The sequence below is a fragment of the Lysobacter xanthus genome, assembly GCF_047159895.1.
The window spans coordinates 1-54,125 of record NZ_BAAGAB020000001.1 but is presented as its reverse complement, the minus strand read 5'-3'; the positions used below and the strand labels follow the sequence as shown (position 1 = coordinate 54,125).

The 54,125-nt window shown below is 71.0% G+C and carries 55 protein-coding genes and 3 pseudogenes (1 of these 58 running past the window's edge); 35 read left to right on the top strand and 23 right to left on the bottom strand.

Features of this window, described 5'->3' with window-relative positions; all coding sequences use genetic code 11:
- Positions 1–1,927: the 3' portion of a M61 family metallopeptidase gene (locus ACY35P_RS00290; protein ID WP_462113812.1), read on the top strand. 5 nt of this gene lie to the left of the window's left edge; only the last 1,927 of its 1,932 coding nucleotides appear in the window; its start codon lies beyond the left edge, outside the window; its stop codon occupies positions 1,925–1,927.
- 103 nt (positions 1,928–2,030) lie between these two features.
- Positions 2,031–2,867 (top strand): formate/nitrite transporter family protein, encoded by an 837-nt coding sequence (locus ACY35P_RS00285; RefSeq protein ID WP_462113811.1) that lies wholly within the window; start codon positions 2,031–2,033, stop codon positions 2,865–2,867.
- A 6-nt stretch (positions 2,868–2,873) separates the two neighbouring features.
- Here ACY35P_RS00285 and ACY35P_RS00280 read toward each other — a convergent pair whose 3' ends face one another.
- Positions 2,874–3,788 (bottom strand): GAF domain-containing protein, encoded by a 915-nt coding sequence (locus tag ACY35P_RS00280; RefSeq protein WP_462113810.1) that lies wholly within the window; start codon positions 3,786–3,788, stop codon positions 2,874–2,876.
- 146 nt (positions 3,789–3,934) lie between these two features.
- Between ACY35P_RS00280 and ACY35P_RS00275 the strand changes: the two genes are divergently transcribed.
- Together ACY35P_RS00275 and ACY35P_RS00270 are read left to right on the top strand one after the other, a co-directional pair.
- Entirely contained in the window at positions 3,935–5,269 is a 1,335-nt protein-coding gene (locus ACY35P_RS00275; RefSeq protein ID WP_462113809.1) for a L,D-transpeptidase family protein, read from the top strand.
- Between the two features lie 101 nt (positions 5,270–5,370).
- Complete coding sequence (locus ACY35P_RS00270; RefSeq protein WP_462113808.1) at positions 5,371–6,249, top strand: 5'-nucleotidase, lipoprotein e(P4) family; 879 nt, start codon at positions 5,371–5,373, stop codon at positions 6,247–6,249.
- A gap of 57 nt (positions 6,250–6,306) precedes the next feature.
- On the opposite strand, the gene ACY35P_RS00265 is transcribed toward ACY35P_RS00270, so the two are convergent.
- Complete coding sequence (locus ACY35P_RS00265; RefSeq protein ID WP_462113807.1) at positions 6,307–6,573, bottom strand: KGG domain-containing protein; 267 nt, start codon at positions 6,571–6,573, stop codon at positions 6,307–6,309.
- 335 nt (positions 6,574–6,908) lie between these two features.
- On the opposite strand from ACY35P_RS00265, the gene ACY35P_RS00260 reads away from it, so the two are divergent.
- Together ACY35P_RS00260 and ACY35P_RS00255 are read left to right on the top strand one after the other, a co-directional pair.
- Complete coding sequence (locus ACY35P_RS00260) at positions 6,909–8,564, top strand: diguanylate cyclase domain-containing protein (RefSeq protein ID WP_462113806.1); 1,656 nt, start codon at positions 6,909–6,911, stop codon at positions 8,562–8,564.
- A 60-nt stretch (positions 8,565–8,624) separates the two neighbouring features.
- Complete coding sequence (locus ACY35P_RS00255) at positions 8,625–9,605, top strand: NAD(P)H-quinone oxidoreductase (protein ID WP_462113805.1); 981 nt, start codon at positions 8,625–8,627, stop codon at positions 9,603–9,605.
- On the opposite strand, the gene ACY35P_RS00250 is transcribed toward ACY35P_RS00255, so the two are convergent.
- A complete protein-coding gene (locus ACY35P_RS00250; protein WP_462113804.1) occupies positions 9,606–11,216 on the bottom strand; it encodes an MFS transporter in 1,611 nt (536 codons plus the stop codon). It abuts the gene before it with no gap.
- An 87-nt stretch (positions 11,217–11,303) separates the two neighbouring features.
- Between ACY35P_RS00250 and ACY35P_RS00245 the strand changes: the two genes are divergently transcribed.
- Positions 11,304–12,068: a DUF6491 family protein gene (locus tag ACY35P_RS00245; RefSeq protein ID WP_462113803.1), complete on the top strand. Its 765-nt coding sequence runs from the start codon at positions 11,304–11,306 to the stop codon at positions 12,066–12,068.
- Here the strand turns inward: ACY35P_RS00245 and ACY35P_RS00240 are convergent, their stop codons facing one another.
- Both ACY35P_RS00240 and ACY35P_RS00235 read right to left on the bottom strand, forming a co-directional pair.
- Positions 12,069–12,881 (bottom strand): MOSC domain-containing protein, encoded by an 813-nt coding sequence (locus ACY35P_RS00240; protein ID WP_462113802.1) that lies wholly within the window; start codon positions 12,879–12,881, stop codon positions 12,069–12,071.
- A gap of 187 nt (positions 12,882–13,068) precedes the next feature.
- A pseudogene (locus ACY35P_RS00235) lies at positions 13,069–14,190 on the bottom strand (PilT/PilU family type 4a pilus ATPase); the annotation flags it as partial.
- Between the two features lie 140 nt (positions 14,191–14,330).
- Between ACY35P_RS00235 and ACY35P_RS00230 the strand changes: the two are divergent.
- Together ACY35P_RS00230 and ACY35P_RS00225 are read left to right on the top strand one after the other, a co-directional pair.
- Positions 14,331–14,747 (top strand): DUF1622 domain-containing protein, encoded by a 417-nt coding sequence (locus ACY35P_RS00230; protein WP_462113801.1) that lies wholly within the window; start codon positions 14,331–14,333, stop codon positions 14,745–14,747.
- A complete protein-coding gene (locus tag ACY35P_RS00225; protein ID WP_462113800.1) occupies positions 14,744–15,526 on the top strand; it encodes a potassium channel family protein in 783 nt (260 codons plus the stop codon). The genes ACY35P_RS00230 and ACY35P_RS00225 overlap by 4 nt, the downstream gene beginning before the upstream one ends.
- A gap of 4 nt (positions 15,527–15,530) precedes the next feature.
- Here ACY35P_RS00225 and ACY35P_RS00220 read toward each other — a convergent pair whose 3' ends face one another.
- Positions 15,531–15,779 carry a DUF3297 family protein gene (locus ACY35P_RS00220; RefSeq protein WP_462113799.1) on the bottom strand — a complete coding sequence of 83 codons (249 nt, stop codon included), beginning with the start codon at positions 15,777–15,779 and terminating at the stop codon, positions 15,531–15,533.
- 92 nt (positions 15,780–15,871) lie between these two features.
- Here ACY35P_RS00220 and ACY35P_RS00215 point away from each other — a divergent pair, with 92 nt between their 5' ends.
- Together ACY35P_RS00215 and ACY35P_RS00210 are read left to right on the top strand one after the other, a co-directional pair.
- Positions 15,872–16,300 carry a hypothetical protein gene (locus ACY35P_RS00215; protein WP_462113798.1) on the top strand — a complete coding sequence of 143 codons (429 nt, stop codon included), beginning with the start codon at positions 15,872–15,874 and terminating at the stop codon, positions 16,298–16,300.
- 190 nt (positions 16,301–16,490) lie between these two features.
- Entirely contained in the window at positions 16,491–16,697 is a 207-nt protein-coding gene (locus ACY35P_RS00210) for a cold-shock protein (protein ID WP_027083876.1), read from the top strand.
- Between the two features lie 67 nt (positions 16,698–16,764).
- Here the strand turns inward: ACY35P_RS00210 and ACY35P_RS00205 are convergent, their stop codons facing one another.
- From ACY35P_RS00205 to ACY35P_RS00195, 3 genes are all read right to left on the bottom strand, one after another.
- On the bottom strand, positions 16,765–17,817 hold the full coding sequence (locus ACY35P_RS00205) for a GAF domain-containing protein (RefSeq protein WP_462113797.1): 1,053 nt from the start codon (positions 17,815–17,817) through the stop codon (positions 16,765–16,767).
- 88 nt (positions 17,818–17,905) lie between these two features.
- Complete coding sequence (locus tag ACY35P_RS00200) at positions 17,906–20,047, bottom strand: PAS domain S-box protein (RefSeq protein ID WP_462113796.1); 2,142 nt, start codon at positions 20,045–20,047, stop codon at positions 17,906–17,908.
- Positions 20,048–20,198: 151 nt separating this feature from the next.
- The gene (locus ACY35P_RS00195) at positions 20,199–20,555 is read right to left on the bottom strand and encodes a DUF3247 family protein (protein ID WP_462113795.1); all 357 of its coding nucleotides are present in this window, start codon (positions 20,553–20,555) and stop codon (positions 20,199–20,201) included.
- 123 nt (positions 20,556–20,678) lie between these two features.
- Here ACY35P_RS00195 and ACY35P_RS00190 point away from each other — a divergent pair, with 123 nt between their 5' ends.
- Positions 20,679–21,350 (top strand): M23 family metallopeptidase, encoded by a 672-nt coding sequence (locus tag ACY35P_RS00190; RefSeq protein ID WP_462114010.1) that lies wholly within the window; start codon positions 20,679–20,681, stop codon positions 21,348–21,350.
- Positions 21,351–21,357: 7 nt separating this feature from the next.
- Here ACY35P_RS00190 and ACY35P_RS00185 read toward each other — a convergent pair whose 3' ends face one another.
- Positions 21,358–21,621 (bottom strand): hypothetical protein, encoded by a 264-nt coding sequence (locus ACY35P_RS00185; protein WP_462113794.1) that lies wholly within the window; start codon positions 21,619–21,621, stop codon positions 21,358–21,360.
- Positions 21,622–21,749: 128 nt separating this feature from the next.
- Here ACY35P_RS00185 and ACY35P_RS00180 point away from each other — a divergent pair, with 128 nt between their 5' ends.
- Positions 21,750–22,772 carry a class I SAM-dependent methyltransferase gene (locus tag ACY35P_RS00180; protein ID WP_462113793.1) on the top strand — a complete coding sequence of 341 codons (1,023 nt, stop codon included), beginning with the start codon at positions 21,750–21,752 and terminating at the stop codon, positions 22,770–22,772.
- Positions 22,769–23,470 carry a pseudouridine synthase gene (locus ACY35P_RS00175; RefSeq protein ID WP_462113792.1) on the top strand — a complete coding sequence of 234 codons (702 nt, stop codon included), beginning with the start codon at positions 22,769–22,771 and terminating at the stop codon, positions 23,468–23,470. Before ACY35P_RS00180 ends, ACY35P_RS00175 begins: the two co-directional genes overlap by 4 nt.
- Before the next feature lies 1 nt (position 23,471).
- Here ACY35P_RS00175 and ACY35P_RS00170 read toward each other — a convergent pair whose 3' ends face one another.
- The 4 genes from ACY35P_RS00170 to ACY35P_RS00155 form a co-directional block, all read right to left on the bottom strand.
- Positions 23,472–23,696 (bottom strand): helix-turn-helix transcriptional regulator, encoded by a 225-nt coding sequence (locus tag ACY35P_RS00170; RefSeq protein WP_462113791.1) that lies wholly within the window; start codon positions 23,694–23,696, stop codon positions 23,472–23,474.
- Between the two features lies 1 nt (position 23,697).
- Positions 23,698–24,132, bottom strand: coding sequence for a hypothetical protein (locus tag ACY35P_RS00165; RefSeq protein ID WP_462113790.1), 435 nt, complete (start codon positions 24,130–24,132; stop codon positions 23,698–23,700).
- 77 nt (positions 24,133–24,209) lie between these two features.
- Positions 24,210–24,758 (bottom strand): DUF1415 domain-containing protein, encoded by a 549-nt coding sequence (locus ACY35P_RS00160; RefSeq protein ID WP_462113789.1) that lies wholly within the window; start codon positions 24,756–24,758, stop codon positions 24,210–24,212.
- Positions 24,758–25,240 carry a YajQ family cyclic di-GMP-binding protein gene (locus tag ACY35P_RS00155; protein WP_462113788.1) on the bottom strand — a complete coding sequence of 161 codons (483 nt, stop codon included), beginning with the start codon at positions 25,238–25,240 and terminating at the stop codon, positions 24,758–24,760. The genes ACY35P_RS00160 and ACY35P_RS00155 overlap by 1 nt, the downstream gene beginning before the upstream one ends.
- 144 nt (positions 25,241–25,384) lie before the next feature.
- Here ACY35P_RS00155 and ACY35P_RS00150 point away from each other — a divergent pair, with 144 nt between their 5' ends.
- From ACY35P_RS00150 to ACY35P_RS00130, 5 genes are all read left to right on the top strand, one after another.
- The gene (locus tag ACY35P_RS00150) at positions 25,385–26,200 is read left to right on the top strand and encodes a hypothetical protein (protein WP_462113787.1); all 816 of its coding nucleotides are present in this window, start codon (positions 25,385–25,387) and stop codon (positions 26,198–26,200) included.
- A 71-nt stretch (positions 26,201–26,271) separates the two neighbouring features.
- On the top strand, positions 26,272–27,072 hold the full coding sequence (locus tag ACY35P_RS00145) for a transporter (RefSeq protein ID WP_462113786.1): 801 nt from the start codon (positions 26,272–26,274) through the stop codon (positions 27,070–27,072).
- 43 nt (positions 27,073–27,115) lie between these two features.
- Positions 27,116–27,622 (top strand): hypothetical protein, encoded by a 507-nt coding sequence (locus tag ACY35P_RS00140; protein ID WP_462113785.1) that lies wholly within the window; start codon positions 27,116–27,118, stop codon positions 27,620–27,622.
- A gap of 36 nt (positions 27,623–27,658) precedes the next feature.
- A complete protein-coding gene (locus ACY35P_RS00135) occupies positions 27,659–28,540 on the top strand; it encodes a DMT family transporter (RefSeq protein ID WP_462113784.1) in 882 nt (293 codons plus the stop codon).
- Positions 28,541–28,613: 73 nt separating this feature from the next.
- A complete protein-coding gene (locus ACY35P_RS00130) occupies positions 28,614–29,444 on the top strand; it encodes a hypothetical protein (protein WP_462113783.1) in 831 nt (276 codons plus the stop codon).
- Here the strand turns inward: ACY35P_RS00130 and ACY35P_RS00125 are convergent.
- The 3 genes from ACY35P_RS00125 to ACY35P_RS00115 form a co-directional block, all read right to left on the bottom strand.
- Entirely contained in the window at positions 29,431–30,234 is an 804-nt protein-coding gene (locus ACY35P_RS00125) for a DNA-formamidopyrimidine glycosylase family protein (protein WP_462113782.1), read from the bottom strand. The two genes, ACY35P_RS00130 and ACY35P_RS00125, sit on opposite strands and share 14 nt — an antisense overlap.
- A 3-nt stretch (positions 30,235–30,237) precedes the next feature.
- Complete coding sequence (locus ACY35P_RS00120) at positions 30,238–30,441, bottom strand: hypothetical protein (RefSeq protein WP_462113781.1); 204 nt, start codon at positions 30,439–30,441, stop codon at positions 30,238–30,240.
- Positions 30,442–30,557: 116 nt separating this feature from the next.
- Positions 30,558–31,187, bottom strand: coding sequence for an OmpW/AlkL family protein (locus ACY35P_RS00115; RefSeq protein ID WP_462113780.1), 630 nt, complete (start codon positions 31,185–31,187; stop codon positions 30,558–30,560).
- Positions 31,188–31,412: 225 nt separating this feature from the next.
- Here ACY35P_RS00115 and ACY35P_RS00110 point away from each other — a divergent pair, with 225 nt between their 5' ends.
- From ACY35P_RS00110 to ACY35P_RS00050, 13 genes and pseudogenes are all read left to right on the top strand, one after another.
- Positions 31,413–32,849, top strand: a complete 1,437-nt coding sequence (locus ACY35P_RS00110; protein WP_462113779.1) for a dihydrolipoyllysine-residue acetyltransferase — start codon at positions 31,413–31,415, stop codon at positions 32,847–32,849.
- 2 nt (positions 32,850–32,851) lie between these two features.
- The gene (locus ACY35P_RS00105) at positions 32,852–33,991 is read left to right on the top strand and encodes a mechanosensitive ion channel family protein (RefSeq protein WP_462113778.1); all 1,140 of its coding nucleotides are present in this window, start codon (positions 32,852–32,854) and stop codon (positions 33,989–33,991) included.
- The gene (gene lpdA / locus ACY35P_RS00100) at positions 33,988–35,817 is read left to right on the top strand and encodes a dihydrolipoyl dehydrogenase (RefSeq protein ID WP_462113777.1); all 1,830 of its coding nucleotides are present in this window, start codon (positions 33,988–33,990) and stop codon (positions 35,815–35,817) included. Before ACY35P_RS00105 ends, lpdA begins: the two co-directional genes overlap by 4 nt.
- Positions 35,817–36,508: pseudogene (locus ACY35P_RS00095) on the top strand (aspartate/glutamate racemase family protein). The gene lpdA and the pseudogene ACY35P_RS00095 overlap by 1 nt, the downstream one beginning before the upstream one ends.
- Before the next feature lie 472 nt (positions 36,509–36,980).
- Positions 36,981–37,349 carry a hypothetical protein gene (locus tag ACY35P_RS00090; protein ID WP_462113776.1) on the top strand — a complete coding sequence of 123 codons (369 nt, stop codon included), beginning with the start codon at positions 36,981–36,983 and terminating at the stop codon, positions 37,347–37,349.
- Between the two features lie 9 nt (positions 37,350–37,358).
- Positions 37,359–38,192: a F0F1 ATP synthase subunit A gene (gene atpB / locus ACY35P_RS00085; RefSeq protein WP_462113775.1), complete on the top strand. Its 834-nt coding sequence runs from the start codon at positions 37,359–37,361 to the stop codon at positions 38,190–38,192.
- An 80-nt stretch (positions 38,193–38,272) separates the two neighbouring features.
- Positions 38,273–38,554: a F0F1 ATP synthase subunit C gene (gene atpE / locus ACY35P_RS00080; RefSeq protein WP_462113774.1), complete on the top strand. Its 282-nt coding sequence runs from the start codon at positions 38,273–38,275 to the stop codon at positions 38,552–38,554.
- Between the two features lie 83 nt (positions 38,555–38,637).
- Entirely contained in the window at positions 38,638–39,108 is a 471-nt protein-coding gene (locus ACY35P_RS00075; RefSeq protein ID WP_462113773.1) for a F0F1 ATP synthase subunit B, read from the top strand.
- Positions 39,109–39,121: 13 nt separating this feature from the next.
- Positions 39,122–39,649: a F0F1 ATP synthase subunit delta gene (locus tag ACY35P_RS00070; RefSeq protein WP_462113772.1), complete on the top strand. Its 528-nt coding sequence runs from the start codon at positions 39,122–39,124 to the stop codon at positions 39,647–39,649.
- Between the two features lie 51 nt (positions 39,650–39,700).
- Complete coding sequence (gene atpA, locus ACY35P_RS00065; RefSeq protein WP_462113771.1) at positions 39,701–41,248, top strand: F0F1 ATP synthase subunit alpha; 1,548 nt, start codon at positions 39,701–39,703, stop codon at positions 41,246–41,248.
- A 71-nt stretch (positions 41,249–41,319) separates the two neighbouring features.
- Positions 41,320–42,183, top strand: a complete 864-nt coding sequence (atpG, locus tag ACY35P_RS00060) for a F0F1 ATP synthase subunit gamma (RefSeq protein WP_462113770.1) — start codon at positions 41,320–41,322, stop codon at positions 42,181–42,183.
- Positions 42,184–42,247: 64 nt separating this feature from the next.
- Positions 42,248–43,672: a F0F1 ATP synthase subunit beta gene (atpD, locus tag ACY35P_RS00055; RefSeq protein WP_462113769.1), complete on the top strand. Its 1,425-nt coding sequence runs from the start codon at positions 42,248–42,250 to the stop codon at positions 43,670–43,672.
- Between the two features lie 65 nt (positions 43,673–43,737).
- Positions 43,738–44,163 carry a F0F1 ATP synthase subunit epsilon gene (locus ACY35P_RS00050; RefSeq protein WP_462113768.1) on the top strand — a complete coding sequence of 142 codons (426 nt, stop codon included), beginning with the start codon at positions 43,738–43,740 and terminating at the stop codon, positions 44,161–44,163.
- Positions 44,164–44,250: 87 nt separating this feature from the next.
- On the opposite strand, the gene ACY35P_RS00045 is transcribed toward ACY35P_RS00050, so the two are convergent.
- The 3 genes from ACY35P_RS00045 to ACY35P_RS00035 form a co-directional block, all read right to left on the bottom strand.
- Complete coding sequence (locus tag ACY35P_RS00045) at positions 44,251–44,430, bottom strand: hypothetical protein (protein ID WP_462113767.1); 180 nt, start codon at positions 44,428–44,430, stop codon at positions 44,251–44,253.
- A 95-nt stretch (positions 44,431–44,525) separates the two neighbouring features.
- Positions 44,526–45,032, bottom strand: a complete 507-nt coding sequence (locus ACY35P_RS00040; RefSeq protein WP_462113766.1) for an O-acetyl-ADP-ribose deacetylase — start codon at positions 45,030–45,032, stop codon at positions 44,526–44,528.
- Positions 45,033–45,044: 12 nt separating this feature from the next.
- Positions 45,045–45,464, bottom strand: coding sequence for a VOC family protein (locus ACY35P_RS00035; protein WP_462113765.1), 420 nt, complete (start codon positions 45,462–45,464; stop codon positions 45,045–45,047).
- A 268-nt stretch (positions 45,465–45,732) separates the two neighbouring features.
- Between ACY35P_RS00035 and imuA the strand changes: the two genes are divergently transcribed.
- From imuA to ACY35P_RS00020, 3 genes are all read left to right on the top strand, one after another.
- A complete protein-coding gene (gene imuA, locus ACY35P_RS00030; RefSeq protein WP_462113764.1) occupies positions 45,733–46,356 on the top strand; it encodes a translesion DNA synthesis-associated protein ImuA in 624 nt (207 codons plus the stop codon).
- A 167-nt stretch (positions 46,357–46,523) separates the two neighbouring features.
- Positions 46,524–47,954: a Y-family DNA polymerase gene (locus ACY35P_RS00025; RefSeq protein ID WP_462113763.1), complete on the top strand. Its 1,431-nt coding sequence runs from the start codon at positions 46,524–46,526 to the stop codon at positions 47,952–47,954.
- A 19-nt stretch (positions 47,955–47,973) separates the two neighbouring features.
- Positions 47,974–51,558, top strand: coding sequence for an error-prone DNA polymerase (locus ACY35P_RS00020; RefSeq protein ID WP_462114009.1), 3,585 nt, complete (start codon positions 47,974–47,976; stop codon positions 51,556–51,558).
- A 4-nt stretch (positions 51,559–51,562) separates the two neighbouring features.
- On the opposite strand, the gene ACY35P_RS00015 is transcribed toward ACY35P_RS00020, so the two are convergent.
- From ACY35P_RS00015 to ACY35P_RS00005, 3 genes and pseudogenes are all read right to left on the bottom strand, one after another.
- The gene (locus tag ACY35P_RS00015) at positions 51,563–52,816 is read right to left on the bottom strand and encodes an FAD-dependent oxidoreductase (RefSeq protein WP_462113762.1); all 1,254 of its coding nucleotides are present in this window, start codon (positions 52,814–52,816) and stop codon (positions 51,563–51,565) included.
- Positions 52,817–52,897: 81 nt separating this feature from the next.
- Entirely contained in the window at positions 52,898–53,893 is a 996-nt protein-coding gene (locus ACY35P_RS00010; protein WP_462113761.1) for an aldo/keto reductase, read from the bottom strand.
- A gap of 23 nt (positions 53,894–53,916) precedes the next feature.
- A pseudogene (locus tag ACY35P_RS00005) lies at positions 53,917–54,125 on the bottom strand (hypothetical protein); the annotation flags it as partial.

Here is a 54,125-nt window from a genome sequence, read left to right as displayed (position 1 = left end):
CCGTCCAGCCCGTCGCCTGCTTCCACTGCTGTGCGCCACGCTCCTCGCGACCAGCCTCGCCTTCGCCCAGACGGGCGCCGATGCCACGCCGCTCACCAGCGCGCAGGTGCCGTTGCCAGCCGACGTCGCGTTTCCGGGCACGCTCGCGATCCACGTCGACGCGACCGACCTCGCGCGCCGCATCGTGCGCATCCGCGAGGAGATCCCCGCGTCGACCGGGCGGCTCACGCTGCTCTATCCGCAGTGGCTGCCGGGTAACCACGGCCCGTCCGGCCCGCTCGACAAGATCGCAGGCCTGCGGATCACCGCGAACGGCCAGCCGCTCGCATGGACGCGCGATCCGCTCAACGTCTTCGCCTTCCACGTCGACGTGCCGGCCGGCGTCACCGTGGTCACCGCCGAGTACCAGTACCTGACGCCGACGGATCCCGCGCAGGGCCGCGTGGTGATGACGCCGAACCTGCTCAACCTGCAGTGGAACGCGCTCGTGCTCTACCCGGCCGGCCATTACGCGAGCCGCATCGACACCGCCGCCACCGTGAAGTACCCGGCGGGCTTCACCGCGGCCACCGCGCTCGACGTCGCCACCGCGACGGGCGACACCACCGTCTACCGCAACGTGCCCCTCGACGTCCTCGTCGACTCGCCGATCTACGCCGGTCGCTACGGCAAGGTGATCGACCTCGCGCCGGGCGCGAAGGTGCCGGTGCGCCTGAACGTCTTCGCGGATGCCCCGAAGTACCTCGAGGCCAAGCCCGAGCACATCGCCCTGCACCGGAAGATGGTCGAGCAGGCGCTCAAGCTCTACGGCGCGCAGCACTACGACCACTACGACTTCCTGTTCTCGCTGTCGAACCAGCTCGGCGGCAACGGCCTGGAGCACCAGCGCTCGAGCGAGAACGGCGAGGACCCGGGCTACTTCACCGACTACGACGCGAAGGTCGGCTTCGACGACCTGCTCGCGCACGAGTACACGCACTCCTGGAACGGCAAGTTCCGGCGCCCCGCCGACCTGTGGACGCCGAACTACAACGTGCCGATGCGCGACTCGCTGCTGTGGGTCTACGAAGGCCAGACGCAGTACTGGGGCAACGTGCTGACCGGCCGCTCCGGCATGCGCAACCTGCAGGCGTCGCTCGACAACCTCGCGCTCACCGCCGCGACGTACGCCGAGAACCGTCCGGGCCTCGCCTGGCGCGCGGTGCAGGACACGACCAACGATCCGATCATCGCGTCGCGCCGCCCGAAGTCGTACCGCAACTACCAGCTCGCCGAGGACTACTACTCCGCCGGCCAGATGATCTGGCTCGAGGCCGATGCGCGCATCCGCGCGAAGACCGGCGGCAAGCGCTCGCTCGACGACTTCGCGCGCGCCTTCTTCGGCGTCGACGACGGCGCGTGGAAGACGCAGCGCACCTACGACTTCGACGAAGTGGTGCGCACGCTCGACGGCGTGGTGAAGGACGACTGGGCGACCTTCCTGCGCGACCGCCTCGACGGCCGCACGCCGCTCACCGGCGGTCTCGAAGCCGCCGGCTGGCGCCTCGTCTTCAAGGACGAGCCGAACCGGGTGGCGAAGGCCGCGGCGAAGGAGGGCGGCGCGGACTTCGTGTATTCGCTTGGCCTGTCCATCGGCAAGGACGGCAAGGTGGCCGACGTGCGCTGGGACAGCCCGGCCTTCAACGCGGGCATCGGCACCGGCATGACGCTGGTCGCGGTCAACGATCGCGAGTACAGCAAGGACGCGCTCACCGACGCGGTGAAGGCCGCGAAGGCCGAGGCCGCGCCGATCCGCCTGATGGTGAAGACCTTCGACCGCTACCAGACGATCCCGGTCGACTACCACGGCGGCCTGCGCTATCCGCACCTCGAGCGGATTCCGGGCAAGGCCGACCTGCTGTCGTCGATCTACGCCGCCCGCCGCTGATCCGGCACGCGACGGCCGGCCTGCGCGGCCGGCCGTCGTCGCGGCATCGCCGTGTGTTCACGGCGATGCACTAGCGTTCGACCGACATTCCAAGGTCGACTGCATGAGCGCCCCATCGCCCTCCGAGCACGATCCGCACCTCAGCGAGCAGGAATCGCGCGACGTCGAGGAGAAGCAGTCGCCGACCGCGCATGTGCTGCACGAGACCGTGCGGCGTGCCGGCGATCGCGAACTGGAGCGCAGCGCCTCGGCGCTGCTGTGGTCGGCGATCGCGGCCGGGCTCTCGATGGGATTCTCGATGCTCGCGCCCGCGCTGATGCATGCGCGGATGGGCGGGACGGCGGCCACGCCGCTGCTCGCCGCGTTCGGTTACTCGATCGGCTTTTTGCTGGTGATCCTCGGCAAGCAGCAGCTGTTCACCGAAAACACGCTCACCGCGGTGCTGCCGGTGATGGCCAAGCCCGGCCTGCACAACCTGATGCGTCTGCTGCGCCTGTGGGGCCTGGTGTTCCTCGGCAACATGGTGGGCGTCGCGTTGTTCGCGTGGGCGATGGTGCACCTCGACGCGGCCGACCCGCAGACGCGGACCGAGATGGTGCACATGGGCACCCGGCTCATGAGCCTCACCGCACAGCAGATGTTCGTGCGCGGCATCTTCGCCGGCTGGCTGATCGCGATCTTGGTCTGGCTGCTGCCGGCCGCGGAGCATTCGAAGGTGGTGATCATCGCGGTGGTCACCGGCCTGATCGGCTTCGGCGAGCTCGCGCACGTCATCGTCGGCTCGGCCGAGGCGCTCTACCTCGTCTTCAGCCACATCCTGCCGTTCGGCGAGTTCGTCGGCCGGTTCCTGTTGCCGACGCTCGCCGGCAACCTGGTGGGCGGCAGCCTGATCTTCGCGCTCATCAGCCACGCGCAGGTGCGCAGCGACAGCCGCGAATAGCGGCGGTCAGTGGGGCCGCTCGGCATCCTTGGCGGCGCTGAGCGTGGCATCGGCGCGCAGGTAGACGGCGGCGGGCGATTCGTCCGGCGTCATGGCACGCGCGAAACCGTGCAGCATCCGCGCCCCCAGTTCGCGTTCCAGCGGCTCCAATCGCGCGCGTAGGGCCGCGATGGCGGCTTCCGGCGCATCGCCGTGGATCAGTGCGACGAATTCGCCGCTGCCGGTGACGCGATCCACCGTGTCGCCCGGCGCGAGCACGGTGGCGAGCACGCGATCGGCCTCCTGCAGCGTGCGCTCGACCAGCCGCTCGCCGCGCTGCTCGACCACGTCGGCGAACCGCTGCATCTGGAAGACGGCGATGCCGTAGGGCTGCAGTGCGGTGGCCGACGACGCGCCGGTCGCGTGCAGGACCGGCGCCAGCCGCAGTTCGCGCTCGAGATCGCGCCGCTCGCGCGTGCCCTCCATCAGGTTCATCGTGAGCCGCGCGAGGGATTCCAACGCCGCGCGCTGGTTGTCGTCGAGCGTGCGCGGCGCGTGGTCGATCACGCAGACCGTGCCGATCGCGGCGCCTCCGGGGGTCACCAGCGGCATGCCCGCGTAGAACCGCATCATCGGGCCGCCGGTCACCAGCGGGTTGTCGGCGAAGCGCGCATCGGCGGTCGTGTCCGGTACTTCCATCAGCCGGTCGGGCTGGCGGATGGCGTGGTCGCAGAACGCGATCTCGCGCGGCGTCTCGGGCAATTCCAGTCCGCGCCGCGCCTTGAACCATTGCCGGTCACGGTCGATCAGCGAGATCAGCGCGATCGGCGCATCGCAGAGCATCGACGCGAGGCGCGCGATGTCGTCGTAGGCGGCCTCGGGGAGGCTGTCGACCATGCGGTACAGGTCGAGTTCGCGCTGGCGATCGGCTTCGGGCGTCATGGGGGCTCCGGTGGGCGGGGACATGCGAGTGTCGCAAACGACCTGTTCGCATCGATGAACGAACGAGGCCGCGCGGCGCACGGATTCACGCGCCCCCCACCGCCGCCGGCAAGGATGAGGGCCTTCCCGTCGCATCGAGGTCCGCCATGCACGCCGTGCGCCCGCTCGCCACCGCCCTCTCCCTCGCGCTGCTCGCCGCGTGCACCGTCTCCAACAGCCCGACCGACGCCTCCGCTCCGCGCACAGCCGATACCGCACCTGCCACGGGCCCCGCGTCCGCGACCCCGGTGACCCCGGGCATGCAGGACGGCCAGCCGGGCGCGCCCGGAAGCACGCTGCCCGTCGCACCGGGCACGGCGATGCCCACGGAACCGCAGGTGGTCGCCGCCGCTGCCGACGCGCAGCTCGCGAAGGACGACCCGCTGCGCGCGCAGGTGCTGCTCGAGCGCGCCTTCTTCTCGCCCGGCGAGATCGACGGCCAGAAGGGCAGCAACATGCAGCGCGCGGTCAAGGCGTTCCAGACCGCGAATGCGATGAAGGCCACCGGCACGCTCGACACCGCGGCCTGGGACATGCTCAACCGCGACACCGCCCCGGTGCTGATCGAATACACCCTGACCGCCGACGACCTCGCCGGCCCGTTCGCGAAGACGCCGGCCAAGCCCGCCGAGATGTCGAAGCTCGACGCACTGCCGTACGAGTCGGCGCTCGAGAAGGTGGCCGAGAAGTTCCACATGAGTCCTGCGCTGCTCAAGAAGCTCAACCCCGGCGTGGACTTCGCTGCCGCGGACGCCGCGGCGGGGGCCACGTCGACGACCGGCGCAGCCACGACGAGCAAGCCTGCCGCGACGACGGCGAAGGGCGGTTCCGGCGGCGCGGGCGGGCAGGGCGCGACGAAGCCCGTGGCCGCCACGACCCCCGGCACGTCGGCCCCGGCGAACGCGGGCACCGCGGCGGGCAGTTCGGCGGCTGCCACGACCCCCGGCACCGCGACCACGGCCACCGGCCCCGTCGCCGCGGGCATGAAGATCACCGTGCTCAACGTGATGCCCGGCGAGCGCTTCCCGACGCCGGCGAAGATCGTCGTGGACAAGTCGGACTCGGCGCTGCTGCTCGTCGACGCCAGCGACAAGACGCTCGGTGCGTTCCCGGTCACCACCGGCAGCGCCCAGTTCCCGCTGCCGATCGGCGACTGGAAGGTCACCACCGTGCAGCAGAACCCGGTGTGGCACTTCGATCCGAAGCTCATCGCCGGCAGCAAGAAGACCGACAAGGAAGCCGACGTGCCGGCGGGCCCGAACAATCCGGTCGGCCTCGTCTGGATCGGCCTGACCAAGGAGCACTACGGCATCCACGGCGCGCCGCATCCCGACCGCATCGGCAAGACCGAGTCGAACGGCTGCATCCGCATGACCAACTGGAGCGTGCTCGCGCTGTCGAAGGTGGTGTCCGACGGCATGCAGGTGACGATGCGCGAGTGATCGCAATGCGCGGCCCGCCTTGCGGCGGGCCGTGCGCGACCGCACGCCGGCGTCGCATGCCCCGCCGCTAGACTGTCGGCCCGTTCCGACTTCCAGCCGCCATGCGACCGACGCCCGCCTTCCTGATCCTCGCCCTCGCGCTCGGCGGCTGCCGGCACGAGGGCGTTCGTCCGACGCCCGCCCCGGTGCCGACGGCGTCGGCCGCGGTCGCCGCCGACGACAATCTCAATGCCGTGCTGTGGATGCAGACGTCGCCCGAGTACCGCGCGAACGCGCTGCAGACCTATCGCGCCGCCACGCGCCAGCTCGACCGCGCGTTGAAGGACAGGCAATGGGACGCGCTCGACGCCAGCGAGCGCGCCAATGCCGCGCGCGGCCTGCCGCCCGCGGTGATCTTCGACGTCGACGAGACCGTGCTCGACAACTCCCCCTACCAGGCGCGCCTGGTCGCCGCCGGCACCGAGTTCGACGAGGCGCAATGGCAGGCCTGGGTGCGCGAGCAGAAGGCGACCGCCATCCCGGGCGTGCTCGAGTTCGCGAAGGCGGCGCAGGCCCGCGGCATCGCCCTGTTCTTCGTCTCCAACCGGGCCGTCCAGTTGAAGGAGGCGACGATCGCGAACCTCCGCGCGGTCGGCCTGCCGGTCAAGGACGACGCGTTCCTGGGCCTGGGCACCGCGGTGCCCGAATGCGAGCAGACCGGCAGCGACAAGACCTGCCGCCGGCAACTCGTCGGGCGCACGCATCGCGTGCTGATGCAGTTCGGCGACCAGCTGGGCGACTTCGTGCGCGTGCAGCCCAATACGCCCGCCGCGCGCGATGCGGTCTTCGAGACGCATGCGGCGTGGATCGGCGAGCGCTGGTGGATGCTGGCGAACCCCAGCTACGGCTCGTGGGAACCGGCGCTGTTCGACAACGAATACCGCAAGCCGCGCGATGCCCGCCGCGACGCCAAGCGCGCAGCGCTGAAGCTCGCGCGCTGACACGAAAAAGGCACGGGCGCTGGACGCCCGTGCCTCTCCGGACCCTGCAGGAGGCGCTTAGCGGCTGCCGCCGCGGCCGCCCTGGTTGCCGCCCTGGTTGCCACCGCCGCGGCTCGCCTCGCCGCCCTTGCGGCCGGCCTCGCGGGCCTCTTCCGACGTGAATTCATTCGCATTGCCGCTGCGGTGCGCGGCCTTGCCGCCTTCCGACGCGATCTCGCGCTGCTGCTGGTCGTCCATGGAGGCGAAGCCGCGTCCACCCTGGTTGTTGCCCTGGTTTCCGCCCTGGTTGCCACCGCGGTTGTTGCCACCCTGGTTACCGGCCATGTTCGACTCCTTCAACGTGCATCGTGGGAGAGAGAGAGGGCGCTTCTGCGCCCGCCTGCAGTCTCCCGGCGCCGCCGTAAGCGCCATGGCATGCGGGCGTGCAGGGCGGTTAACGGCGTTCACGCGGCTGAGCGGCCGTTCGGTCCACCGCTGAAGTCGCGACGGTCGATGCCGTTAACGACGGCGCGGGCGGCTCGGCCGGCCGCCAATCGCGGGCGCTGCCCGCATCACGTCGAGTGCGGGCTGCCGATGCACGACCACACGCCGTCGCCCGCGCCCAGACGCGCGGCCGGACCTTCGTCGAAGCGCCCCGCGCTTCGCGGGCGCGTGCCTGCATGAGCGGGGGCGCGCGCGGGTCCGCGACGCTGCGACGCCAGCTCGCCCTGGGGGTCGCGCTGCTGCAGGCGGTGCTGATGGCGGCCTTCGTCGCGCATGCCGTCGCGCGCCAGCACGCGACGCTGCGCGAGGCCAACACCGCCCATGCCGCGCACGTGGCCGGACGCGCGGCCGAGCGCATCGCGCCACTGCTGGCGGTGGGCGACCGCGATGCGGCCATCCGCGCCGCGTCGCTGCTGCTCGACGACGCCGACATCGCGGGCGTGGAGCTGCTCGGCGCCGACGACCGTTCCGTGTGGCGACGCGGCGCCGTCGGTGGGGAGCTCGTCATCCCGTTGCGGACCGGCGCGCGCGACCTGGGCGCACTGCGCGTGACTCCAGACGTGCAGGGGATCGAACGTGCCCTCCGCGCGAGCCTGCGCGACGGCCTGCTGTTCGCCGCCGGCGCGATCGCGCTCGGGCTGGTGCTCGCCGCGGCGCTCGCGCACGTGCTCACGCGACGCCTTTACCGGTTGCTCGAAGTCGCCGATGCGGTGCGCGAAGGCCGGCGCGACATGCGCGCGCCGCCGAGCCGCGTGCACGAGGTCGGCCGCCTCGTTGATTCGTTCAACGGCATGCTCGACGCGCTCGCCGAGCGCGAGCAGGCGCTCGCCGGGGCCAACGCGGACCTCGAGCGCGTCAACGGGGAACTCGAAGCGCGCGTCGAGGAGCGCACGGCGGAGCTCGCCGAGAGCGTGGCGAACCATCGCGCGATCCTCGAACAGGCGAACGACGCCTTCATCATGCTCGACGAGGACGGTCGCGTCGTCGAATGGAACCGTGCCGCGCGCACGATCTTCGGCTGGTCGCGCAGCCAGGCCTACGGCCGCCGCTTCTCCGAATTGCTCCTGCCCGACGAACGCCGCGCGGCGTTCGACGCGGACCTGCGCGACTTCGTCACCAGCGGGCAGACGCAGTGGATCGGCCGGCGTGTGGAGATCGCCACCCGCACGCGCGACGGCGTCGAGATCCCGGCCGAGATGTCGATGCGTTCGCGCTGGCGCGGCGACCGCCGCTACTTCGACGCCTTCCTGCGCGACATCAGCGAGCGCAAGCAGCTCGAGGTCTCACTCGCGCTGCAGGCGCTGCATGATTCGCTGACCGGCCTGCCCAATCGCCGGCTGCTGCTCGAATCGCTGCCGCGGGCGCTGCAGCGCGCCGACCGCTCGGGGAAGGCGCTCGGCGTGTACTTCATCGATCTCGACGGCTTCAAGCAGGTCAACGACCAGTTCGGCCACGAGGCGGGCGACGAGGTGCTGCGCGAGTTCGCCTGCCGCATCCGCGACACCGTGCGCGCCGTCGACATGGTCGCGCGGCTGGCCGGCGACGAGTTCGTCGTCGTCGCCGAAGCCTTCGCCGAGCCCGAATCGAACGCCGCCGTGGTCGCCGCCAAGCTGCTGCGCGTGGCCCATGCGCCGTACGTGGTCGGCGACCAGCCGCGTCACCTGTCGTCGAGCGTCGGCGTCTCGCTGTACCGGCCGCGCGACGGCCTCGATGCGGCGACGCTGCTCGCGCGGGCCGACCAGGCGATGTACGCCTCCAAGCGCGGCGGGAAAGGGCGCGCGACGCTGTGGGCGCCCGGGATCGCGCAGCCGAGCGCCAGCGTCGAAGCCTGAGCCGCGACACCGCCGATGCGGCGCGGCGGCTACGCTGCGCATCCTTTGAGGGAGTCCGCGATGAACCTGCCTGCGACCATGCCCGCGATCGCCGTGCGCGACGGCGCCGGCCCGGCGACCGCATTGCATCCGATCGTTGCCGATCGGCCGGAACCCGGTCCGGACCAGCTCCTGCTGCGCGTGATCGCCGCGGGCGTGAATCGGCCGGACCTGCTGCAGCGCGAGGGCCGCTATCCGGCGCCCCCGGGCGCACCGGCGACGCTCGGCCTCGAGGTCGCGGGCGAGGTGGTACGCGGCGTCGGCCGCTGGCGCGAGGGCGACGTGGTCTGCGCGCTGCTCGGCGGCGGTGGCTATGCCGGCTATGCGGTGGTGGATGCGCGCCACGCGCTGCCGGTGCCGGCCGGGCTCGACGCGGCGCATGCGGCCGCACTGCCCGAGACGGTGTTCACCGTCTACGCGAACGTCTTCGAGCATGGCGGCCTGAAGCCCGGCGAGACGCTGCTGGTGCACGGTGCGACGTCGGGCATCGGCGTGATGGCGATCCAGATGGCGAAGGCCCACGGCGCACGCGTGATCGCCACGGCGCGCAGTGCCGAAAAGGCGCGGGCGGCGCTGGCGCTCGGGGCGGACGCCGCGGTCGACACGACCGTCGACGACTTCGGCGTCGTCGCGAACGCGCACGGCGGTGTCGACGTCGCGCTCGACATGGTGGGTGCGCCGTACTTCGCGAAGACGCTCGAAGCGCTCAACACGGGCGGCCGGATCGTCTACATCGCCGCGCAGGGCGGCGACATGCTCGAGGTGCCGGTGTGGGCGCTGATGCGCAAGCGCGCGGTGCTCACGGGCTCGACGCTGCGCCCGCGCGACGCCGACGAGAAGGCGCGGCTCGCGGCCGAGGTCGAACGCGTCGTGTGGCCGTGGATCGCGCAGGGCCGCGTGCGCGCGGTGGTCGACCGCACCTTCCCGCTCGCCGACGCCGCGCAGGCGCACGCCTGGCTCGAATCCGGCCAGCACACGGGCAAGGTCGTGCTGCTGCCCTGATCAGCGATCGAAGGCGGCCTGGATCGCCTCGAGCCGCGCGCCGCGCGTCTCCACGCCGTGGCGCAGGATCATCAGCATCGATGCGGCCATCGGGATGGCGATCAGCACGGCCGACAGCGCGAACTGCCCGAAGAAGCCGAAGACGCCCAGTCCCGCGCCGAGGATGCCGCCGAGCTTCGAACTCGCGGCCACCACGCCCGAGCCGGTGCCGCGAAGGTGCACGGGGTAGATCTCGGCCGCGTAGGGAATGAGCATCGCGATCACGCCGCTCACGCTCACCAGCAGCGCCACCACGCCGGCCACCACCGCGGCCTGCGCGCGCACCTGCACCAGGTCCATCGCGGCGAGCGCCAGCAGCGACAGCACGGTGAGGCCGATGAACAGCACGAGCGCGCGGTAGCTGCTCCAGCGGTGGTAGAGCCAGACGACGGCGGCGATGCCCGGCAGTGCGTACACCGCCGACTTCGCCAGCAGCGCGCTCGTCGCCTTGGGATCGACGCCCAGCGCCGTGAGGTTCACCGGCAGCCACAGCAGCACGCCGAAGTTCACCAACCCCCATGCGATCCCGCAGACGACCAGTCCGGCGCTGATGCGCGCCTGGCGCCCGCGCAGCAACGTCATCAGGCCGCCGGCCGCATGCTGTTCGTCGATGACGGGCGGACCGGGATGCGAGGCGTCGTCCGGCTCGACCGCGTCGCTGCGCCCGCCCGAGAAGCGCGCGAGCACCGCGCGTGCGACGTGTTCGAGCCCGGCGCTCGACAGGAAGCGCGGCGATTCGGGGATGAAGCGGTTGAGGAAGATGATGATCGCGCCGGTGGGCAGCCCGAGCAGCCACAGCACGCGCCAGCTGAACATCGGCTCGAGCGTCGCCGCTGCGCCGGCCGCGAGCAGGTAGCCCGCCGAGGTGCCGACGCCGCCGAGCGCGACGAGCAGCCAGCCCCGGTGCGCGGCCGGGATCGTTTCGGCCATCAGCGTGAAGGTGATCGGCAGCAGCCCGCCGGCCGAGGCGCCCATCAGGAAGCACATCGCGAGGTTCCAGCCGAACGACGGCATGGCGCCGCAGATCGCGGTGCCGATGAACATCAGCGCCGACAACAGGATCGCGGCGCGACGCCCCGAAACGTCCGCGATGCGTCCCCAGACCACCGAGCCCACGGTCGTGCCCGTCAGCGCGCACAGTGCGAGCAGGCTCGCCGTCGGCTTCGCGATGTCGTACTCGGCGCTCATGCCGGGCACCACGAAGCCGAGCGTGGCGGGCTTCATCACGTCGATCGCGAGGGTCACCACCAGCACGCCGACGAGCTTCCAATGCTCGATGTTGAGCGGCACGCCGTCGGCGACATGGAAGCGCAGCGGTGCGCCCGCCGCCGCACGCGCCGCGCGCATGCGGGCGAGGCGCGGCATCAGGCCGTAGCAGGCGAAGGCCAGCCCGACCGGGATCGCGAGCATCCCGAGCACCATGTCGGTCGTCATCGGCATGCCCACCATCTGCCAGTGGGTGTGCCGCCCCATCATGAACATCGGCAGGTGCGCGAACACGCCGGCGGTGATCAGCAGGCTGCCGAGCCAGAAGGCCCAAGGATGGTGGAAGGAAATGCCGCTGGTCTTCATCGAACCCCCGTCGCAGGCGCGCAGTGTAGGGCGCGACCGCTGCGGAAGCTGCGCTAGCATCGCCGCACGCCCCGACCGACGCCGACGATGCTCCTCGCGCTCCCGCTCCTCGCCGCCGCCCTCGCGACCGCACCGGCCCGCGAGCCCGCGCCCGGGCCCGGTTGCTTCGATGCGCGCGAAGTCGCCGAGGTGGTGCAGGCGGACGACTACACGCTCGGCGTGCGGCTCCGCGACGAATCGCGCTTCCGCATCGACCTCGCCTCGCGCTGCGCCGCGGTGGACGATGCGCCCGCGCGGCTGGTGAGCCCGGGCGGCTGGATCTGCGGTCGGCCGGGCGTGGAGGCGGTGCAGGTGGGCGAGCGCATCTGCCGCGTGGCGCAGGCGCGTGCGATCGATCCGCGCGGCTTCGCGGCGCTCGCGATGGCGCGGCCGAAGGCGACGCGCGAGCTCGACCGCATCGAGGTCGTCGGCACGCGGCGGCGCGGCTTCACCGGCTCGCCCGCCTACTGCGTCGACACGCAGCACCTGCGCGGCTGGCACGAGGACGGCGACGGCATCATCGTCGAGGTCGGCCGCGTGCATTCGGGCGGCAACCGCTTCTACCGGCTCGAACTGGGCGGCTCCTGCCAGACGCTCGCCTCCAGCGCGCATCTCGTCCTGCAATCCGGCGTCGGTCAGAGCACGGTGTGCGGCTATCCGGGCGACCGCGCGCTGATCCGCAGCGAAGTGGCGCTCGGCGGCTACGAGGGCGACATCTATCGCCCGATCAGCGAGCGCAGCCTCGTCACCCGCGAAGGCTGTCCGGTCACCGCGGTGTATCCGATCGACCCGAAGGCGCGGCGGGCGGACTGATCAGTCCAGCACGACGATCGCATCGCCGCGCCGCACGGTGCCGGTGCCGCGCGGGATCAGGTTCATGCCGAACACGACGCCGGTGACGGGCGCGCCGGGTGGCGCACGCCGGTAGCGCGTCAGCGTGCGCAAGGGCTCGCCGTCCCGATCCCGCGTCATCGTCGCCGGGTCGATCGTGGTGAAGACGCACCGCGCGCAGGGCTTCACCGCCTCGAACTCGACCGGGCCGATGCGCACGCGGCGCCAGTGGTCTTCCGCATGCGGCGCGGCGCCGGCGACGACGAGGTTGGGGCGGAAGCGCACCATCGGCACGGGCGACGCGAGCCGCGCGTTCAGGCCGTCGAGCGCGGCCTGCGAGATCACGAGCAGTGGATACGCATCGGCGAAGCTCACCTCGTCGCCCCCGCGACCGAACAGCGGATCGACCGCCCGATGCGCCTCGGCATCCATGTGCACGAGCCGCGCGGGGATGCCCAGGTAGCCCGTGAGCCAGTCGGCCGCCGCGTCGCCTGCATCGCGCGCATCGACGGCGTCGCGCCAGATGGTCACCGCGCGACGCCGCGCGCCGGGGCCGGGCGCCGGCACGTGCAGCGGCGGCATGCCGGTGGCATCGAGCCACAGCCCGTCGTCGGCGGGAACCGCACGGATGCCCACCATTTCGGCGCGCTCGCGGGCGGTGATGAAGCGCCCGTCGTCGTCCACCGCGAGCCAGCGCCGATCGCCTTCCGGACCGCGGGCGGCGATGTCGAGCGCATCGACGTCGAGCTGCGCGCAGGACTTGAGCGGATGCAGGTGGAGCGAGGCGACGTGCATGGGCGGGCCCGCGGGTCGGGGCGCCATTATCGACGCGGTGGCATCAGCCGGGTGGACGCACGGCCTGCTTCTCGCTCTGCAGGCGTGCGAGTTCCAGCTGGTCGCGCTTCTCCTGCTGCTTGCGCAGCTCCTCCTTGCGGATCGCCTCGGCTTCCTCGGCGGTCGGCGCGGCATCCAGCGAGAGCGACAGCCCGGCCGCGGCGGTGGGCTCGCCGCGCGTGCTCTTGAGCTTGATGTTCAGGCGCAGCTCGTTGGCCGAATCGGCATTGCGGATCGCCTCGTCGTAGCCGATCACGCCGTCGTTGTAGAGCTCGAACAGCGCCCAGTCGAACGTGCGCATGCCGAGTTCGCGCGACTTGTTCATGATGCCCTTGAGCTCGTTGAACTCGCCCTTGAAGATCTTCTCGGCGATCGTCGGCGTGTTGATCAGGATCTCGATCGCCGCGGCTCGGCCCTTGCCGTCCTCCGTGCGCACGAGTCGCTGCGAGACGATCGCGCGCAGGTTGGCCGACAGGTCCATCAGCAGCTGCGTGCGCCGCTCCTCCGGGAAGAAGTTGATGATCCGCTCGATCGTCTGCGACGCGCTGTTGGCGTGCAGCGTCGACAGGCAGAGGTGGCCGGTTTCGGAGAACGCGATCGCGTGCTCCATCGTCTCGGCATCGCGGATCTCGCCGATCAGGATCACGTCCGGCGCCTGGCGCAACGTGTTCTTCAGCGCGTGGTGCCAGGAATGCGTATCGACGCCCACCTCGCGGTGCGTGATCAGCGACTTCTGCGAGGTATGCGCGTATTCCACCGGGTCCTCGACCGTGATGATGTGGCCCGCGCTCGTGCGGTTGCGGTGGTCGAGCATGGCGGCGAGCGAGGTCGACTTGCCCGAGCCCGTGCCGCCGACCACGAGGATCAGGCCGCGCTTCTGCATCACGAGGTCCTTGAGCACCTCGGGCAGTCGCAGCTTCTCGAAGTTCGGGATCTCCGCCGCGATCGTGCGCAGCACCATGCCGACGTGGCCCTGCTGCACGAAGACGTTGACGCGGAAGCGCGACACCCCGGGCAGGGCGATCGCGAAGTTGCACTCGAGCTGCTCGGCGAACTCCGCGCGCTGCTTGTCGTTCATCAGCGCGTCGGCGAGCTTCGCGGTGATCGCGCCGGTGAGCTTCTGCGGGCTCAGCGGCGCCATCTGTCCGTTGGACTTCATGCTCGGCGGGAAGTCGTGCGCGATGAACAGGTCGGAGCCGCCGGCTTTCGCCATCGCGGCCAGGAGCTTGTGCATGTAGTCGCGGGCCTGGTCTTCGGTGAGCTGGGTCATGCAGGGCGCGCGAGGGGACTACCCGCGGTATCGGCACGCGACGCGCGGGGTGAACGGCGTGCTCCGTGCGGTGCGCCGCAGTCTCGACATTCCGTCGCCGCCCGGTGGCGGAGACTCGGCGGGTCTCCCGAGGAACGCCGATGGACGCCAGCACGTTCAAGCAGGCCGCCGAATGGGTCAGCCTCACCGTCGACGCCGCCGGCACGCTGGTCATCGTGGCCGGCCTCGCCTGGGCGCTGTGGAGCTTCGTTACGCGACGCCACGAGCGGGCGCCGCCGAGCCTGCGCCCGGGCCGGCCGGACGAGACGGGCTACCGGCGCCTGCGCCAGGACGTAGGCCGCGGCATCCTGCTGGGCCTCGAGTTCATGGTCGCCGGCGACATCATCCGCACGGTCGCGGTGGAGCCGACGATCAACGGGCTCGTGGTGCTCGGCGGCATCGTGCTCATCCGCACATTCCTGAGCCTGTCGCTCGAGGTCGAACTGGAAGGCCGCTGGCCGTGGTCGCCCGCCCCGCGCGTACCGGCCGAGGCGCCGCCAACGCGGTCCGCCCCGTGAGCGTCGCGCCGTCCGGGCTTCGACGCCTTCGACGTCTGCGGCGGCTGCACGACCGCCTCGAGCTGCCGATGATCGTGCTGGCGTTCGTCTGGCTTGCGCTGTTCGTGGTGGAGACGGTGGCCGATCCGCTGCCGTGGCTCGGCGCGGTGAACTGGGCGATCTGGGGCCTGTTCCTGCTCGAGTTCGCGTTGGGCCTGGTGCTCGCGCCGGCCAAGGGCGCCTACCTGCGGCGCAACTGGCTGAAGGCGCTCGCGCTGGCGGCGCCCGCGTTGCGCCTGCTGCGCGTCTTCCGCGTGCTGCGCCTCGCGCGCGCGGCGGGCGTCATCCGCGGCACGCGCATGGTGCGCATCGTGAGTTCGCTCAACCGCGGCATGGGCGCGCTGGGCAAGAGCATCGGGCGGCGCGGCGCCGGCTACGTGAGCGCGCTGACCCTGCTGGTGACGTTCGCGGGCGCCGCGGGCATGTACGCCTTCGAGAACGACGGCGGCCACGCGGGCTTCCGCGACTTCGCCGACGCGCTGTGGTGGACCGCGATGATCATGACGACGATGGGCTCGGCGTACTGGCCGGAGACGGGCGCGGGCCGCGTGCTGTGCATCCTGCTCGCGCTGTATTCGTTCGCCGTGTTCGGCTACGTCACGGCGGTGCTGGCGAGCTTCTTCGTCGGCCGCGACATCGGTCGCGACGGCGGCGAGGCCGACCTCGCGCAGGTGCTGGCGGAACTGCGCGCCCTGCGCGAGCGCCTCGGGCCACCGGCGGAACCCGGCCCGCCGGGCTGACGCGTCAGCCGGCGTCGGCGACCTGCAGGTACGGCTCGACGGTGCCCTGCAGCTTGAGCGTCATCGGCTGCCCGCGACGATCGCGCGCGCGGCCCGCGGCAACGCGGATCCAGCCCTCGCTCACGCAGTACTCCTCGACGTCCTGCCGGTCGCGGCCGTTGAAGCGGATGCCGATGCCGCGCTCGAGCAGGGCGGCGTCGTGGAAGGGGCTCCGCGGATCGGTGGCGAGGCGGTCGGGCAGGGTGTCGGTCATGGCGGATCGGTCGGGCGGAACGGACCGGCATTATCGCCCACCATGACCAATTGCCCGCGCCGTCTCGGGGATCGGACCGATAGCCTCGGCGGATGAGCGCTCCGTCCTACCGCCTGCAGCTCGAGCCGCGCGAGCACTACCTGTTCGCCCGTGTCGAGGGGCCCGAGGACACCCTCGAGGTCTCGATGGCCTACTGGACCGAGATCGAGGCCGCCTGCCGCGCGCGCGGCGAACGGCGCCTGCTGGTGGTCGAGGCCCTTGCGGGCAACGCCGCGCCGATGGACATGGAGCAGGTGGTCGGGGCACTGCTCGGCATGGGGTTCCACGACATCCGCGTCGCCTTCGTGGACGCGACCGAGGACGCCGCCCTGCTGGTCAGCGCCGAGCTCCGCGCCCAGCGCGCAGGGCTGGTGGGACGGGTCTTCCGGCGTGTCGACGAGGCCGAGCAGTGGCTGCTCGCCGACCTCGAAGCGGGGGCCGCGGACCCGGTTCCGGCGGCGCTGGAACCTCCGGCCCGCTGAAGAAGCGACGGGCGGACGTTGCAATTGGGGGAGACACCCTCTACGGTAGCTGAGCTGCTCCGGGGGTCACCGTGACCTGTGACCCGATGCTGTAGATCGCTGATCCGCTCCATCGTTGCTAGATCACTCCTTGTGAACAGCGCCATCGCCGCCTCGTGCGGCACCATCAATATGTTCCAGGAGTTACACAATGTCCCGTGAAGTCGGCACCGTGAAGTGGTTCAACGACGCCAAGGGTTTTGGCTTTATCAGCCGTGAGAATGGCGAAGACGTGTTCGTCCATTTCCGCGCGATCCAGACCCAGGGCTTCAAGAGCCTGAAGGAAGGCCAGAAGGTCTCCTTCACCGTGACGCAGGGCCAGAAGGGCCTGCAGGCCGAAGCCGTCCAGCCGGAGTAATCCGCGGACGACCTTCCGGTCGCACGTTGCAAAAGCCCGGCTTCGGCCGGGCTTTTCTTTTGGCGCCTCAGCGCACCTCGATCCGCGCGCCGCCCACGGCCCGCGCCGCGGCGAGCGCCCGACCCGCCGCATCCAGGGCCGTATGCCCCGAGCTGCCGCGCTCGACCGTCGCCAGCCCGATGCTGAGGGTCACCGGCACGCCCGACGCGGGGTTGCCCGCCAGCTCCGACAGGCGCACGCACTGCGCCAGCGCGCGCGACGGCGGCATCGGCATCAGCAGCGCGAACCCACGCCCGATCCGCGCGAGCCGGCCTTCGGCGACCGTGCCCTGGCGCAGTGTCGCGGCCAGCGCCTGCAGGTTCTCCTCGACGCCTGCGAGCCCGTGGACTTCCTCCAGCATCGCCATTTCGTCGATCTCGATCCGCGCGATCTGCAGGTCGCCGGTGGCGCCCGCGGCCGCGATTTCCGCATCGACGAGCGCCGCGAAGGCCGAGGGCCCGGGCAGGCAGGTGAGCGGGTCGATGAGGCCGAGCGGCGCCGCGTCGGGCGCGTGCAGGCGCAACAGCTCGTCGTGGCGGGCGAGCTGTCCGGTGAACCAGTCGCGCTCGCGCAGGTGCAGCTGCAGCAGCCGGCTGGCGCGGCGCAGCTCGATCATCCGGGCGACCTGCCGCGCCAGCGCCTGCAGCGTCTCGACCTGCGGCTGGGTGAGCGATCGCGGCTCGCGGTCGAGCACGCACACCGTGCCCACCGGCATGCCGTCGGCCTCGATCGGCGCGCCGGCGTAGAAGCGGAAGCCGTTCTCGGTGACCAGCGGATTGCCGGAGAAGCGCGGATCGGCGGCGGCGTCCTCGACGATCAGCGGGTCGCGCGGGTCGAGGATCGCGTGCGCGCAGAACGAGATCTCGCGCGACGTCTGCTCGACGTCGAGGCCCACGCGGGCCTTGAACCACTGCCGGTCGGCGTCGACCAGCGAGATCGTCGCCGTCGGCGCGCGGCAGACGGTCGCCGCGATGCGCACGATGTCGTCGTAGTCGTCCTCGGGCGGCGTGTCGAGGATCCCGAGGGCCTCGAGCAGGGCCTGGCGGGACAGTTCGTTGGCGGGCAGCGCGGCAGCGACCATGGCGGTCCCCGGGAAGGCGGAGGGCAGGTTAACGGGCGGGACGTCGCGGGCGTAGCAGGGGTTTCCCCCACGACCGCCGTGCGATGCGTCAGGTGTGACGGGCGTCGCGCCCGGGCGGGCCGTCGAGCCGCACGGCGTCGCCGCCCGCGTGCTTCGCCACGTACATGCGGCGGTCGGCCTGCGTGATCAGCGCCTCGGCCGAGGCGACGCCGGGCGGATGCACGACCACGCCGATGCTCGCCGACACGCTGGCCGTCGCCGTGCCCAGGTCGACCGGCGCGCCGAGCGCGAGCCGGATCTTCTCCGCGACCCGCCGTGCATGGGTCTCGGCATCGCGCACGTTCTCGAGCACCACGACGAATTCGTCGCCGCCCAGGCGCGCGACGATGTCGGTGCGCCGCACCGCGCCGACCAGCCGCGCCGCGCATTCGCGCAGCAGTGCGTCGCCCGCGTCGTGCCCGTGCGCGTCGTTGACCTGCTTGAAGCGGTCGAGGTCGAGGAACATCACCACGATCGCGCCGTTCTGCCGCGTGCTGCGGTCGATCGCGCGGGGCAGGCGCTCCATCAGGCCGCGGCGGTTTGGCAGGCCGGTCAGCGCATCCTGGCGCGCTTGGTTCTCCAGCGCCGTCATCAGCCGCTGCAGCTCCAGGGTGCGCGAGGCGACCTTCGCTTCCAGCTCCTCGTGCGCGCGCTGCAGCGCGGCCTCGGCGGCCTTGCGCGCGTCGATGTCCTCGACCACGAGGATGAAATGCACCGGCGCGCCGCTCGCGTCGTGCCGCACCGAAACGGTCTGCCGCGACCAGAAGGGCACGCCGTCCGCGCGCAACAGGCGTGCCTCGAGGTCGAGCGTCTCGCAGTCGCCCGCGAGCAGCCGCGCGAGGCCGGAGGCGTCCGGTGCGCGGTCGTCGGGATGCACGAGGTCGAGCACGGTGCGGCCCGCGAGCGCGTCGAGGTCGCGGCCGAGCAACTCCGCGAGGCGCCGGTTGATGCGCAGCCAGCGGCCGTCGAGGTCGACGTGCGCCATGCCGACCGCGGTCTGCTCGAAGGCGAGGCGGAACCGCTCCTCGCTGTCGACGAGCGCCGAGGCCGCGGCCTCGCGTTCGGTGACGTCCTGCACCAGCGACAGGATGGACGCGAGCTGGCCCGCGCCGTCGAACAGCGCGGAGTCGAACCATTCGCAGGCGAGCAGGCGGCCGTCGCGCGTGCGCATGCGCACCGGGTGCACGTGGCGCGTGAGCTCGTGGTCGCGCAGCCGGGCGATCGCGGCGTCCACCGACGCGCACGCCTCGTGGTCGAGGAAGGGCCACTCGCCAGGGCCGCGGCCGAGCACCTCGTCCTCGCGCCAGCCCAGCATCTCGCGCGCGCGCTGCGACCAGTGCTGGATGCGCAGGTCGCGGTCCCATTCGATGGTGGCGAGCGGCGAGTTGTCGGCATGCAGCTGCAGGCGTGCGAGCGCGCGGTCGAGCTCGTGCGTGCGTTGCGTGATGCGGCGCTCCAGCTCGTCGCGATGGCGCAGCAGCGCATCACGCGCGCGCACCTGGTCGGTGACGTCGCGGGCGGTGCAGTACAGGCGCGCCACGTCGAACTCGCGCACCTGCCATTCGATCCAGCGATAGCCGCCGTAGCGCGAGCGCAGCCGGCAGCGGAAGGTCGCATCGACCTGGCCGGCGCGCACGTCGGCGAGCACGGCCAGCGCGCGCTCGCGATCGTCCTGGTGGACGAAGCCGGCGAGGCGGTGGCCGACCAGTTCGCGTTGCGGATAGCCGAGCGTCGCCTGCCAGGCCGGGTTGACCTCGACCAGCCGGTCGCGGGCATCGACGAAGGCGAGCAGGTCGGGCGTGAGCGCGAAGAAGGCGTCGCGCTCGGCGACGGCACGGGCGTACGGCGCGTGGTCCTCGCCGTGCACGATGAAGGCGGTCGCGCGGCCGTGGCCGTCGCGCAGCGGCAGCAGGTCGAGCACCGGCTGCCCGGGGCCGTGCCCGGGCTCGAGGTGCAGTCGCGGGCGACCGCCGGCGAGCAGTTCGTCGATCGCATCGGTCTGCGCCGCGCCGGCGACGTCCCGCAGCGTCGGCAGCCCGTCGCCGCCGAGCAACGCGCGAAGCGCCGGGTTGGCGTGCAGCCAGCAGCCGGACACATCGACGCAGCCGAGACCGAACGGCGCCGCGTCGAACGTGTCGCGCAGGAGGTCGACGAGGCGCGCGTCACGCAGGTCGGCGGGTGCGGTGCTCATCGAAGGCGTGTGCCGACCGCCCGCGCGCGGGCCCGCACCGATCGCGGCTGCGACGGGAGTTTCATTGCGATGCCGTGCCTCCGCCGGTCCCCTGCGGAAAAGGGTGGGGCGACCGGCGGCCAAGATCAAGCCGCGTGCCGCGTGCCGCGGCTCAGGCCGGGGGCGGCGAATGCACCGTGTCGGACGCACCCGGCATGGGGCGCGGGGACAGCTCGTGGCGGTCGAGGTGGCGGACGTCGGCGATCTGGCTGAGGAACAGGTCGACCCAGCCCGCCTGCATCGGCGCGTCCAGCGCGGGCTGCTCGATGCGCACCGTGCCGTTGGTGCCCTCGCGACCGTCCGCGTCGAAGAACTGCATGGTCATCGGTCGGCCCGAGACGATCCCCTCGAAGACGCGCCCGTCGTCCAGGGTGAGCCGAACGGCCTGGCCGTTCGGCAGGTCGAACAGCATCGCCTGCAGGCGGTCGATGTCGTTCCGGTCGGTGTAGACGTGGGGAGCGATGCGCATGGGACCTCCGGGTGAGCCGATCCTCGCGCCCGGCCGGGCAAGTCGCGGTGAACGCGGCCGCTTCACGCCGGACGCAACGGCCGCTGTGCAGCATCGGCGGCAGGACCTGGAGATGCCGGCATGCTGCGATACCTGCTCGTATTCGTGATCGGTGCGCTGCTGGGCGCGAACGTCGCCTGGTACTACGCACGGCCCGCGGCGACGCCGTGCCCGCAGGCGCCTGCCGCGGCCGCGATGCCCACGCCGGCGCCGGCGGCCTCGACCGCCGCGCCGGCCGTCGCAGCGCCCACCGCGCCGGTGACGTCCGCCGCCACGACACCGCCCGCAGCGGCGGTGCCCACCGCGTTGCCGCCGCCGACGATCGCGGCCAGTGGACTCGTGATTCCCGTCGCCGGCGTGCGCCCGGCGCAGCTCGTCGACACCTATACCCAGAGCCGCGGCGAGGGGCGGGTGCACGAGGCGATCGACATCATGGCGCCGGCCGGCACGCCCGTCGTGGCGGCGGTGGACGGGCCGGTGGCCAAGCTCTTCACCAGCGTGCGCGGCGGGATCACCGTCTACCAGTTCGACACCACCGGCACCCGCGTCTACTACTACGCCCACCTGCAGGGCTATGCGCCCGGACTCGCGCAGGGCCAGGTGCTCAAGCAGGGCCAGCTGCTCGGCTACGTCGGAAGCACGGGCGATGCGAGCCCGGAGGGCCCGCACCTGCACTTCAGCGTGGGCGACCTCGGACCGGAGAAGCAGTGGTCCAAGTCGACGCCCGTGAATCCGTACCCGCTGCTCGCCCGGTGACCGCCGCTCAGTGCAGGGTCTGCGGCCGGGCGTCGAAGCGCCGCGCGTAGTCGCGCTCGTCCGCCACCTGCTCGACGAAGGCATCGTCGACGTCGGGCGCGCCGTACACGGCGTAGGCGATGTCGCCGCCCTCGCGCACGCCCACCTGCCGCAGGCTGTAGCGGGGCGCGCCGCCGCCGGTGTTCTCGGGGTAATGCCGGGGCGGCTGGGGGCCGTCCAGGTCCATCTCGCTGTTGTCGACCACGCCGCCTACGAAAAGTGCACGGACCATGTCGCCTCCACGGGGTTGGGTCGTTCCGAGGGTGGGCGCGGGCATGTTCGATGGCGATGAAGCGGGCGTTGTCGAGGCGGCAACACGCCGCGGCGCCTAGACTGTCGGCCCCTCCCGGACCCCCGCCCGTGCACGCCGATCCCGCCCTCGACGCCCTGTTCCTTCCCTTCGACGACGGCACGCTGCCGCCCCCCACGGGCGGCGCCTTCCTCGGCGCGCGGGCGGGGATGGCCCTCCAGCGCTGGTCCGGCGCCGGCCTCGCCTGCGAGCAGGACTACCGCCCGCTCGCCATCGGCCTGGAGCGGGCCGGCGTCGACGTCGCCGAGCAGATCGCCCCGCCGGCGACGTTCCCGACCGTGCTGGTGCTGCCGCCGCGCCAGCGCGAGCAGTCGCGGGCGATGCTGGCGCGCGCGGTGCGGCTCGCCGGTGCGGACGGCCGCGTCGTCGCCTGCGCCGCCAACACTTCCGGCGCCCGCTCGATGCAGGACGATCTGGCCGCGCTGGCAGGCGAGGTCGGCGTCGCCAGCAAGCACAAATGCCGGGTCGTCTGGACGCAGCCGGGCGCGACGCCGACCGCGCTCGTCGACGCCTGGCTCGCGCTCGATGCGCCGCGGACGATTCAGGGCGGCGAGCTGCTGAGCCGCCCCGGCCTGTTCGCCTGGGACCGGGTGGACCCGGCGTCGGCCCTGCTCGCCTCGCACCTGCCGGCCGACCTCGCCGGCCGCGCCGCCGACCTCGGCGCCGGCTGGGGCTATCTCGCCATCGAACTGCTCGCACGCAACCCGGGCCTCGTCGCGCTCGACGCCTACGAGGCGCAGCGCAGCGCCCTGCCGCTGCTCGCCGCGAACCTCGCGCGCCGCGCACCGAACGTTGCGATCAGCACGCACTGGGCCGACGTCACCGCGGGCATCGACGGCCGCTTCGACGCCATCGTGAGCAATCCGCCGTTCCACGCCGGCGACCGCGTCGATCGCCCGGACCTCGGACGCCGCTTCATCGAAGTCGCCTCCGCTGCGCTCGTGCCCGGCGGCCGCTTCTTCATGGTCGCCAACCGCCACCTGCCGTACGAGGCCACGCTCGCCGCGCACTTCCGCGAGGTGCGCCAGCTGGCCGACGGGCGCGGCTTCAAGGCCTACGAGGCGCGTCGATGAAGCTGCTGCGGCTGGTCGCGAACCTCGGCTACGGCTCGCGCAGGCAGGTGCAGGCCATGTTCCGCGAAGGCCGCATCACCGACGCGGCCGGCGACGTGCTGTATGCCGACGACGTGCGCGACGCCGGCGACGTGCGCATCGACGGCGAACCGCTGGATCCCGCGCCCGGCCTGATCCTCATGCTGCACAAGCCGCTCGGCGCGACGTGCTCGACGAAGGACGCCGGCCGGCTCGTGTACGACTACCTGCCGCCGCGGTTCCGCCTTCGCGATCCGGTCGTCTCCACGGTGGGCCGGCTCGACCGCGACACCAGTGGCCTGCTGCTGATGACCGACGATGGCGCGCTGCTGCACCGGATCATCTCGCCGAAACAGCACGTGCCGAAGGTCTACGAGGCGACGCTCGCGAGCGACCTGCGCGGCGACGAGGCGGCCCTGTTCGCGAGCGGCACGCTGATGCTCGACAACGAGACCACGCCGCTCGCCCCCGCGGCGCTCGAGGTGATCGACGCCCGCCATGCGCGGCTGACGATCACCGAAGGCCGCTACCACCAGGTCCGCCGCATGTTCGCGGCGGTGGGCAACCACGTCGAGGCGCTGCATCGCAGCCGCGTCGGCGCGCTCGGGCTCGGCGACCTGCCGACCGGGCAGTGGCGGATGCTGGACCCCTCGGACGTGGACGCGATCTTCGCGGGCTGAGTCAGACCGCGCGGCGCTGCAGCTGGAAGATCGCGTCGATGCCGGTGCCCAGGGCCTCGGCGATCAGGAAGGCCACCTCGAGCGAGGGCGAGTACTTCTCGCCCTCGATGGCGATCACCGTCTGCCGGGTGATGCCGGCGGCGTCGGCGAGGTCCTGCTGCGTGATTCCGGCATCCTGCCGGAGTTGCTTGAGCCGGTTGGTCAGCCGCCGCGTCGACTTGCCCACGTCAGCCGCCCCGCCGGTACAGCGCGAGCCGCGTCGCGACCTCGACGACGTGCGAGACCACCAGCGCGCCGAACAGCACGTGCACGAAGGCGAAGTTGCCGGGCACCTGCAGCGCGACCGCGAGCGCCGCGAACACGCCGACCGCCAAGACATGGCCGCCGATCCGCGCCGCGCGCAGGCCGATCAGCGTGTCGCGTTCGTCCGCCTGCACGCCGCGCTCCAGTGCGCGCCGTCCGAGGACCGCGAGCACGACGTGGCCGGCCACCTGAAGCATCACCAGCGCAACGACGGCCGTGATGAAGCGCGCGATGTCGGCCGGGCCGACGTCCGCGCCGTGCCCGGGCAGGACGTCGGCGAAATAGCGGCCATAGACCAGCAACACCGTCGCCAGCACGACCCACTGGCTCCGTTCCTTCCACGACATCGGCATGCTCATCCCCGTCCTCCTGTGTATGAAAAAGCTTACATCGGAGTCTGCGCCGGCCCGGATTCGGATGTCAAGAAAAACTTACATCAGTCGTCCGATAGGAGCCGGCGGAAGCCGTCCGCGCCGAGTCGCCGCATCGTCGCGATGTTGCGCTCGACGATGGCGTCCGGGTCGGGATACGCCGCCACGGCGCGGTCGATGCTCGACTCGCGCAGCAGGTGCAGGGTCGGGTAGGGCGTGCGGTTGGTGCAGTTCGACGGATCGTCCGCGGGCTCGCCGGCGAAGACGTAGTCCGGGTGGAAGCTCGCGACCTGCAGCACGCCTTCGAGCCCGAGCATGCGCACGGTGAGGTCGGCCAATGCGAGGAAGTCGTTGTAGTCGAGGAAGTCGCGCAGCACGTGCGGGTGCACGATCAGCGTGGTGTCCAGCACGTCGGCCGGCGTGTCGGCCAGCCGGCGCAATTCGCCTTCGAGTTCGTCGCGCAAGGCCTCGGTATCGCGCGCCGGGCTCAGCACGAAGCGCACCTGGCGCTTCACGTGCACCGCCTTCGCGAACGGGCACAGGTTGAGCCCGATCACCGCGCGCTCGAGCCAGCGTCGCGTCGCGGCGATCTCGACGGGCTCGGGCGCCTGCATCAGTCGCGGAAGTTGTCGAACTGCAGCGGACGCTCGAACTCCATCCCGCGCAGCAGCTGCATCGCCGCCTGCAGGTCGTCGCGTTTCTTGCCGGTCACGCGCAGCTTGTCGCCATTGATCTGGCTGTCGACCTTGAGCTTCGCGTCCTTGATCGCACCTTGGATCTTCTTCGCGAGGTCGCGCTCGATGCCCTGCTTGACGAGCACCGCCTGGCGCGCGCCCGCGAGGTTGGTCAGCACCTCCTTGAACTCCAGGCAGCGCGCATCGATGCCCCGGGCGATCAGCCGCGCGCGCAGGATGTCGTTCATCTGCTTGAGCTGGAAGTCGCTCGGCGCCGACAGGTTCACCGTGGCGTCGTCGAGCGCGAACGTGGCCTCCAGGCCCTTGAAGTCGAAGCGCGTGGAGAGTTCGCGGTTCGCCTGGTCGATGGCATTGGTCAGCTCGTGGGTGTCGACTTCCGAGACGATGTCGAAGGAGGGCATGCGGGCTCCGGCGTGGGCGGGCGGGGCGTGAAGTGTAAGGGGCGCCCAGAAACGGCAATTTGTGACGCGTGTTGTCAGTCGGTTCAAGAAGCGACGGCTAGGCTCCGCGGACGCCGCCCTCCGGCCGCCGACCCAGGACTGCCCATGAACCGATTCCCCCATCTCCTGCCGCGCGTGCTCGCCAGCGCGCTCGTCCTCGCCGCCGGTGCCGGCGTCTCCGCCACCGCCTTCGCCCAGGACGATGCGACCGTCGTCCAGCAGGCCACGATGCCGAAGAGCCGCCTCGTCGAGCGCTATGCCGACCTCGCCGGGTCGACCGACGCCGCCTCGCGCCTGGTCAACCAGCTCCGCACCGGCGGCGACTTCACGGTCACCGAAACCGTCACCACCACCGTCACCAATGCGGACGGCACGACGTCCACGCAGACCTCGACGGTCGATCGCACGGTGCCGAACGCGGCCGGCCCGATGGGCTGGGGCGAAGTGAACATCACCCTGTCCCTCGCGCAGGCGCTGGTCGACGGCGGCAAATTCGCCGAGCTGCAGTCCGCGCTGTCGGGCACTGCGGCCACGACCACCAACCCGGACGGCACCACGACGACCGCGACGTCCGGCGGCGTGCTCGCGATGCGGGCCGACGGCATGGGCTGGGGCGCGATCGCCAAGAAGCTCGGCTTCAACCTCGGCACGTTGATGAGCGCGTCCAACCGCAACGCGACGGCCACCGCCGCCGCCAAGGCCGGCAAGGGCACGACCACGGCCTCGGCGAAGACCACGACGGACCATGGCAAGCCGGCCGTGACCGGCAAGGCGCTCGCCTCGACCAAGACCGACCGCGTCGCGGCCGTCACGCCGCCGAGCCGTCCGGAGAAGGTCGAGCGCCCGGTGCGTCCGGAGCAGGTCGAGCGTCCGACCCGCCCCGAGCGTCCGACCAAGCCCGAGCGCGGCGGCCGCGGCTGAGCGACGCCGTCTCCACGTCCCAACCGGCGTCATCGGCGCCGGTCTTTTTTTTCCCGTTTCGAGGATCCCGAATGAGCAAGACCCTCCTGGCCTGCGCACTCCTGCTGGCCGCCGGTGCCGCACACGCCGAAGACGGCTTCAGCCTCGGCGTGGGCGTCGACTACACGAGCGGCAAGTACGGCAGCGACACCACCACCCGCATCCTGCAGGTGCCGGTGAGCGGCAAGTACACGACGGGCAACTGGGCGTTCAAGGCGAGCCTGCCGTGGATGCGCGTCGAGGGCGATGCGAACGTCGTGCCGGGGCTGGGCTCGATCGTCAACCTCAATCCGGTCGGGCGCGGCCGCGGGGGCGCGGGTACGGGCACCGGCACCACGGCGCCGGCGAATGACAGCGCGAGCGGGCTCGGCGACCTGCGGCTGGCCGCGACGTACTCGCTGCCCACCACGAGCGGCCTCGGCGTCGACCTGACCGCGAACGCGAAGCTGGCGACCGCCGACGAGGACAAGGGCCTGGGCACCGGCGCCAACGACTACGGCGTCGCCGTCGACCTCTATCGCGACGTCGGCGGCACGACGCTGTTCGGCGGCGCCGGCTACACCTGGCTCGGCAGCTCCGACTACATCGACGTCGACGCGGTCGCCAATGCGAACGTCGGCGTGAGCCGGAAGCTCGGCACGGGCTCCAGCGTCGGCGTCGTCTACGACTGGCGCGAAGCCGCGACGACCACGACCGATCCGCGCAGCGAGCTCACCGGTTTCGTGACGATGCCGACCGGCACGAAGAACCAGCTCCAGGTCTACGCGACCAAGGGCTTCAGCGACGGCAGCCCCGACTGGGGTGCGGGCGTGAGCTGGACCGCGGGCTTCTGACCTCCCGACGTACCGTGCACGGCCGGGGCGCGACGCTCCGGCCATGCCCCTGATCCTCCCGCTCGCGCTGCTCGTCATCGTCGTCGCGTTCGGCGCGGTGTTGGGGCTCGTCGGCCTCGTCCGCCGGCCGTTCCGCGCGCCGGCGTGGCAGCCCGTGTTCGGCTGGATGCTGACGCTCCGGGCCGTGCTGGTCGGCCTCGGGTTGGCGATCGCGCTCGGCGTGGTCGCCTGGCGCCATCCGGAGGCGATGGGCGCGCTCGGCTTCGGGCTGGCGGCCGGCATCGTGCTCGGCACCGGCTCGGCCACCAGCGCGCACCTGCAGGCGGGCTCGACGTGGACCCTGCAACGCCCCCGGCGCCTGTTCGCGGTGCTCGTCGCGCTCGCCGTCCTCGGCCGTGCCATCGCCAGCGCGATCGACCTGGTCGCCGGACGCGACCCGACCGGCTTGCTGCCGATGCTGGGCGGACTGCTGGGCGGCTACGCGCTCGCGCATGCGGTGGTGCTGCGCGTGCGGCTCCGCCGCTTCGGGCGGTTGCACCGCACGGGCTGACATCGCACCTTAGGCGGCCCCACGAGGTCGCCGCCGATGACGTCCCACCCCGCACGGTCCGTGCTGATGATGCTGGCCGCCGTCGCGAGTTTCTCGTTGATGGACGCCGGGCTCAAGCAGCTCAGCGCGCACTATCCGACGTTCCAGGTCGCCGCGCTGCGCGGCGCGGCATCGCTTCCCCTGGTGCTCGCGTGGGCGCTCGCGCGCGGCGGCTGGCGCCCCCTGTTCCGCGTGCGCTGGCCGTTGCACCTGCTGCGCGGGGTCATCGGCGTCACGATGATGGCGTCCTTCGTCTACGCGCTGAAAACGCTCCCGCTCTCGACCGCGTATTCGATCTTCTTCGTCGCGCCGCTGCTGGTCACCGCGCTCTCGGTGCCGGTGCTCGGCGAGCGTGTGGGCCCCCGGCGATGGGCCGCGATCGGCGTGGGCCTGCTCGGCACGCTCGTGCTGCTGCGGCCCACCGGCGAGGGCCTCGTCAGCCTCGCCGCGCTCGCCGTGCTGCTGTCCGCGGGGATGTATGCGATCGGCGCGATCAGCGTGCGCGTGCTGGCGCGCACCGACAGCACGCAGGCGATGATGGTCTGGCTGCTCGCCTCGATGGCGCTGGGGGCCGGTGCGCTCGCCGCGCCCGACTGGCAGCCCGTGCACGGCGGGGACGGGCTGCTGATCCTCGGCGTCGGCATCGCGGGCGCGCTCGGCCAGTACGCGGTGACCGAGGCCTTCCGCCTCGGCGAGGCCTCGCTGATCGCACCGCTCGAATACACCGCGCTCGTCTGGGGCGTCGTCCTCGATCGCGTCGTCTGGGGGGTGCTGCCCGACCGCACCACCTGGCTCGGCGCGGCGATCATCGTCGGCAGCGGGCTCTACCTGCTCCGCCGCGAGCGCGTGCGGTCCGCGGAGATCGTTACGACGCCGTAAAGCCGACCAGCGGCAGCAGCGCGGCCCGCCGCGCGCCGCATCCTCCGGGCTCCCATCCGCACGGAGGCATTCCATGAGCCGCATCACGAAGATCCTGTCCGTCGCCGTCCTGGCCGCCGCGGTCCTGCCGCAGGCCACGTTCGCCGCGCCGCCGTCCCGCAGCGTGCAGGCCGAGCGCCGCGGCCTCGACCTCCTGCCGAGCCGACAGGCCCTGCGCCTGTCGCGCGCGGCCAAGACCGCCGTCGCGCCGGGCATGGCGGGCGCGACCGTCGCGGTCGCCGACGTCGGCGACGTGGACTCGTTCGGCCGCACGCTCAAGTGGCTCGGGGTGACGCAGGCGGCGATCACGCTCGATTCGAGCTGCGATCCCGCTTCGACCGACCCCTGCCAGGTCATCGCGCCCGCGGGCCCCACGAGCTTCGCCTTCACCGACGCCGCCCGCATCAGCCTGCCGGGCAAGGCCACCAATTCGCTGCTCTGCTACTGGTTCTCGCCGCTCATCAACGTCACCTACAGCAATCCGGGCACGACCAGCGCGGTCTCGATGCTGCGCTACACGCCGACGCTGACCGTCGAGAACCCCGTGCTGGCCGACCCGGCGTTGATCGATCCGACCACCGGCGTGGCCTTCGGCGGTCGCCTGACGACGAGCATGTCGTCATCCGAGATGTTCCAGGTGCCGCTGCCGCCGGGCACCACGATCAGCGAACGGTCGCGCGACTCCGCCGTCTGCATCGCCGGCTTCCTGAGCCGCCGCACGCTCACCGACACGTTCGGGCTGACGTCCGCACAGGTCGACGAGTTCTTCAAGAAGCCCACGACCGTGCGGCTCAACGTCAGCGGTCAGGTGCGCGGCGTGAGCTTCGCCTCGCTGATCTTCGGCCTGCGCATCATCGGCGACTGAAGCCCCGGCGCTTGGTGGGGTCGGGCGGCGGCAGCGGCGGCGGCCCGCCCTCACCGTAGAAGCGCTGGCAGGTATCGCACCAGAACGCGCGCCGCTCCTTCTTGCCGAGGTGCCGGCAGAAGCTGAGCGGCGCGCCGTCGCGCGGGCAGGTCTTCTTCGCATGCACCTGCCAGTGCTTGCGCAACGTGTATTCGAGCTTCCAGCGGTAGAAGTCGAAGCTGTAGTCGCGCGCCTCGCGGATCATCTCGCCGAGCTTGCGCGAGGGCAGGTCGCCGACGCGCGTCTGCGGATGCACGCGCACCCGGTGCAACACCTCGTTCTTGATGATGTTGCCGACACCCGCGAAGACGTCCTGCTCCAGCAGGGCGTCGGCGACGATCGTGTCGGGCATCGCCGTCAGCTTGCGGCGGGCCTTGCGCGGGCTCCATTCGTCTGCCATCACGTCGGCCGACCAGTCGTAGACCTCGTCGAGCGGCTCCTCGATGAAGCGCACCGAACACGAATAGAAGTTCAGTTCGCGCTTGCGCGTCAGCCGCAGCGACAGCCGCGGGACCTTCTCCTCCTTCCGCTCGTCGATGCAGTAGCTGCCGAACATCAGCATGTGGATGCGCACGGCGAAGTCGCCGAAATCCATCAGGAAGTGCTTGCCCCACGTGTGCACCCTGCGCAGGCGGGAGCCGGTGATGCGCGCGAGGTCCTGCTTGCTGTTGCCGGTCGTCTCGAGCACCTTCAGCCCGACCAGGGGCTCGGCGCGCTCGCGCAGGATCACCAGCGAGGGACCTTCGGGCATCGGCTACTTCCCCAAGGTCGCGACGCTGCCCTGCAGCGCCGCCGCGAGCGCGGCATCGCCGCTCAGCATGTCGGTCCAGCGCAGCTCCAGGCCCTTTCGTCGTCCCTTCTGCACCAGTCGCAGGCCGTCGGGATCGACGGTGAGCGTGTAGGCCTGCCCGTCGACCTCGAGTTCGCGACGCAGCGGCCCGTCGAGTTTGGTGGTCATGCGCGTTCTCCAGCGACGACACGAGGCTAGCGGCGGCGATCCGCAGGACGCGTGAATCCCCACCGCAACGAAGGACGGGCCCCGCAGGGCCCGTCCGGGGTGTCGCATTCGAGTGGTTACCAGCGCGTGCCGATGCCCACGCCGACCACGACCGGGTTGGCCTTGACCTCGCCGGCCTTCACGCCGTTGAGCGAAACGTCCGAACTGCCGTGCAGGTAGCGCAGGTCGCCGCGTGCGAACCAGTGCTCGCCGAGGTTGAGGTCGGCGCCCACGGTCGCCATCGGGCCGTTCGTGGTCTCCACGCCGATCCGCTGGCCGGCGAGCGCGCCGCCCGCCTGTGCCGTCTCGTTGTCGTAGTTCATCTGGTAGTAGCCCAGGCCCACGAACGGTCGGACCGTGCGGTCGGGCGAGCCGAAGTGGTACTGGCCGCTGACCGCGTAGGGCTGCGCATCCACGCTGGCGACCTTGCCGGCCGCGGTGGTGACGCGATGGCCCGTCTTGTCGGCGCCCCAGGCTTCGACCGCGATGTTGTCGTTGACGAACCAGCTCGCGCCGAGCGTGGCCGTGGCCTCGCCGTCGAGGTCGGCGCGGGCGCCGGCGACGTCGGCATGGCCCGTCGGGTGATCCAGCGCGACACCGCCGACGATGGCGATGCGCTTGCCGCTGGCGGAGCCCGCGTCCTGTGCGAAGGCGCACGGAGCGAGGGCGAGAGTGCCCAGAAGGGCAAGGGTGAGATGACGTTTCATGGAGTGGCCTCCTTGTAATCGTTTGCAGAAGCGACCGGTGCCACCGATCGGCGAGGCTCAACCTACCCTCCGCGTACTGAACCTCGCTTGCCCCGCGGACGGCCGCCTTGACGCCCGCGAAACCACCGCTTCGCTAGCCCGCGCGCCGGACGCCGGCGCACGGTTGGCGTCGTCACGCGCAGAGGCGAGAATGGACGTTTGGCGATATTCGCCGCGGAGCCCTGCATGGCTGAGCTGAAGGAAGCACGCGTTCCCGACATCGGCGGCTACGACGGCGTCCCCGTCATCGAGCTGCTGGTCGCGGTGGGCGACACGGTGAGCGCCGACCAGGGCCTGCTCACGCTCGAGTCCGACAAGGCGACGATGGAAGTGCCGGCGCCGTTCGCCGGTACCGTGCGCGAGATCAGCGTCAAGGTCGGCGACAAGGTGGCCGAAGGCAGCCTCGTCGCGATGATCGAGCCGGCCGGCGATGCCGCCGCCCCGAGCGCGCCCTCGCGCGACGGTGCACGCCCGGCCGCCGACACCGCGCAGGTCGCGACCTCGCCTGCGCAGCCCCGACCGTCCGAGACGCCCGACCGCGTCGAGCCGGTGGCGACCTCGGGCACGCCCGACAAGCTCGCGCAGCGCGAGATCGCCACGCATGCCGCTGCGCCGCCCGTCGCCTCGGCGCCGATGCCCGCGGTCGAGCCGCGCACGCCGCCGGTCACCTTCGACGCCGGCGAGCTGATGCCCGACAGCGTCCCGTACGCGAGCCCCGCGGTGCGCCTGTTCGCGCGCGAGCTCGGCGTCGACCTGTCGCGCGTCAAGGGCAGCGCCAAGGGCGGTCGCATCACGAAGGAGGACGTCCAGGGCCACGTGAAGCAGGTGATGTCGGGTGCCGCAGCGCCGGCGGCGTCGGCTGGCGCACCCTCGCTGGGCGGCGGGCTCAACCTGCTGCCGTGGCCGAAGGTCGACTTCGCGAAGTTCGGCGAAATCGAGACGCGCGAACTCTCCCGCATCAAGAAGCTGTCCGGCGCGAACCTCGCGCGCAACTGGGCGATGATCCCGCACGTCACGCAGCATGACGATGCCGACATCACCGACCTCGAGGCGCTGCGCGTCGCGCTCAACAAAGAGAACGAGAAGAGCGGCGTCAAGGTGACGATGCTCGCCTTCCTCATGAAGGCCGTGGTCTCGGCGCTCAAGAAGTATCCGGACTTCAATGCCTCGCTCGACGAGACGGGCGAGAAGCTCGTGCTCAAGAAGTACTTCCACATCGGCTTCGCCGCCGATACGCCGAACGGGCTCGTCGTTCCGGTGATCCGCGACGTCGACCGCAAGGGCGTGGTCGAGCTCGCGCAGGAAACCAGCGAACTGGCGAAGAAGGCGCGTGACGGCAAGCTCGGCCCTGCCGACATGTCCGGTGGCTGCTTCTCGATCAGCTCGCTGGGCGGCATCGGCGGCACGAGCTTCACGCCGATCGTCAATGCGCCCGAAGTCGCGATCCTCGGCGTCTCCAGGTCGGCGATCCGCCCGGTGTGGGACGGCGCCGCCTTCCAGCCGCGCATGATCCTGCCGCTGTCGCTGTCGTACGACCACCGCGTGATCGACGGCGCCTCGGCCGCGCGATTCACCGCCTACCTCGCGCAGCTGATGGCCGACATGCGTCGCGTGCTGCTCTGACGATGGCGCAGGGCGCGGCGGCGCGAGAGCTCGACCGGGCCGGCGATCGCGTGCGCGACGCCGCCCACGACGGCTGGCAGGGCCTGCAGCCGCTGCTCGACTACGAGCTGCTGCACGTCGCCGGGCTCGACCTGACCGTCGGCGGGCTCGCCGCCTCGATCCTGCTGCTGGTGGTCGCCCTCGTTGGCTCGCGGCTCGCCTCGCGCGCGCTCTGCCGCTATGGCGAGCGCAACGGCGCGAACGCGGCGTCCATCTACACGATGAGCCGCGTGCTGCGCTACGCGATGCTGCTCGTCGGCGTGCTGCTCGCGCTGGAAGTCGCGGGCATTCCGGTGTCGAAGTTCACGCTGTTCGCCGGCGCCTTCAGCGTCGGGCTCGGCTTCGGCCTGCAGGCGATCTTCAACAACTTCGTCTCCGGCCTCATCCTTCTGTTCGACCGCTCGATCAAGGTGGGCGACTTCGTCGAACTCGAGTCCGGCGTGCATGGCATCGTGCGCGACATCAAGATCCGGGCGACGCGCATCAGCACCAATGACAACCTCAACGTGCTGGTGCCGAATTCGGAATTCGTCAGCGGTCGCGTCGTCAACTGGACGCTGCTCGAGACGACGCGACGCATGCACATCCCGTTCGGCGTCGCCTACGGCACGGACAAGGAAGTGGTGAAGCGCGCGGCGCTCGAGGCCGCGGCCGACGTGCCGTTCACCCTCGCCAACGACGGCGCGCGCGGCCCACAGGTCTGGCTGGTCGGCTTCGGGGAGAGCGCGCTGCAGTTCGAGCTCGTGGTCTGGCTCAACGCCGAGGCCACCAAGCGCCCGTCGGCGGTCAAGGCCGCGTATTACTGGGCACTGCACACCGCACTGATGCACCACGGCGTCGAACTGCCATTCCCGCAGCGCGATCTCAACCTGCGCAGCGTGCTGGGCCGCACCGGTGCCGATGCCGCCCTGTTGCTGCGCGGCGACGTCGGCGCGGTGCCGCCCGACGCGCCCAGCCACGAGCCGCCGCCGCCGACGCGCCGTGAGCGCGCCGCGCTCGCGGACAACGATGCGCAGCACGACGTCGAACGCGACGTGCTCGAAGAACCCCCTGCCGATCCGCGAACGCCGATCGAGCCCCCACGTGACGAGGAATCCCGATGAGCCGCCAGATCGAAGTGAAAGTGCCCGACATCGGAGGCTACGACGACGTGCCGGTGATCGAGCTGCTGGTCGCCGTGGGCGACACGATCGCGAAGGACCAGGGCCTCGCGACGCTGGAGTCGGACAAGGCCACGATGGAGGTGCCGTCGTCGGAGGCCGGCGTCGTGCGCGAGCTGCGCATCAAGGTCGGCGACAAGGTGTCCGAGGGCAGCGTCATCGCGGTGCTGGAGGTCGTCGGCGAGAGCGCAGCGCCCGCACCGGCCGCAGCGTCGCAGTCGCCGGTGCAGGCCGCATCCGCGGCGGCCGGCAGCGATGCCAAGGGCTATGGCGACACGAAGCCCGCGCCCGCATCGGGCAGCGCGCCCGCCTCGGCGGGTCCTGCACCCGGGGCCGCCGCACCGACCGGCCGCAAGGCCGACGTCGAGTGCCGGATGCTCGTCCTGGGCGCAGGTCCGGGCGGCTACACCGCGGCGTTCCGCGCGGCCGACCTCGGCCTCGACACGGTCTTGGTCGAGCGCTACGCGAGCCTCGGCGGCGTGTGCCTCAACGTAGGCTGCATCCCGTCGAAGGCGCTGCTGCATGCCGCGGCCGTGATCGACGAGGCGCAGCACGCCACGGATTACGGCATCACCTTCGGCGCGCCGCGCATCGAGCTCGATGCCCTACGTACGTACAAGGAAAAGGTGGTCGGCCAGCTCACCAAAGGCCTCGCCGGGATGGCGAAGCAACGCAAGGTGCGCGTGGTGCAGGGCACGGGCCGCTTCGTCTCGCCGAACGAGGTGGAAGTGCAGGGCGAGTCCGGCACGCAGCTCATCCGCTTCGAGCAGTGCATCGTCGCGGCGGGCTCGCAGGCGGTGAAGCTGCCCATGTTCCCGTGGGGCGACGAACGCATCATGGATTCGACCGATGCGCTGGAACTCGCGGAGATCCCGAAATCGCTGCTGGTCGTGGGCGGCGGCATCATCGGCATGGAGATGGCGACGGTGTATCGCGCGCTCGGCGCGCAGGTCACGGTCGTCGAGCTCGGCCCGCAGCTGATGCCGGGCGCGGACCTCGACCTCGTCAAGCCGCTGGCCGACCGCCTGAAGAAGCAGGGCGTCGTCGTGCACCTGGAGGTCAAGGCCACCGGCGTCGAGGCGACCGATGCGGGCATCCGCGTCACCTTCGAAGGCGCGAAGGCGCCCGAACCGCAGACCTACGACCGCGTGCTCGTCGCCGTCGGTCGCTCGCCCAACGGCGCGAAGCTCGGCGCGGAGGCCGCGGGCGTCGCGGTGTCCGATCGCGGCTTCATTCCGGTCGACCGCCAGATGCGCACGAACGTGCCGCACATCTTCGCGATCGGCGACATCGTCGGGAACCCGATGCTCGCGCACAAGGCGACGCACGAGGCCAAGCTCGCCGCGGAAGTCGCGGCGGGCGAGAAGCGCGAGTGGGTTGCCCGGGTGATCCCGTCGGTGGCGTACACCGATCCCGAGATCGCCTGGGTCGGCGTCACGGAGAACGAGGCGAAGGCCAAGGGCCTGAAGGTCGGCGTCGGCAAGTTCCCGTGGGCCGCGAGCGGCCGCGCGATCGGCATCGGTCGCACCGAGGGCTTCACGAAGCTGGTCTTCGACGAGGCGAGCCATCGCGTCATTGGCGGCGGCATCGTCGGCGTGCACGCGGGCGACCTGATCGCGGAGGTCGCCCTCGCGATCGAGATGGGCTGCGAGGTCGCCGACATCGGCATGACCATCCATCCGCATCCCACCCTCAGCGAGTCGGTCGGCATGGCGGCCGAAGTCTTTGAAGGCACGATCACCGACCTCTACATCCCGAAGAAGAAGTGATGCGTACGGTCGGCCTCATCGGTGGGATGAGCTGGGAGTCGACGCTCCCGTACTACCGGCTGGTCAACGAGCGTGTGCGCGAGCGACTCGGTGGCCTGCATTCGGCGAAGCTGCTGCTCTACAGCGTCGACTTCGCCGAGGTCGAGGCGATGCAGCGCACGGCGACTGGGACGCGGCCGACGCGCTGATGGTCGATGCGGCGCGTCGCCTGCAGGCAGGGGGCGCGCAGTGCATCGCGATCTGCATGAACACGATGCATCGCTCGGCGCCTGCGATCGAAGCCGCCGTCGACCTGCCGCTGCTGCATATCGCCGACGCCACCGCGCATGCGGTGCGCGCTGCAGGGCTGTCGCGGATCGGGCTGCTCGGCACGCGCTTCACGATGGAGCAGCCGTTCCACCGCGAACGGCTGGAGCGCGCCGGTCTCGACGTGCTCGTGCCGGACGAGGCCCAACGTGCGGACGTGCACCGGGTGATCTACGACGAACTTTGCCGCGGCCGGGTCGAGCCCGCCTCGCGCGAGCGCTACCGCGGCGTGATGGCTGCGCTGGTGGAACGCGGCGCGCAGGGCATCGTCCTGGGCTGCACGGAGATCGGCCTGCTGGTGGGCGAGGGTGATGCGAGCGTGCCGCTGTTCGACACCACCGCGATCCACGCCCGCGCGATCGCCGACTGGGCGCTGGCCGGCTGAGGCCGCGGCGGACGAAAAAAAGCCCCGGCGGGGCCGGGGCGAGTGTCGCGCGGAGTGCGCCGACGACGAGGGGAAGCGACGTCAGCCGCGCGGACGTGGATCGGACCGCACGCGTGGGGGAAGGTTCCGGCGGGCGACAGCTCGCGGTTCCCGCGCCAGAAGCGTGGCTCGCCTGCAGGGGCCGGGCCGGCTGCCGTCCGTAGTTCCCGGCCTCGGCCGGTCCGACCCGTCGCGGTGTCGGCGCCGCGGAAGGGTGCGAAGCGTGCTCCCCCGTCCCGCGCCCGCCTCGCGCCCTGACAAGCGCGCTGGATCCCGCGCCCCGGGCCGGACGAGGCGGCTTCGGCCCCCGGGTCCAAAGGGCGAGACGTCCCGCCCGTGGCTTCCGCCGGTTGCCGCTCATTCTCACGCGATCTATACTTCCGGGGCTCCACAGGACGCTTTCGCGCCAGCCCCCGGACCGACGGAACCTCGCGTGCACGATCCACTGTCCGCAGGCCGCCGGTTGGCGTCGCGCGCGATCGCCTGGCAGGCCACTGCCGCGGCGTTGACCGCGGTGCTCTTCCTCCCGCTCGGTGCGCGTGATGCGCTCGGGGCGGCGGTCGGCGGCGGTGCGGTGGTCGCGGCGGCTCTCGTGTCGATGCTCGTCGCCCTCGGCGGCGGCATTGGGCCGGCGGGCATCGCGATCGCGAAGCTCCTGTTGGGCATGGCGGCCAAGTGGGCCACGGTCGCCATCGTTCTTGTTCTCGGCCTCGCCCTCTGGCGCCTGCCCCCGTTGCCGCTTCTGGTCGGGGTGCTCGTGGCGACGGTGGCGGCCGTCCCGGCCCAACTTCTGAATCGATAGGTGTCTTCAGTGAGCGAGCAGACCGGTTCCGGCGGCGGCCTGAACGAGTACATCCAGCACCATCTCACCCAGAACACCATCCAGCTGGGCGGTGGCGGCTTCCACGTCGACACGTGGGTGGTCTCGCTGGTGCTCGGCCTGTTCTTCGTGGCGTGGTTCGGCTTCTTCGCGCGCCGCGCGACGGCCGGCGTGCCGGGCAAGGGCCAGGCCTTCGTCGAGCTGATCCTCGAATTCATCGACGGCCAGGTGAAGGACACCTTCCACGGCGACCGTCGCTCCATCACGCCGCTCGCGCTCACGATCTTCATGTGGGTCGTGATGATGAACGCGATGGACCTGCTCCCGCTCGACATGCCGGGCTGGATCGTCAAGACGACGCAGGGCGCGGAAGTCGCGCACCACACCTATTTCCGCTGGGTGCCGACCGCCGACCTCAACACGACGTTCGGCCTGTCGGTGCCGGTGTTCTTCATCATCCTCTACCACTCGATGAAGGCGAAGGGCATCGGCGGCTTCGGCAAGGAGCTGCTGACCGCGCCGTTCCACGCGCACGGCACCGGGATGAAGATCCTGCTCGCGCCGGCCAACCTCGGGCTCAACCTGATCGAGTACTGCGTCAAGCCGGTCAGCCTCGCGATGCGACTGTTCGGCAACATGTACGGCGGCGAGCTCGTCTTCATGCTCATCGCCGGCCTGCTGGGCGGCAGCCTGGTGATGTTCGTGCCGGGCGTGATCTTCAACGCCGCCTGGGCGCTGTTCCACATCCTGATCGTGCTGCTGCAGGCCTTCATCTTCATGATTCTCACCGTCGTCTACATCGCCGGCGCGTACGAGAGCCACTGATCCGTTTCCGCTGTCCGCGGTACCGCTCCACCCTTTCGCTCCACCCTTTCAAACCAACTTAAAACCGCAGGAGAAACACCATGGAATTCATCGCTCAGCTGCAGGGCATGACCGCGATCGCGATCGGCATGATGGTCGGCCTCGGCGCGATCGGCGCCTGCCTCGGCATCGCGCTGATGGGCGCGAAGTTCCTCGAGTCGGCCGCGCGCCAGCCGGAGCTGGTCCCGATGCTGCAGGGCCGCATGTTCCTGCTCGCCGGCCTGATCGACGCCGCGTTCATCATCGCGCTCGCCGTCGGCCTGCTGTTCGCGTTCGGCAACCCGCTGCTCGGCGCCGTCACGGCCGCCGCCAACGCGGGCTGATCGCCGGTCCTGCTTCAAGGCCGCCCGCAGTCGCGGGCGGCTGACCGGGCTCTTTCGCCCGAACTGCGATCACCGGAGCTGTCATGAATATCAACATGACCTTCTTTGGCCAGATGCTCACCTTCGCGGTGCTGATCTGGGTCACCATGAAGTTCATCTGGCCGCCGCTCAACGCGGCCATCGAGGAGCGTCAGCGCAAGATCGCTGAAGGCCTCGCCGCGGCTGACAACAGCCAGAAGGCCCTCGAGCAGGCGCAGACCAACGCCGATTCGGCGATCCGCGAGGCCCGCGTCAAGGCCAACGAGATCATCGAGCAGGCGCACCAGCGTGCGAACCAGATCATCGAGCAGGCGCATTCCGAGGCCGTCGGCGAAGCCAATCGCCAGAAGGACCTCGCGCAGGCCGAGATCGCCGCCGCCAGCAACCGGGCCCGCGAGGAGCTGCGTGCGCAGGTCGCGACGCTCGCCGTCGCCGGCGCCGAGAAGGTGATCCGCCGCGAGATCGATCCGAACGCCCACCGCGCGCTGCTCGACGAGCTGGCCGCCCAGCTCTGACGGAGATGCATCGATGAGCCAGGCTCTGACCCTCGCCCGTCCCTATGCCCGCGCCGCGTTCAACGCCGCGCGGGACGAAGGCCGCGTTGCCGCATGGTCGGACGCGCTGGCCTTCGCGGCCCGCGTGGCCGCCGACCCACAGGCCGGTGCCGCGATGAAGCATCCGCAGCTGACGCCGAACCTCGCGGCGCAGCTGCTGGTGCTGGACGCGAACGACGCCAGCTTCGTCCGCTTCGTCGAGATGCTCGCCGACAACCGCCGCCTCGAGCTGCTGCCCGAGATCGCCGGCCTGTTCGAGCAGCTGCGTGCCGAAGCCGAGCGCATCGTCAAGGCGCGCGTGCGCTCGGCGACCGCGCTGGGCGACGCCGACCTCGCCGCGATCCGCGACGGCCTGCGTCGCCGCTTCGGTCGCGAGGTCGAGCTGCAGACGGAGCTGGATCCGTCGCTGATCGGCGGTGCGGTCATCGAGGCCGGCGACGTCGTCATCGACGGCTCGGTCAAGGGCAAGCTCGAGCGCCTGCAGACGGCGCTCGCCGCGTAAGCCCACGAATTCATCTATCCCGGCGCCCGCGTCGGAACCAGGGAAACTCCCATGCAGAACACGCTCAACCCGTCCGAAATCAGCGAACTGATCAAGACCCGCATCGAGCAGGTCGGTCTGGCCGCCGAAGCCCGCAACGAAGGCACGGTCACGTCGGTCTCCGACGGCATCGTCCGCATCTTCGGCCTGGCCGACGTGATGCAGGGCGAGATGATCGAGCTGCCGGGCAACACGTTCGCGCTCGCGCTGAACCTCGAGCGCGACTCGGTCGGCGCCGTGGTGCTGGGCGACTACGAACACCTGCGCGAGGGCGCGGTGGCCAAGACCACCGGCCGCATCCTCGAAGTGCCGATCGGCACGCAGCTGCTCGGCCGCGTGGTCAACGCGCTGGGCGAGCCAATCGACGGCAAGGGCCCGCTGGGCGCCACGATGTCGGCGCCGGTCGAGCGTGTCGCGCCGGGCGTGATCTGGCGCAAGTCCGTCGACCAGCCGGTGCAGACCGGCTACAAGTCGGTCGACGCGATGATCCCGATCGGCCGCGGCCAGCGCGAGCTGATCATCGGCGACCGCCAGACCGGCAAGACCGCGATGGCCGTCGACGCGATCATCGCGCAGAAGGGCACCGGCATTAAGTGCATCTACGTCGCGATCGGCCAGAAGAACTCGACCGTCGCCAACGTCGTGCGCCGCCTGGAAGAGCAGGGCGCGCTCGCGCACACGATCGTCGTCGCCGCTACGGCATCGGAGTCGGCCGCGATGCAGTACATCGCGCCGTACGCCGGCTGCGCCATGGGCGAGTACTTCCTCGACCGCGGCGAAGACGCGCTGATCATCTACGACGACCTGTCCAAGCACGCCGTCGCCTACCGCCAGATCTCGCTCCTGCTGCGCCGTCCGCCGGGCCGCGAGGCGTATCCGGGCGACGTGTTCTACCTGCACTCCCGCCTGCTCGAGCGCGCCTCGCGCGTGTCCGAGGACTACGTCGAGAAGTTCACCAACGGCGAAGTGAAGGGCCAGACCGGCTCGCTGACCGCGCTGCCGATCATCGAGACGCAGGCGGGCGACGTGTCCGCGTTCGTCCCGACGAACGTCATCTCGATTACCGACGGCCAGATCTTCCTCGAGACCGACCTGTTCAACGCCGGCATCCGCCCGGCCGTGAACGCCGGTATCTCGGTCTCGCGCGTCGGTGGCGCCGCGCAGACCAAGATCATCAAGAAGCTCTCGGGCGGCATCCGCATCGCGCTCGCGCAGTACCGCGAGCTCGCGGCGTTCGCGCAGTTCGCGTCCGACCTCGACGAGGCGACCCGCAAGCAGCTCGAGCGCGGCCAGCGCGTCACCGAGCTGATGAAGCAGAAGCAGTACGCCCCGCTGCCGATCTCGCTGCAGGCGCTGTCGATCTACGCGGTCGACAAGGGCTACATGGACGACGTGCCGGTCTCGAAGATCGGCGCGTTCGAGGCCGGCCTGCACTCGCACTTCGTGAACACGCAGGGCGAGCTGGCCGACCGCGTCGCGCAGACGGGCGCGTGGGACGACTCGATCGAGGCCACCTTCAAGCAGGTGATCGCCGAGTTCAAGCAGACGGGCAGCTGGTAATCCCAGCCTCCCGCGCGGGCGTGGTGATCCACGCCCGCCGATCCCGGTAGCAGCAGACAAGCGAGCGAGAGATGGCAGGCGGACGCGAAATCAAATCCAAGATCAAGAGCGTGCAGAACACCCGCAAGGTGACGCGCGCGCTCGAGATGGTCTCCGCCTCGAAGATCCGCAAGGCGCAGGACCGCATGAAGACCTCGCGCCCCTACGCGCGGGTCATGAAGCAGGTGATCGGCCACCTCGCGCAGGCGAGCGGCGACTACCGGCATCCGTACATGGTCGAGCGTCCCGCCGTGAAGCGCGTGGCCTACGTGATCACCTCGAGCGATCGCGGCCTGGCCGGTGGCCTCAACAACAACATGTTCCGCAAGCTGGTCGGCGAGTTCCGCCGCTGGCAGGAGCAGGGCGTCGAGATCGACGTGGTCACGATCGGCCAGAAGGCGTCGGTGTTCTTCCGCCGCCTGAAGGTGAACCTGATCGCATCGGTGACGCACCTGGGCGACGTGCCGAAGCTCGAGCAGGTCGTCGGCGTGGTGAAGGTGGTGCTGGACGCGTACGAGGCCGGCGAAGTCGACCGCGTCTTCGTCTGCTACAACCACTTCGTCAACACGATGACGCAGCAGGCGTCGTTCGACCAGCTGCTGCCGCTGCCGGCGTCGAGCACGAAGGTCGCCTCGCACGACTGGGACTACATCTACGAGCCGGATGCACCGACGGTGCTCGACCACGTGCTCTCGCGCTACATCGAGGTGCTGGTCTACCAGGCCGTGCTCGAGAACGTGGCGTCGGAACACGCCGCGCGCATGGTCGCGATGAAGGCCGCGTCGGACAACGCGACCAAGCTCATCGGCACGCTCAACCTCGTCTACAACAAGGCCCGCCAGGCCGCGATCACCCAGGAAATCTCGGAGATCGTCGGCGGTGCCGCCGCGGTCTGACCGCACCCGCTGAGCGCGTCGCCCGCGCCCGCATCCAACGAATCGATTTGCCAAGGAAACAACCATGAACGCTCAGGTCACTCCCAGCACCACGGGCACCATCGTCCAGATCATCGGCGCGGTCGTCGACGTCGAGTTCCCGCGCGATGCGGTGCCGCGCGTGTACGACGCGCTGAAGGTCGAAGGCACGGCGATCACGCTGGAAGTCCAGCAGCAGCTCGGCGACGGCGTCGTGCGCACCATTGCGCTCGGCTCGACCGACGGCCTGAAGCGCAACCTCGTCGCGGTCAACACGGGCCGCGCGATCGCGGTGCCGGTCGGCGCCGGCACGCTCGGCCGCATCATGGACGTGCTCGGTCGCCCGATCGACGAAGCCGGCCCGGTACAGGCGTCGGACACGTGGGAAATCCACCGCGCCGCGCCGTCCTACGAGGACCAGTCCTCGGGCTCGGACCTGCTCGAGACCGGCATCAAGGTCATCGACCTGATGTGCCCCTTCGCCAAGGGCGGCAAGGTCGGCCTGTTCGGCGGCGCCGGCGTCGGCAAGACCGTCAACATGATGGAACTCATCAACAACATCGCGAAGGCGCACTCCGGCCTGTCGGTGTTCGCCGGCGTGGGTGAGCGCACCCGCGAGGGCAACGACTTCTACCACGAGATGAAGGACTCGAACGTCCTCGACAAGGTCGCGATGGTCTACGGCCAGATGAACGAGCCGCCGGGCAACCGCCTGCGCGTCGCGCTCACCGGCCTGACGATGGCGGAGTACTTCCGCGACGACATCGACCCGGCCACGGGCAAGGGCCGCGACATCCTGTTCTTCGTAGACAACATCTACCGCTACACGCTGGCCGGTACCGAAGTGTCGGCGCTGCTCGGCCGCATGCCGTCGGCCGTGGGCTACCAGCCGACGCTCGCCGAGGAAATGGGCGTGCTGCAGGAGCGCATCACCTCGACGAAGACCGGCTCGATCACCTCGATCCAGGCCGTCTACGTGCCCGCGGACGACCTGACCGACCCGTCGCCGGCGACCACGTTCGCCCACCTCGACGCCACCGTCGTGCTGTCGCGAAACATCGCCTCGCTGGGCATCTACCCGGCGGTCGATCCGCTCGACTCCACGTCGCGCCAGCTCGACCCGAACGTGATCGGCACCGAGCACTACGAGGTCGCGCGCAAGGTCCAGTCGACGCTCCAGAAGTACAAGGAGCTCAAGGACATCATCGCGATCCTCGGCATGGACGAGCTGTCGGAAGAGGACAAGCAGGCCGTGTCGCGCGCGCGCAAGATCGAGCGCTTCTTCTCGCAGCCGTTCCACGTGGCGGAAGTGTTCACCGGCTCGCCGGGCAAGTACGTCTCGCTCAAGGACACGATTCGCGGCTTCAAGATGATCGTCGAAGGCGAGGCGGACCACCTGCCGGAGCAGGCGTTCTACATGGTCGGCGGCATCGAGGAAGCCTTCGAGAAGGCCAAGAAGATCGCCGGCTGAGCCGACTGATCGACGCGGTGCCGGCCCGGCCGGCACCGATGCCCTCCGAACGAAGCGAGAAAGACATGGCCTCCACCATCCGTTGCGACATCGTCAGCGCCGAGCGTGAGATCTACAGCGGCGACGCCGAGCTGGTCGTCGCGACCGGCGAACTCGGCGAACTCGGCATCGCGCCGAAGCACGCGCCGCTGATCACGCGCCTGAAGCCGGGCAAGGTCGTGGTGACCCTGCCGGGCGGCCAGCACCTGGACTTCGCGATCTCCGGCGGCATCCTCGAGGTGCAGCCGAGCGTGGTGACGGTGCTCGCCGACACCGCGATCCGCGCCGACGAGATCGACGAGGCGGCGGTGCGCGCGGCGAAGGAAGAGGCCGAGCGCGTGCTGGCGAACAAGGATCCGAAGATGAGCCTCGAGGAGGCGCAGTCGCAGCTCGCCATGTCGCTGGCGCAGCTGTCGGCGCTGGAGCGCCTGCGCAAGAACCTCAAGCACTGAGGCTCGCCTCCGTGCAGCGACGACGCCGGCCTCGTGCCGGCGTTTTCGTTTGCGGACGATGCGGTGCGACGACGGGTCGCCATGCGCTCAGCCGCGGCGCTCGCGCACCGTGGCCACGGCGTAGGTCAGTCCGCCAACCAGTACCAGCCCGAGCGGCAAGGCGCCGGGCTCGCCTTCCACGGTGACCATGTAGCCGAGCAGCAGCAGGCCGAGGCCGAGGAGGGCCAGGGCGACGGCTTTCGTCGTGCGGGTCTTCGAGCGGGTCATGGCGGTTGTCCGGACGGGGATGGCGCGAGTCTGCGGCGCGCGCGTGTCGTGCGATTGCAGACTGTTTGAGGTGGGGATGAGGCGGACCGTGCGACTCAGGGCGCAAGTGCGGCGAGCAGTTCGCGATAGAGCGCGAGGTCGCGCGGCGAGAAGCAGCAGAACACGACGCGTTCGAGATGGAGCGCGTCGAACGCGGCGACCGTGCGCACCGCGAGGGGCGCGGCGAGTTTCGCGGGATAGCCGTAGATCCCGGTGCTGATCGACGGGAAGGCGATCGATACGCATCCCGCGGCATCGGCGAGCCGCAGGCACTCGCGGTAGCACGAGGCCAGCAGGTCGGGTTCACCGCGGTCGCCGCCGTGCCAGACCGGCCCGACGGCGTGGATGACGTGGCGCGCGGGCAGGCGATGGCCGGCGGTGATGCGCGCCTGGCCCGTCGCGCAACCGCCGAGCGTGCGGCATTCGTCGAGCAGGCCGGGCCCGGCCGCGCGGTGGATCGCGCCGTCGACGCCGCCACCGCCGAGCAGCCGCTCGTTCGCGGCGTTGACGATGGCATCGACGCGCAGCGTGGTGATGTCGGCCTGCAGGGCTTCGAGGTGCATGGCGGCGGTGGATCAGGCGGGGCGGGCGGGGCCCTTGAGTTCGATCAGGGTGCCGTCCGGATCGCGCAGGTACAGCGAAGGCCCGTCGCCCTGCGCGCCGAAGTTGTCGGTGGTGGGCGCCGGTACGTCGATGCCGTGCGCGGCGAGGTGCGCGCGGATCCTCCGGTCGTCGAACGGCTCGATGCGCAGGGCGACGTGGTCGACGTTGCGGCCGGTGTCGCCGGCGCGCGCGCCGGCCGGCCGGCCGAGGCGTCCGGCGACGTCGACGAGGTCGATCATGGACGCACCGGCCCGCAGGTGGACGAGGCCGAGGTCGCGTCGCTCGCGGGCGACCGTGCAGCCGAGGACATCGCGATAGAAACGCAGGCTGCGTTCGGGGTCGGCGACGCGCAGCACGACGTGGTCGATGCACTGCACTTCGAACGGGCGCATGCGAGGTCCTCGGGGGTATGCCTCGCCGCAGCATCGCGCGTGGCGGCCGCGTGGGCGAGTCATGCATGGATCGCCGCATTGCACGCGGTCTCGGCCGATGAGAGGCGGCCGTGCGACGTTGTCTCCGCACTGCATGCGACCGAGGTCGCCAGCGGCCATGAGACGACCGACGGCATCACGCGAGGACGATGTCTGTTAGTAATATTACTAACAGCATGAACCCTTCAGAGCCTGCCCCTGTCGCTCCACCTTCGCCGGAGACGGCGTGATGGGCGAGGTGCATGCGCTCGATGCCCTGCTGCGCGATCGCCCGATCTGGCGCGGTCGCGCGCCCGTCGCGGCGCCGCAGGAGGGCATCGCCACCGGGATTGCCGCGCTCGATGCGGTGCTGCCCGCGCAGGGCTGGGTGGCGGCTGGCCTCAACGAACTGCTGGTGCCCTGCGATGGCGTCGGCGAACTCGAACTGCTGTGGCCGGTGCTTGCGCGGGCGACCGTCGCCGACGGGCAGGTCGCGCTGATCACGCCCCCGTACCTGCCGTACGCGCCGGCCTGGCACGCGGCGGGGGTGCGGCTGGAGCGGCTGCACGTGGTGCGCGCCGATCCGCGCGAGGCGCTGTGGGCCGCGGAGCAGTGCATGCGCTCGGGCGCGTGCACGGCGGTGCTGTGCTGGCCGCAGACGGTGGACGACCGCGCACTGCGCCGCCTGCAGGTGGCGGCGGAGGCAGGCCAGTGCCACGGCTTCGCGATCCGGCCGCTGCAGGCCGCGCGCAATCCGTCGCCGTCGCCGTTGCGCATCGCGATCGAGCCCGGCCCCCCGCGCATGCTGCGCGTGCTGAAGTGCCGCGGCGCGAATCCGCCGTCGCGGCCGGTGCCGTTCCCGGCGGTGGGCTGAGCCGTGGGTCTGTCCGGCTCGACCGTTCCCCGGCACGCTCCTCGGCCCGTGGTGCGCCGACGCGCATGCCGCCTGCGGGCTGCGCCGGGCCTGCGATACGCGCGGGACGTGCGTTCCGCGCGCCGCATCGGGCACGTCCGCCTCCGACATTCGCGGGCCTAGCCGACATGCGCTGGGCCTGCATCTTCCTGCCGCAGCTCGCGCTGGACGGCCTGCTCCGGCGTCTCGACGATCCGGCGTCGCCGCTCGCGCTCGTGCACGGGCCCGTGCAACGGCGCACGCTGCTCGCGGTCAATGCCGCCGCGCGCGAGGCGGGACTGAAGCCGGGCATGACGATGGCCGCCGCGCAGGCGCTCGGCGTGCCGTGCCGCACCGTCGAGCACGATCCGCGCGCGGCCGAGCGCCTGCGCGAATTCCTCGCCGCCTGGGCCTATCGCTACAGCTCGCAGGTGAGCCTCGATCTCTCGCATGCGGTGGTGCTGGAGGCCTCGCAGAGCCGGCGCCTGTTCGGCGAATGGCCGCAGCTGGAACGCCGGTTGCGCGACGACCTCGTCGCGCTCGGCATCCGCCACCGCATCACCGCCGCGCCGAACCCGCATGCCGCGCGCATGCTCGCCAACGTGCACGACGGCCTCGCGGTCGATGCGCACGCGCTGCACAACGCGCTCGGCCAGCTGCCGATCGAGCGCGCGGGGCTGCCGCGCGACATCGTCGACGCCTTCCTGCGCATGGGCCTGCGCCGGCTGCGGCAGGTGCTCGCGTTGCCGCGCGAGAGCATGGTGCGACGCTTCCCGCCGTCGCTGGTCGCGCACCTCGACCGGCTCTGCGGCCACGATCCGACGCCATTGCAGTGGTATCGCCCGCCGGACCGCTTCGAGGCGCGCATCGAGTTCGAATACGACGTGGAATCGAGCCTCGCGCTGCTGTTCCCGCTGCGCCGGCTGACCCACGACCTCGCTACGTTCCTGTGCAGCCGCGACGGCGGCGTGCAGCGGTTCATGCTGGTGCTCGAGCACGAGCGTTGCGCGCCGACCGAAGTCGTCGTCGGCCTGCTCACGCCCGAGCGCGAGGCCTCGATCCTGTTCGAGCTGGCGCGCGGGCGCATCGAGAACGCACGGCTGCCGGCCGCCACGCGCGGCATGCGGCTCGTCGCGCAGGAACTGCCGCCGTTCGTGCCCGCCGCGCGCGACCTGTTCGAGACGCGCCCGCAGCAGGCGGTGCCGTGGACGCAGTTGCGCGAGCGCCTGCGCGCGCGGCTCGGCGACGAGGCGGTGCACGGGCTCGGCTGGCGCGCGGACCATCGCCCCGAGCAGGCGATGTCGGGTGCGACCGCCGTCGTGCCCGCGCAGGTGCCGAACGTGCCGCGCCCGGGTTGGCTGCTGCCGCGACCGATGCCGCTGCAGGACCGCTGCGTGCGCATCCTCGCCGGCCCCGAGCGCATCGAGAGCGGCTGGTGGGACGCGGACGACGTGCGTCGCGACTACTACCTCGTCGAGACCGCGCGCGGGCAACGCGTCTGGGCGTTCTGCCTGGTCGACGACGAACTGCCGGCGGCGCCGATGCCCGACCGGATGATGGTGCACGGATGGTTCGGATGAGGCCGGCGCGATGAACCGCATGCCCGCCTATGCCGAGCTGCACTGCCTGTCGTGCTTCAGCTTCCAGCGCGGCGCGTCGACCGCGAAGGAGCTGTTCGCGCGCGCGCGCCAGCAGGGCTACCGCGCGCTCGCGATCACCGACGAATGCACGCTGGCCGGCATCGTGCGCGCCTACCAGGCGGCGAAGGAATTCGAGGTGCCGCTCATCGTCGGCAGCGAGTTCCGGCTGGAGAACGGCCTGCGCTGCGTGCTGCTGGTGGAGGAGGCGCCGGGCTATGCCGCGCTCTGCGAACTGATCACGCAGGCGCGGCGGCGTGCGAAGAAGGGCGCGTACCGGTCGCTGCCGGACGATTTCGATCGTCCACTCGACGGCCTGCTCGCGCTGTGGCTGCCCGGGGAGGAACCCGACGAGGCGCAGGCACGCTGGCTGCAGTCGCGGTTTCCGCAGCGCACCTGGCTCGCCGTCGAGCTGCACCGCGGGCCCGACGACGCCGCGCGCCTGCAGCAGTTGCTGGTCAGCGCGAGTCGCCTCGGGATGCAGGCGGTCGCCAGCGGCGACGTGCACATGCACGTGCGCCGGCGTCGCGCATTGCAGGACACGATGACCGCGATCCGCCTGCGCCGACCGGTCGCCGAGGCCGGCTATGCGCTGTTCCCCAACGGCGAGCGCCACCTGCGCACGCGGCAGTCGCTCGTCTCGATCTATCCGGCCGCGCTGATGGAGGAATCGGCCCGCATCGCCGACCGCTGCCGCTTCAGCCTCGACCGCCTCGACTACCGCTATCCGCGCGAACTGGTGCCCGACGGCGAGACGCCCGCCACGCGGCTGCGTGCACTGGTCGAGGAGGGCTTCCGCTGGCGGTTTCCGCGCAGTGCCGATGCGGCCCCACCCGCGGATGCGTGTGGAACGCATGTGATCGCACCGGCGGCAGAGGAGTGCCGGCGCGACGACGTAGAAGACGGCATCGACCGGAAAAGCATCGTGGACCGGGTTTCGACGGACGCGCTCGCTCCGACGCCGATCCGCATGCCGACGTCGCCGTCCGCAGCGAACGACGACGTCGTTGCACAGGCCGGCGTGGGCGGTCCGACGCTCCCGTGCGCCACGGCGCACGCAGCGCGCATTGCGGAGCCCGATGCACCGTGGTTCGCGACACCCGAAGCGGCGCCGGACCTCCCCGGCAGCGGTGGCGTCGAAGCCTCGGCTCACGTGGGCGTGAACGAAGCCGCGATCGCACGGGCCACTGACGCAGGTGCGCTGCAGCTCACGGCAGTCAATGACGAATCGTGCGATTCCCCGTCCCGGCGGACTGGTATTTCGACGCCCGCATCCACGTCACCGGCCGTGCCCGGGAATCCGCACGACACGCCCGAGAACGCCCGCGCGACCCGCGCGCTGATCGAGAAGGAACTCGCGATCATCGGCGAGCTGAAGTACGACTCGTACTTCCTCACCGTGCACGACATCGTCCGCTTCGCACGCTCGCGCGGCATCCTCTGCCAGGGCCGCGGCTCGGCGGCGAATTCGTCGGTCTGCTACGCGCTCGGCATCACCGAACTGCGCCCCGGGCAGATCCAGATGCTGTTCGAGCGCTTCGTCTCGCGCGAACGCAACGAGCCGCCGGACATCGACGTCGACTTCGAGCACGAACGCCGCGAGGAGGTGCTGCAGTACATCTTCGACAAGTACGGCCGCGAACGCGCCGCGCTGACGGCCGTGGCGATCCAGTACCGCGGGCGCAGCGCCGTGCGCGACGTCGCCAAGGCGCTCGGCCTGCCGTCCGACCAGGTCGATGAGCTCGCGCGGACGATGGATCGCTGGACCGCGTCGGCGCCGATGCCCGAATACCTGCGCGAGCGCGGCTTCGATCCCGAGTCGCCGGTAATGCAGCGCCTGATCGTGCTGACCGAGCAGCTGATGGGCATGCCACGGCACCTCTCGCAGCATCCCGGCGGCTTCGTGATCTCCGAGCATCCGCTGTCGACGCTGGTGCCGGTGGAGAACGCGGCGATGGACGGCCGCACCATCATCCAGTGGGACAAGGACGACCTCGACGAGATGGGCCTGCTCAAGGTCGACTGCCTCGCGCTCGGCATGCTCACCTGCGTGCGCAAGACGGTGGAGCTGCTGCGCGCGAGCGGCCGCCGCGACATGACGGTGGCCGACATCCCCGCCGAATGCCCGAAGACGTACGCGATGATCCAGCCGGCCGACACGCTGGGCGTGTTCCAGATCGAATCGCGCGCGCAGATGGCGATGCTGCCGCGGCTCAAGCCCGCGACGTTCTACGACCTCGTGATCCAGGTGGCCATCGTGCGGCCGGGGCCGATCCAGGGCGACATGGTGCATCCCTACCTGCGTCGCCGCAGCGGCGAGGAGCCGGTGACGTACCCGTCCGAGCAGCTGCGCACCATCTTCGAACGCACCCTGGGCGTGCCGCTGTTCCAGGAGCAGGTGATGCAGCTCGCGATCGTCGCCGCCGGCTACACGCCGGGCGAGGCCGACCAGCTGCGGCGTTCGATGGCCGCGTGGAAGCGCCACGGCGGCATGGAGCACCATCGCCAGCGCATCGTCGAAGGCATGGGGAAGAACGGCTACAGCACGGAGTTCGCCGAGCGCGTCTTCGAGCAGATCAAGGGCTTCGGCAGCTATGGCTTTCCCGAGTCGCATGCCGCGAGCTTCGCGCTGATCACGTACACGAGCTGCTGGCTCAAGTGCCACGAGCCGGCCGCCTTCGCCGCCGCGCTGCTCAACTCGCAGCCGATGGGCTTCTATTCGGCGAGCCAGATCGTGCAGGACGCGCGCCGCCACGGCATCGAAGTGCGTCCCGTCGACCTCCGCTACAGCGGCTGGGACTGCTCACTCGAATTCCGCGGCGCAGCGGACGACCTGTCGACGCAGCCGGCGCTTCGCCTCGGCCTGCGCCAGGTCGACGGCCTGTCGGAAGCCTGCGCGCGCCGCATCGAGGCCGCGCGTGCGGACCGCATGTTCACCGACGCCACCGACCTCTGCCTGCGCGCGGAACTCGATCGCCGCGAGCGGGGCCTGCTCGCCGATGCGGGCGCGCTGAAGAGCCTGCTCGGCCATCGGCACAAGGCGCGCTGGGCGGTCGCCGGCGTGGAAGCGCAGCGTCCGCTGTTCGAGGCGTCGACGCCGGAGGCGTCGGTCGCCCTGCCGCTGCCGAGCGTGGAGGACGACGTGCGCACCGACTACGACACGCTGGGCCTCACGCTCGGCAGGCATCCGCTGTCGTTGCTACGAACGGCACTGACGAAGCGCCGCTGCACACGCTCGCGCGACCTCAAGGCGTTGCCCAACGGCCGCCGCGTGGCCTTCGCCGGCCTCGTCACCCTGCGCCAGCGCCCCGGTACCGCGAGCGGCGTGACGTTCCTGACGCTGGAGGACGAGGACGGGCTGGTGAACGCGGTGGTCTGGCGCCACGTCGCCGAGCAGTACCGCCGCACGCTGCTCGAGACGCGGCTGCTGGTGATCCACGGCCACGTCGAATCGCAGGACGGCGTGCAGCACGTGATCGCGAAACGGCTGGATAACCTCGATGCGCTGCTGGGCCCGCTGGCGACGACGTCGCGGGATTTCCATTGAGCGATCAGGCGATCGGGACCTCCGCGGCCGGTGCCGGCAACGACGCCAGTGCTTCGAAGAAGCCTGCATCGATGTGCACTTTGGACAGCCAACCGCGTCGGGTACCGGTAAGTACGCGCAGCATCTGTCCGCGTGCGACGGGCAGCCGCGAAAGCGGGTGGAACGTCAGGTCACGCAGCCGCGCCCAGCCGTCGCGCTCGGACTGGAACAGCGGCGTCAGTGCGCGACTCCAGAAGTGATAGGCCTGCAGATGCGAACGGCGACGGGCCGTATAGCCCGAAAGCGCAGCGTCCAGTGGCGCCGAAGCGCGGAGCGCATCGCGCAGCGCCAATGCATCCAGCAGCGCCATGTTCACGCCCTGGCCCAGCTGGGGACTCATCGCATGTGCGGAATCGCCGAGCAGCACGGCGATTCCGCGCCACCAGTTGTGATGCACGGTGTCGCGATAACGCGCCTGCGACATGCAACCCGGTGCATCCATGCCTTCGAGCGTCGACAGAGCCTCCGGCCAGACGCGTGCAACGTCCTCGCGCCATGTGCCCGCATCGGTGTCCACGCGATCGAGTTCCGTCGTGGGCACGCTCCAGAAGAAGCTGAGGCGCGGCGTCGCATCGCCCGGCCGCGTGCCCACAGGCAGCAATCCCGCCATGCGACGCGCGCCCACGTACCGCTGGCGGAGCACGCTGGCGTGCGGCCAGCCCTGTGCGGGCACCAGACACCACTGTGCTCCCCAGTCGTACGGGCGGTCGAGCCGCGCGCTCGCGACCTTGCCGCGCAGCCCGGACGCTGCACCGTCGGCCACCACCACGAGATCGAACCCGCCATGTCGCCGGCCGAGCTGATCGACGACGGCTCCGGACTCGACATCGACGTCGACGATCCGCGTTCCCGCGTGTAGGCAGCGCCGCTCCGTCCACGCGTCGTCGAGCAACTCGAAGAGCGCCCCGCGCTGCAGGCCGAGACCGAACAGCCGCCCGTCGAGGTCCGCGTAACGCATGTCCATCACCGGGCGACCCGCGGGCGTCTCGCCATACAGCGACGCGATCCGTCGTCCGTGTCGCAGCGCAGGCTCCAGAAGTCCGAGCGACCACAGCACCGCCTGCCCGATCGGCTGAAGCAGGAAGCCGGCCCCCACGGGTCCTGGCGAGGGCGCGCGTTCGAAGACCTCGACGCGATGCCCGTCGCGCGACAGCAGTACCGCCGCTGCCTGCCCGCCGGTGCCATAGCCCACCACCGCGACCCTGAGTGACTTCGCCATCACGCTGCCCGTTCCGTCGGCGCATTCTAGGCAGGGGTGGCGGCCCCGCGTGCCGCGCGAGGGGATCGTGACGTCAGCCCATTACAGATTCACCTTCGCCATCCCGTCCGCCGGATAGCGCGTGCCGGCGACCGGATGCGCGGCCAGGACGGCGTCGATGCGCGCGAGCTCGTCGGCGTCGAGCGACAGGAACGCCGCCTGCGCATTCTCGTCGAGGCGCTCGATCTTGCGCGTGCCGGGGATCGGCACGATGTCGTCGCCCTGTGCGAGCAGCCAGGCGAGCGCGAGCTGCGCCGGGGTGCAGCCGCGCGACTGGGCGAGCGCCTTCACCGCATCGACGAGCGCCTGGTTGAGCGCGGCGTTGGCGTCCTGGAAGCGCGGGTGGTTGCGACGCGCATCGTTCGCCGCGAGGCCGTCCGCCGGCGGCAGGGCGCCGGTCAAGAAGCCGCGGCCGAGCGGGCTGTAGGGCACGAAGCCGATGCCGAGTTCGCGGCACGCCGGCAGGATCTCCGCCTCGACGTCGCGCGACCACAGCGAGTACTCGCTCTGCAGCGCGGTAATCGGATGCACGGCATGCGCACGACGGAGCGTCGCCGCCGACGCCTCGGACAGGCCCAGGTGCCGCACCTTGCCCGCCTCGACCAGCCGCGCCATCGCACCGACGGTGTCCTCGATCGGCACCCCGGGATCGACGCGGTGCTGGTAGTAGAGGTCGATCGTCTCGATGCCGAGCCGCTTCAGGCTGGCATCGCAGGCCTCGGCGACGTAGGCGGGCGAGCCGTCGACACGCAGCAGGCGGCCGTCCGGTGCACGCACGTTGCCGAACTTGGTCGCCAGCACGATCTCGTCGCGCCGCGTCGCCAGTACGTTCGACAGCAGCACCTCGTTGCGGCCGACGCCGTACATGTCGGCGGTGTCGAGGAAATCGATGCCCCGGTCCAGCGCATGGTTGAGTACGCGCAGGTTCGCCGCGTCCTCGCTGGGGCCGTAGAAGTCGGACATGCCCATGCAGCCGAGGCCGAGGGCGGAGACGGTCAGGCCGGCGCCGAGGCGGCGGCGCGGAAAGGCGGTCGACATCGAAAGGCCTCCGGAAAGGGGCCTTAAGCTAGCGCGTCCGCCGTGATCGGTGCGAGCGACGGAGCTGCCGCGGCGGCCATGTCCTCGCGGACGATCGCTTCCAGCGCCGCGAAGCAGCGGGCGTCGACGGCGGTGCCGACGTGCTCGCGCATGATCTCCAGCGTGCGTTCGGGCGCGGTCGCGCCGCGATACGGCCGCTCCGCGGTGATCGCATCGAAGATGTCGGCGGTGG

Excerpts from the sequence above, each read along its gene's own strand:
- ACY35P_RS00285 (WP_462113811.1), top strand. The coding sequence starts at position 2,031 with ATGAGCGCCCCATCGCCCTCCGAGCACGATCCGCACCTCAGCGAGCAG.
- ACY35P_RS00280 (WP_462113810.1), bottom strand. The coding sequence starts at position 3,788 with ATGACGCCCGAAGCCGATCGCCAGCGCGAACTCGACCTGTACCGCATG.
- ACY35P_RS00275 (WP_462113809.1), top strand. The coding sequence starts at position 3,935 with ATGCACGCCGTGCGCCCGCTCGCCACCGCCCTCTCCCTCGCGCTGCTC.
- ACY35P_RS00270 (WP_462113808.1), top strand. The coding sequence starts at position 5,371 with ATGCGACCGACGCCCGCCTTCCTGATCCTCGCCCTCGCGCTCGGCGGC.
- ACY35P_RS00265 (WP_462113807.1), bottom strand. The coding sequence starts at position 6,573 with ATGGCCGGTAACCAGGGTGGCAACAACCGCGGTGGCAACCAGGGCGGA.
- ACY35P_RS00260 (WP_462113806.1), top strand. The coding sequence starts at position 6,909 with ATGAGCGGGGGCGCGCGCGGGTCCGCGACGCTGCGACGCCAGCTCGCC.
- ACY35P_RS00255 (WP_462113805.1), top strand. The coding sequence starts at position 8,625 with ATGAACCTGCCTGCGACCATGCCCGCGATCGCCGTGCGCGACGGCGCC.
- ACY35P_RS00250 (WP_462113804.1), bottom strand. The coding sequence starts at position 11,216 with ATGAAGACCAGCGGCATTTCCTTCCACCATCCTTGGGCCTTCTGGCTC.
- ACY35P_RS00245 (WP_462113803.1), top strand. The coding sequence starts at position 11,304 with ATGCTCCTCGCGCTCCCGCTCCTCGCCGCCGCCCTCGCGACCGCACCG.
- ACY35P_RS00240 (WP_462113802.1), bottom strand. The coding sequence starts at position 12,881 with ATGCACGTCGCCTCGCTCCACCTGCATCCGCTCAAGTCCTGCGCGCAG.
- ACY35P_RS00230 (WP_462113801.1), top strand. The coding sequence starts at position 14,331 with ATGGACGCCAGCACGTTCAAGCAGGCCGCCGAATGGGTCAGCCTCACC.
- ACY35P_RS00220 (WP_462113799.1), bottom strand. The coding sequence starts at position 15,779 with ATGACCGACACCCTGCCCGACCGCCTCGCCACCGATCCGCGGAGCCCC.
- ACY35P_RS00215 (WP_462113798.1), top strand. The coding sequence starts at position 15,872 with ATGAGCGCTCCGTCCTACCGCCTGCAGCTCGAGCCGCGCGAGCACTAC.
- ACY35P_RS00210 (WP_027083876.1), top strand. The coding sequence starts at position 16,491 with ATGTCCCGTGAAGTCGGCACCGTGAAGTGGTTCAACGACGCCAAGGGT.
- ACY35P_RS00205 (WP_462113797.1), bottom strand. The coding sequence starts at position 17,817 with ATGGTCGCTGCCGCGCTGCCCGCCAACGAACTGTCCCGCCAGGCCCTG.
- ACY35P_RS00200 (WP_462113796.1), bottom strand. The coding sequence starts at position 20,047 with ATGAGCACCGCACCCGCCGACCTGCGTGACGCGCGCCTCGTCGACCTC.
- ACY35P_RS00195 (WP_462113795.1), bottom strand. The coding sequence starts at position 20,555 with ATGCGCATCGCTCCCCACGTCTACACCGACCGGAACGACATCGACCGC.
- ACY35P_RS00185 (WP_462113794.1), bottom strand. The coding sequence starts at position 21,621 with ATGGTCCGTGCACTTTTCGTAGGCGGCGTGGTCGACAACAGCGAGATG.
- ACY35P_RS00175 (WP_462113792.1), top strand. The coding sequence starts at position 22,769 with ATGAAGCTGCTGCGGCTGGTCGCGAACCTCGGCTACGGCTCGCGCAGG.
- ACY35P_RS00165 (WP_462113790.1), bottom strand. The coding sequence starts at position 24,132 with ATGAGCATGCCGATGTCGTGGAAGGAACGGAGCCAGTGGGTCGTGCTG.
- ACY35P_RS00160 (WP_462113789.1), bottom strand. The coding sequence starts at position 24,758 with ATGCAGGCGCCCGAGCCCGTCGAGATCGCCGCGACGCGACGCTGGCTC.
- ACY35P_RS00155 (WP_462113788.1), bottom strand. The coding sequence starts at position 25,240 with ATGCCCTCCTTCGACATCGTCTCGGAAGTCGACACCCACGAGCTGACC.
- ACY35P_RS00150 (WP_462113787.1), top strand. The coding sequence starts at position 25,385 with ATGAACCGATTCCCCCATCTCCTGCCGCGCGTGCTCGCCAGCGCGCTC.
- ACY35P_RS00145 (WP_462113786.1), top strand. The coding sequence starts at position 26,272 with ATGAGCAAGACCCTCCTGGCCTGCGCACTCCTGCTGGCCGCCGGTGCC.
- ACY35P_RS00140 (WP_462113785.1), top strand. The coding sequence starts at position 27,116 with ATGCCCCTGATCCTCCCGCTCGCGCTGCTCGTCATCGTCGTCGCGTTC.
- ACY35P_RS00135 (WP_462113784.1), top strand. The coding sequence starts at position 27,659 with ATGACGTCCCACCCCGCACGGTCCGTGCTGATGATGCTGGCCGCCGTC.
- ACY35P_RS00130 (WP_462113783.1), top strand. The coding sequence starts at position 28,614 with ATGAGCCGCATCACGAAGATCCTGTCCGTCGCCGTCCTGGCCGCCGCG.
- ACY35P_RS00125 (WP_462113782.1), bottom strand. The coding sequence starts at position 30,234 with ATGCCCGAAGGTCCCTCGCTGGTGATCCTGCGCGAGCGCGCCGAGCCC.
- ACY35P_RS00120 (WP_462113781.1), bottom strand. The coding sequence starts at position 30,441 with ATGACCACCAAACTCGACGGGCCGCTGCGTCGCGAACTCGAGGTCGAC.
- ACY35P_RS00115 (WP_462113780.1), bottom strand. The coding sequence starts at position 31,187 with ATGAAACGTCATCTCACCCTTGCCCTTCTGGGCACTCTCGCCCTCGCT.
- ACY35P_RS00110 (WP_462113779.1), top strand. The coding sequence starts at position 31,413 with ATGGCTGAGCTGAAGGAAGCACGCGTTCCCGACATCGGCGGCTACGAC.
- ACY35P_RS00105 (WP_462113778.1), top strand. The coding sequence starts at position 32,852 with ATGGCGCAGGGCGCGGCGGCGCGAGAGCTCGACCGGGCCGGCGATCGC.
- lpdA (WP_462113777.1), top strand. The coding sequence starts at position 33,988 with ATGAGCCGCCAGATCGAAGTGAAAGTGCCCGACATCGGAGGCTACGAC.
- atpE (WP_462113774.1), top strand. The coding sequence starts at position 38,273 with ATGGAATTCATCGCTCAGCTGCAGGGCATGACCGCGATCGCGATCGGC.
- ACY35P_RS00075 (WP_462113773.1), top strand. The coding sequence starts at position 38,638 with ATGAATATCAACATGACCTTCTTTGGCCAGATGCTCACCTTCGCGGTG.
- ACY35P_RS00070 (WP_462113772.1), top strand. The coding sequence starts at position 39,122 with ATGAGCCAGGCTCTGACCCTCGCCCGTCCCTATGCCCGCGCCGCGTTC.
- atpA (WP_462113771.1), top strand. The coding sequence starts at position 39,701 with ATGCAGAACACGCTCAACCCGTCCGAAATCAGCGAACTGATCAAGACC.
- atpG (WP_462113770.1), top strand. The coding sequence starts at position 41,320 with ATGGCAGGCGGACGCGAAATCAAATCCAAGATCAAGAGCGTGCAGAAC.
- atpD (WP_462113769.1), top strand. The coding sequence starts at position 42,248 with ATGAACGCTCAGGTCACTCCCAGCACCACGGGCACCATCGTCCAGATC.
- ACY35P_RS00050 (WP_462113768.1), top strand. The coding sequence starts at position 43,738 with ATGGCCTCCACCATCCGTTGCGACATCGTCAGCGCCGAGCGTGAGATC.
- ACY35P_RS00045 (WP_462113767.1), bottom strand. The coding sequence starts at position 44,430 with ATGACCCGCTCGAAGACCCGCACGACGAAAGCCGTCGCCCTGGCCCTC.
- ACY35P_RS00040 (WP_462113766.1), bottom strand. The coding sequence starts at position 45,032 with ATGCACCTCGAAGCCCTGCAGGCCGACATCACCACGCTGCGCGTCGAT.
- ACY35P_RS00035 (WP_462113765.1), bottom strand. The coding sequence starts at position 45,464 with ATGCGCCCGTTCGAAGTGCAGTGCATCGACCACGTCGTGCTGCGCGTC.
- imuA (WP_462113764.1), top strand. The coding sequence starts at position 45,733 with ATGGGCGAGGTGCATGCGCTCGATGCCCTGCTGCGCGATCGCCCGATC.
- ACY35P_RS00025 (WP_462113763.1), top strand. The coding sequence starts at position 46,524 with ATGCGCTGGGCCTGCATCTTCCTGCCGCAGCTCGCGCTGGACGGCCTG.
- ACY35P_RS00020 (WP_462114009.1), top strand. The coding sequence starts at position 47,974 with ATGCCCGCCTATGCCGAGCTGCACTGCCTGTCGTGCTTCAGCTTCCAG.
- ACY35P_RS00015 (WP_462113762.1), bottom strand. The coding sequence starts at position 52,816 with ATGGCGAAGTCACTCAGGGTCGCGGTGGTGGGCTATGGCACCGGCGGG.
- ACY35P_RS00010 (WP_462113761.1), bottom strand. The coding sequence starts at position 53,893 with ATGTCGACCGCCTTTCCGCGCCGCCGCCTCGGCGCCGGCCTGACCGTC.